Annotated in this window: 51 protein-coding genes, 4 tRNA genes and 1 pseudogene; 3 read left to right on the forward strand and 53 right to left on the reverse strand. The window is 66.6% G+C overall.

Annotated elements, in window-relative coordinates:
* Positions 1-13 precede the first annotated feature (13 nt).
* From dsbD to rpsL, 35 genes are all read right to left on the reverse strand, one after another.
* Positions 14-1843 (reverse strand): protein-disulfide reductase DsbD, encoded by a 1830-nt coding sequence (dsbD, locus tag KAK06_RS09295; protein WP_210801668.1) that lies wholly within the window; start codon positions 1841-1843, stop codon positions 14-16.
* A gap of 94 nt (positions 1844-1937) precedes the next feature.
* A complete protein-coding gene (gene rplQ / locus KAK06_RS09300; protein WP_210801669.1) occupies positions 1938-2333 on the reverse strand; it encodes a 50S ribosomal protein L17 in 396 nt (131 codons plus the stop codon).
* A gap of 119 nt (positions 2334-2452) precedes the next feature.
* Entirely contained in the window at positions 2453-3445 is a 993-nt protein-coding gene (locus KAK06_RS09305; protein ID WP_210801670.1) for a DNA-directed RNA polymerase subunit alpha, read from the reverse strand.
* A 158-nt stretch (positions 3446-3603) separates the two neighbouring features.
* Positions 3604-4227 carry a 30S ribosomal protein S4 gene (gene rpsD / locus KAK06_RS09310; RefSeq protein ID WP_210801671.1) on the reverse strand — a complete coding sequence of 208 codons (624 nt, stop codon included), beginning with the start codon at positions 4225-4227 and terminating at the stop codon, positions 3604-3606.
* A 210-nt stretch (positions 4228-4437) separates the two neighbouring features.
* Positions 4438-4842: a 30S ribosomal protein S11 gene (gene rpsK, locus KAK06_RS09315; RefSeq protein ID WP_210801672.1), complete on the reverse strand. Its 405-nt coding sequence runs from the start codon at positions 4840-4842 to the stop codon at positions 4438-4440.
* A gap of 26 nt (positions 4843-4868) precedes the next feature.
* Positions 4869-5234, reverse strand: coding sequence for a 30S ribosomal protein S13 (gene rpsM, locus KAK06_RS09320; RefSeq protein ID WP_210801673.1), 366 nt, complete (start codon positions 5232-5234; stop codon positions 4869-4871).
* 32 nt (positions 5235-5266) lie between these two features.
* On the reverse strand, positions 5267-5380 hold the full coding sequence (gene rpmJ / locus KAK06_RS09325; protein ID WP_210801674.1) for a 50S ribosomal protein L36: 114 nt from the start codon (positions 5378-5380) through the stop codon (positions 5267-5269).
* A 37-nt stretch (positions 5381-5417) separates the two neighbouring features.
* Positions 5418-5636: a translation initiation factor IF-1 gene (gene infA / locus KAK06_RS09330; RefSeq protein ID WP_210801675.1), complete on the reverse strand. Its 219-nt coding sequence runs from the start codon at positions 5634-5636 to the stop codon at positions 5418-5420.
* A gap of 30 nt (positions 5637-5666) precedes the next feature.
* On the reverse strand, positions 5667-6977 hold the full coding sequence (secY, locus tag KAK06_RS09335; protein WP_210801676.1) for a preprotein translocase subunit SecY: 1311 nt from the start codon (positions 6975-6977) through the stop codon (positions 5667-5669).
* Between the two features lie 29 nt (positions 6978-7006).
* A complete protein-coding gene (gene rplO / locus KAK06_RS09340) occupies positions 7007-7438 on the reverse strand; it encodes a 50S ribosomal protein L15 (protein ID WP_210801677.1) in 432 nt (143 codons plus the stop codon).
* A 30-nt stretch (positions 7439-7468) separates the two neighbouring features.
* Positions 7469-7654 (reverse strand): 50S ribosomal protein L30, encoded by a 186-nt coding sequence (rpmD, locus tag KAK06_RS09345; RefSeq protein WP_210801678.1) that lies wholly within the window; start codon positions 7652-7654, stop codon positions 7469-7471.
* 20 nt (positions 7655-7674) lie between these two features.
* The gene (rpsE, locus tag KAK06_RS09350) at positions 7675-8193 is read right to left on the reverse strand and encodes a 30S ribosomal protein S5 (protein ID WP_210801679.1); all 519 of its coding nucleotides are present in this window, start codon (positions 8191-8193) and stop codon (positions 7675-7677) included.
* Positions 8194-8217: 24 nt separating this feature from the next.
* Positions 8218-8577, reverse strand: coding sequence for a 50S ribosomal protein L18 (gene rplR / locus KAK06_RS09355; protein ID WP_210801680.1), 360 nt, complete (start codon positions 8575-8577; stop codon positions 8218-8220).
* A gap of 11 nt (positions 8578-8588) precedes the next feature.
* Positions 8589-9122, reverse strand: a complete 534-nt coding sequence (gene rplF / locus KAK06_RS09360) for a 50S ribosomal protein L6 (RefSeq protein WP_210801681.1) — start codon at positions 9120-9122, stop codon at positions 8589-8591.
* 15 nt (positions 9123-9137) lie between these two features.
* Positions 9138-9533, reverse strand: a complete 396-nt coding sequence (gene rpsH / locus KAK06_RS09365) for a 30S ribosomal protein S8 (protein WP_210801682.1) — start codon at positions 9531-9533, stop codon at positions 9138-9140.
* Positions 9534-9557: 24 nt separating this feature from the next.
* The gene (gene rpsN, locus KAK06_RS09370) at positions 9558-9863 is read right to left on the reverse strand and encodes a 30S ribosomal protein S14 (RefSeq protein ID WP_210801683.1); all 306 of its coding nucleotides are present in this window, start codon (positions 9861-9863) and stop codon (positions 9558-9560) included.
* 8 nt (positions 9864-9871) lie between these two features.
* The gene (gene rplE, locus KAK06_RS09375; RefSeq protein ID WP_210801722.1) at positions 9872-10411 is read right to left on the reverse strand and encodes a 50S ribosomal protein L5; all 540 of its coding nucleotides are present in this window, start codon (positions 10409-10411) and stop codon (positions 9872-9874) included.
* 42 nt (positions 10412-10453) lie between these two features.
* On the reverse strand, positions 10454-10771 hold the full coding sequence (gene rplX, locus KAK06_RS09380; protein ID WP_210801684.1) for a 50S ribosomal protein L24: 318 nt from the start codon (positions 10769-10771) through the stop codon (positions 10454-10456).
* A gap of 27 nt (positions 10772-10798) precedes the next feature.
* Positions 10799-11167: a 50S ribosomal protein L14 gene (gene rplN, locus KAK06_RS09385; RefSeq protein WP_119156770.1), complete on the reverse strand. Its 369-nt coding sequence runs from the start codon at positions 11165-11167 to the stop codon at positions 10799-10801.
* A 254-nt stretch (positions 11168-11421) separates the two neighbouring features.
* Positions 11422-11937 carry a peroxiredoxin gene (locus KAK06_RS09390; RefSeq protein ID WP_210801685.1) on the reverse strand — a complete coding sequence of 172 codons (516 nt, stop codon included), beginning with the start codon at positions 11935-11937 and terminating at the stop codon, positions 11422-11424.
* Positions 11938-12073: 136 nt separating this feature from the next.
* Positions 12074-12349 carry a 30S ribosomal protein S17 gene (rpsQ, locus tag KAK06_RS09395; RefSeq protein WP_210801686.1) on the reverse strand — a complete coding sequence of 92 codons (276 nt, stop codon included), beginning with the start codon at positions 12347-12349 and terminating at the stop codon, positions 12074-12076.
* A complete protein-coding gene (gene rpmC / locus KAK06_RS09400) occupies positions 12346-12546 on the reverse strand; it encodes a 50S ribosomal protein L29 (protein ID WP_210801687.1) in 201 nt (66 codons plus the stop codon). The genes rpsQ and rpmC overlap by 4 nt, the downstream gene beginning before the upstream one ends.
* 14 nt (positions 12547-12560) lie before the next feature.
* Positions 12561-12977 (reverse strand): 50S ribosomal protein L16, encoded by a 417-nt coding sequence (gene rplP, locus KAK06_RS09405; RefSeq protein ID WP_210801688.1) that lies wholly within the window; start codon positions 12975-12977, stop codon positions 12561-12563.
* A 2-nt stretch (positions 12978-12979) separates the two neighbouring features.
* On the reverse strand, positions 12980-13834 hold the full coding sequence (gene rpsC / locus KAK06_RS09410) for a 30S ribosomal protein S3 (protein ID WP_210801689.1): 855 nt from the start codon (positions 13832-13834) through the stop codon (positions 12980-12982).
* A gap of 8 nt (positions 13835-13842) precedes the next feature.
* Positions 13843-14172 (reverse strand): 50S ribosomal protein L22, encoded by a 330-nt coding sequence (gene rplV / locus KAK06_RS09415; protein WP_210801690.1) that lies wholly within the window; start codon positions 14170-14172, stop codon positions 13843-13845.
* A 12-nt stretch (positions 14173-14184) separates the two neighbouring features.
* On the reverse strand, positions 14185-14460 hold the full coding sequence (gene rpsS / locus KAK06_RS09420) for a 30S ribosomal protein S19 (protein ID WP_210801691.1): 276 nt from the start codon (positions 14458-14460) through the stop codon (positions 14185-14187).
* A gap of 10 nt (positions 14461-14470) precedes the next feature.
* Positions 14471-15295, reverse strand: coding sequence for a 50S ribosomal protein L2 (rplB, locus tag KAK06_RS09425; protein WP_210801692.1), 825 nt, complete (start codon positions 15293-15295; stop codon positions 14471-14473).
* 2 nt (positions 15296-15297) lie between these two features.
* Positions 15298-15609 carry a 50S ribosomal protein L23 gene (gene rplW, locus KAK06_RS09430; RefSeq protein WP_210801693.1) on the reverse strand — a complete coding sequence of 104 codons (312 nt, stop codon included), beginning with the start codon at positions 15607-15609 and terminating at the stop codon, positions 15298-15300.
* On the reverse strand, positions 15606-16226 hold the full coding sequence (rplD, locus tag KAK06_RS09435) for a 50S ribosomal protein L4 (RefSeq protein ID WP_210801694.1): 621 nt from the start codon (positions 16224-16226) through the stop codon (positions 15606-15608). The genes rplW and rplD overlap by 4 nt, the downstream gene beginning before the upstream one ends.
* Positions 16226-16897 (reverse strand): 50S ribosomal protein L3, encoded by a 672-nt coding sequence (rplC, locus tag KAK06_RS09440; protein ID WP_210801695.1) that lies wholly within the window; start codon positions 16895-16897, stop codon positions 16226-16228. Before rplC ends, rplD begins: the two co-directional genes overlap by 1 nt.
* Positions 16898-17122: 225 nt before the next feature.
* Positions 17123-17434 carry a 30S ribosomal protein S10 gene (gene rpsJ / locus KAK06_RS09445; RefSeq protein WP_210801696.1) on the reverse strand — a complete coding sequence of 104 codons (312 nt, stop codon included), beginning with the start codon at positions 17432-17434 and terminating at the stop codon, positions 17123-17125.
* Positions 17435-17444: 10 nt separating this feature from the next.
* Positions 17445-18635 (reverse strand): elongation factor Tu, encoded by a 1191-nt coding sequence (gene tuf / locus KAK06_RS09450; RefSeq protein WP_210801697.1) that lies wholly within the window; start codon positions 18633-18635, stop codon positions 17445-17447.
* Between the two features lie 115 nt (positions 18636-18750).
* Positions 18751-20853, reverse strand: a complete 2103-nt coding sequence (fusA, locus tag KAK06_RS09455) for an elongation factor G (protein ID WP_210801698.1) — start codon at positions 20851-20853, stop codon at positions 18751-18753.
* A gap of 75 nt (positions 20854-20928) precedes the next feature.
* The gene (gene rpsG, locus KAK06_RS09460; RefSeq protein WP_210801699.1) at positions 20929-21399 is read right to left on the reverse strand and encodes a 30S ribosomal protein S7; all 471 of its coding nucleotides are present in this window, start codon (positions 21397-21399) and stop codon (positions 20929-20931) included.
* A 167-nt stretch (positions 21400-21566) separates the two neighbouring features.
* Positions 21567-21944: a 30S ribosomal protein S12 gene (rpsL, locus tag KAK06_RS09465; protein ID WP_035037914.1), complete on the reverse strand. Its 378-nt coding sequence runs from the start codon at positions 21942-21944 to the stop codon at positions 21567-21569.
* 223 nt (positions 21945-22167) lie between these two features.
* On the opposite strand from rpsL, the gene KAK06_RS09470 reads away from it, so the two are divergent.
* The gene (locus tag KAK06_RS09470; RefSeq protein WP_310741060.1) at positions 22168-22581 is read left to right on the forward strand and encodes a PIN domain-containing protein; all 414 of its coding nucleotides are present in this window, start codon (positions 22168-22170) and stop codon (positions 22579-22581) included.
* A 71-nt stretch (positions 22582-22652) separates the two neighbouring features.
* Here KAK06_RS09470 and rpoC read toward each other — a convergent pair whose 3' ends face one another.
* The 18 genes from rpoC to KAK06_RS09560 form a co-directional block, all read right to left on the reverse strand.
* On the reverse strand, positions 22653-26882 hold the full coding sequence (gene rpoC, locus KAK06_RS09475; RefSeq protein ID WP_210801701.1) for a DNA-directed RNA polymerase subunit beta': 4230 nt from the start codon (positions 26880-26882) through the stop codon (positions 22653-22655).
* A gap of 79 nt (positions 26883-26961) precedes the next feature.
* Positions 26962-31083, reverse strand: coding sequence for a DNA-directed RNA polymerase subunit beta (rpoB, locus tag KAK06_RS09480; protein WP_210801702.1), 4122 nt, complete (start codon positions 31081-31083; stop codon positions 26962-26964).
* A gap of 325 nt (positions 31084-31408) precedes the next feature.
* Positions 31409-31789 carry a 50S ribosomal protein L7/L12 gene (gene rplL / locus KAK06_RS09485; RefSeq protein ID WP_210801703.1) on the reverse strand — a complete coding sequence of 127 codons (381 nt, stop codon included), beginning with the start codon at positions 31787-31789 and terminating at the stop codon, positions 31409-31411.
* Positions 31790-31841: 52 nt separating this feature from the next.
* Positions 31842-32372 (reverse strand): 50S ribosomal protein L10, encoded by a 531-nt coding sequence (gene rplJ / locus KAK06_RS09490; protein ID WP_210801704.1) that lies wholly within the window; start codon positions 32370-32372, stop codon positions 31842-31844.
* Between the two features lie 304 nt (positions 32373-32676).
* The gene (gene rplA, locus KAK06_RS09495) at positions 32677-33387 is read right to left on the reverse strand and encodes a 50S ribosomal protein L1 (RefSeq protein ID WP_210801705.1); all 711 of its coding nucleotides are present in this window, start codon (positions 33385-33387) and stop codon (positions 32677-32679) included.
* A gap of 1 nt (position 33388) precedes the next feature.
* Positions 33389-33820, reverse strand: a complete 432-nt coding sequence (gene rplK, locus KAK06_RS09500; RefSeq protein WP_210801706.1) for a 50S ribosomal protein L11 — start codon at positions 33818-33820, stop codon at positions 33389-33391.
* A 170-nt stretch (positions 33821-33990) separates the two neighbouring features.
* The gene (nusG, locus tag KAK06_RS09505) at positions 33991-34569 is read right to left on the reverse strand and encodes a transcription termination/antitermination protein NusG (protein WP_210801707.1); all 579 of its coding nucleotides are present in this window, start codon (positions 34567-34569) and stop codon (positions 33991-33993) included.
* 34 nt (positions 34570-34603) lie between these two features.
* Positions 34604-34990 carry a preprotein translocase subunit SecE gene (gene secE, locus KAK06_RS09510; protein ID WP_210801708.1) on the reverse strand — a complete coding sequence of 129 codons (387 nt, stop codon included), beginning with the start codon at positions 34988-34990 and terminating at the stop codon, positions 34604-34606.
* A 158-nt stretch (positions 34991-35148) separates the two neighbouring features.
* A tRNA-Trp gene (locus KAK06_RS09515) sits at positions 35149-35224 on the reverse strand.
* An 18-nt stretch (positions 35225-35242) separates the two neighbouring features.
* Entirely contained in the window at positions 35243-36433 is a 1191-nt protein-coding gene (gene tuf, locus KAK06_RS09520; protein ID WP_210801697.1) for an elongation factor Tu, read from the reverse strand.
* 55 nt (positions 36434-36488) lie between these two features.
* A tRNA-Thr gene (locus tag KAK06_RS09525) sits at positions 36489-36563 on the reverse strand.
* An 85-nt stretch (positions 36564-36648) separates the two neighbouring features.
* Positions 36649-36722: transfer RNA gene (locus tag KAK06_RS09530), tRNA-Gly, on the reverse strand.
* Positions 36723-36793: 71 nt separating this feature from the next.
* Positions 36794-36879 (reverse strand) — tRNA-Tyr (locus KAK06_RS09535).
* A 62-nt stretch (positions 36880-36941) separates the two neighbouring features.
* A complete protein-coding gene (locus KAK06_RS09540; RefSeq protein ID WP_310741061.1) occupies positions 36942-37670 on the reverse strand; it encodes a uracil-DNA glycosylase in 729 nt (242 codons plus the stop codon).
* Positions 37667-38455 (reverse strand): indole-3-glycerol phosphate synthase TrpC, encoded by a 789-nt coding sequence (gene trpC, locus KAK06_RS09545; RefSeq protein ID WP_210801709.1) that lies wholly within the window; start codon positions 38453-38455, stop codon positions 37667-37669. Before trpC ends, KAK06_RS09540 begins: the two co-directional genes overlap by 4 nt.
* A gap of 4 nt (positions 38456-38459) precedes the next feature.
* Positions 38460-39491: an anthranilate phosphoribosyltransferase gene (trpD, locus tag KAK06_RS09550; RefSeq protein WP_210801710.1), complete on the reverse strand. Its 1032-nt coding sequence runs from the start codon at positions 39489-39491 to the stop codon at positions 38460-38462.
* Between the two features lie 18 nt (positions 39492-39509).
* On the reverse strand, positions 39510-40580 hold the full coding sequence (gene ltaE, locus KAK06_RS09555) for a low-specificity L-threonine aldolase (protein ID WP_210801711.1): 1071 nt from the start codon (positions 40578-40580) through the stop codon (positions 39510-39512).
* Positions 40581-40668: 88 nt separating this feature from the next.
* A complete protein-coding gene (locus tag KAK06_RS09560) occupies positions 40669-41256 on the reverse strand; it encodes an aminodeoxychorismate/anthranilate synthase component II (RefSeq protein ID WP_210801712.1) in 588 nt (195 codons plus the stop codon).
* Positions 41257-41592: 336 nt separating this feature from the next.
* On the opposite strand from KAK06_RS09560, the gene bchI reads away from it, so the two are divergent.
* Both bchI and bchD read left to right on the forward strand, forming a co-directional pair.
* Positions 41593-42621: a magnesium chelatase ATPase subunit I gene (gene bchI / locus KAK06_RS09565; protein WP_210801713.1), complete on the forward strand. Its 1029-nt coding sequence runs from the start codon at positions 41593-41595 to the stop codon at positions 42619-42621.
* A 7-nt stretch (positions 42622-42628) separates the two neighbouring features.
* Positions 42629-43629 (forward strand): annotated as a pseudogene (bchD, locus tag KAK06_RS09570) (magnesium chelatase subunit D); the annotation flags it as partial.

Below are 43629 nucleotides of genomic sequence, written 5' to 3' on the forward strand. Positions count from 1 at the left end.
CGTGTGCAGATCGTCAGAGGCCAGCGCGCTGCAGCGTCGCGTTGAAGCGCTGTGCGTTCTCGAAGCCGACGACGCGCAGGCCGCTCATCTCGCGGCCCTGGGCGTCGAAGAAAATCGTGCCGGGCGGGCCGAACAGGTTGAAGCGCTTGAGCAGTGCGCGGTCGTCGGTGCTGTTGGCGGTGACGTCGGCCTTGAGCAGCAGCGCGCCGCTCAGGCGCTGGCGCACATCGGCATCGGTGAAGGTAAAACGCTCCATCTCCTTGCAGCTGACGCACCAGTCGGCGTAGAAGTCCAGCATCACCGGGCGGCCGGCGCTGGCCAGCGCGGCGTCCAGTTCGGCCACGCTGCGCACCGGCTGCCAGGGCAGCGTGCTGGCGGCCACGGCCACGCCAGCGGTGAAGTGGCCCAGCGGCTGCAGCGGATCGCGGCCCCCTGAGGCAGCACCCACCAGCTGCGACACCCCCAGCGTCAGCGCGGCGATGCCCGCCGCGCGCTGCACCCACACACGCGGAGCGTGGCTGTGCGGATGGGCGTCAAACGGCCTCAGCATGAAGCCGGTGACCAGCAGCAGCGCGCCCCAGCCCACCAGCACCGCCCAGCTGGGCAGCACCGGCTGCACGATGTACAGCGCGGTGGCCAGCAGCAGCAGGCCGAAGAAGTGCTTGACCGCATGCATCCATGATCCCGAGCGCGGCAGCCAGGCGCCGGCCGACGCGCCCAGCGCCAGCAGCGGCACGCTCATGCCGCAGGCCAGCGCGAACAGCGCGCTGCCGGCCAGCACCACGTCGCGGCTCTGGCTCAGGAAGACCAGCGCCCCAGCCAGCGGCGCGCTGACACAGGGGCTGACGATCAGCGCCGACAGGCCGCCCATCAGGAACACGCCCACAAAGCGGCCGCCGGGCAGCTGGGCCGACACGCCGTGCAGGCGGTTGTGCAGGCCGCTGGGCAGGCGCAGCTCGTAGACGTCGAACATGGCCAGCGAGAAGGCCACCAGCATGAGCGCGAAGCTGGCCAGCACCCAGGGCTTTTGCAGCGCGGCGGCCAGGCCTTCGCCGGCCAGACCGGCGGCCACGCCCAGCGCGGTGTAGACCAGGGCCATGCCCAGCGAGTAGGCCACGGCCAGCGCGAAGCTGCGGCGGCGTGAGACCTCGCCCTGGCCGGCGATCACCGACGACAGGATGGGCAGCATCGGCAGCACGCAGGGCGTGAAGGCCAGCAGCAGGCCCATCACGAAGAAGGCGCCCACGGTGGTCCACCAGTTGCCGTCGCGCAGCACGCGCTCGATGCGGGCGGTCTCGCCCTGCGGCTCGGCCGAGCTGTCGGCCGGCGGCGCCGCCGCAGCGCCTCCCAGCAGGCTGCCGCCGGCCACCGGGGTGGCCGCCGCGTCGGCACGGAGGACCTGCACGCTGCCATCGCCGCCAAAGCCCGCCAACGACACCTGCAGGCGCTGCGTCTCAGGCGGGTAGCACAGGCCGGCGTCGGCGCAGCCTTGCGAGGTGACCTCCAGCACGAAGGGGCCGCTGGCCGCTGTCACGGGGAGGCGGATGGGCAGCGCGCCGCGGTGGGTCTCGACCTCTTTCTGGAAGGTCTCGTCGAACTTGACCTTGCCCTTGGGGACCTCGGGTTCGCCCAGCGTGGCGCCGTCGGCGACCACGAACTTGAAGCGCTCGCGGTACAGGTAGTAGCCGTCGGCGATCTCGAAGCGCAGTTGCACGGCGTCGGGCCCGGCGGCCTGGGCCGAGAGCTTGAAGGCCTGGTCGGGCTCCAGGAAATCGGCCGCGCGGGCGAGCATCGAAGCGCCCAGCGCGATCAGCAGCAGCGTGAAGAGGCGGAACAGTCGCATGATCACATTCTGAGGGGCGTCCGGGACGGGTGGTTCCCGACCCATGAAAAAAGGCCCGCACGGGGCGGGCCTTGTTCGCAGGGGCAGCCGTGGATTACTCGGCGGCGGCCTCGGCGGGGGCGTCGGCCACTTCAGGGCGATCCACCAGCTCGACAAAGGCCATCGGGGCGTTGTCGCCGACGCGGAAGCCCATCTTCAGGATGCGGGTGTAGCCGCCCGGACGGGCGTTGTAGCGCTTGCCCAGGTCGTTGAACAGCTTGGTGACGACGTCACGGTCGCGCAGGCGGGCGAAGGCCAGGCGGCGGTTGGCCACGCTGTCGATCTTGGCCAGCGTGATCAGCGGCTCGACGACGCGGCGCAGTTCCTTGGCCTTGGGCAGGGTGGTCTTGATGGCTTCGTGGGTGAGCAGCGAGACCGACATGTTGCGCAGCATCGCGGCGCGGTGCTCGGAGGTGCGGTTCAGCTTGCGAAGGCCGTTACGGTGGCGCATGGTGCTTTCCTTTCGTTATGGAACCCCGGCCGGACAAGGTACCGGGGTGTGCACGTCAGCCCGAGGGCTGGTGGTGTTGTGCCGGCGCCCCGGATGGAGCGGCCGGCGGGTTCAATGGATCAGCGCTTGTCCAGGCCCTGGGGCGGCCAGTGCTCGAGGCGCGAGCCCAGGGTCAGGCCGCGCGAGGCGAGCACTTCCTTGATCTCGTTGAGCGACTTGCGACCCAGGTTCGGGGTCTTCAGCAGCTCGGTCTCGGTGCGCTGGATCAGGTCGCCGATGTAGTAGATGTTCTCGGCCTTCAGGCAGTTGGCCGAGCGCACGGTGAGCTCGAGCTCGTCGACCGGGCGCAGCAGGATCGGGTCGATCGGGCCGGCCGGCTTGTCGCCGGTGGCGATCGGGCTGCCGAACTCGACGCCAGCGTCCAGCTGGGCGAAGACCGCCAGTTGCTCGACCAGGATCTTGGCCGAGGCGCGGATGGCTTCCTCAGGGGAAATCGCGCCGTTGGTCTCGATTTCCATGACCAGCTTGTCGAGGTCGGTGCGCTGCTCGACGCGGGCGTTCTCGACCGCGTAGCTCACGCGCTTGACCGGCGAGAAGGAGGCGTCCAGCACGATGCGGCCGATCGACTTGGTCGGCTCGTCGCCGAAGCGGCGCAGGTTGCCCGGCACATAGCCGCGGCCCTTCTCGACCTTGATCTGCATGTCGAGCTTGCCACCCTGGGCCAGGTTGGCAATGACATGGTCCTTGTTGACGATCTCGACGTCGTGCGGGGTCTGGATGTCGCGCGCGGTGACCGGGCCTTCGCCCTCCTTGCGCAGCACCAGAGTGACCTCGTCGCGGTTGAGCAGACGGAACACCACGCCCTTGAGGTTCAGCATGATGTGCACCACGTCCTCGGCGACACCGTCGATCGTGGAGTACTCGTGCAGCACGCCAGCGATGGTGACCTCGGTCGGTGCGTAACCCACCATCGACGACAGCAGCACGCGACGCAGCGCGTTGCCCAGCGTGTGACCGTAGCCGCGCTCGAAGGGCTCGAGCGTGACCTTGGCGCGGTGGCCGCCCAGCGGCTCCGCAACGATGGCTTTGGGTTTCAGCAGATTGGTTTGCATGTAAGTCCTGTTCCTCTCAATACCCTCGGCTCGTTACACCGATAAGGCTGGCGGACCACGCCGGAAGCGATGTCGACCGCTGCGGAACCGGCATACCGCAACGGCAGTGGCCGCCACGCGCCGCCCCGCTGGGGGCTGCGCGTGGCGGCCGGTATTCATCAACGCGAATACAGTTCGACGATCAGCGATTCGTTGATCTCGGCGCCGAATTCGTCGCGGTCAGGCGCCTTCTTGAAGGTGCCTTCCAGCTTGGTGGCATCGACCGAGACCCAGGCCGGCAGGCCGATCGACTCGGCGAGCTTGAGCGAGTCGGCGATGCGCAGCTGCTTCTTGGCCTTTTCACGCACGGCGATCACGTCACCGGCCTTGACCTGGTAGGACGGGATGTTGACGACGATGCCGTTGACGGTGAGGGCCTTGTGCGAGACCAGCTGGCGGGCTTCCGCGCGGGTCGAGCCGAAGCCCATGCGGTAGACGACGTTGTCCAGACGCGATTCCAGCAGCTGCAGCAGGTTCACGCCGGTCGAGCCCTTGCGGCGATCGGCTTCGGCGAAGTAGCGGCGGAACTGGCGCTCGAGCACGCCGTACATGCGCTTGACCTTCTGCTTCTCGCGCAGCTGCAGACCGAAGTCGGAGGTGCGGGCGCCGGAGGTGCGGCCATGCTGGCCCGGCTTGGATTCGAACTTGGCCTTGTCGCTGATGGCGCGGCGGGCGCTCTTCAGGAACAGGTCGGTGCCTTCACGGCGGGAAAGTTTGGCCTTGGGGCCGAGGTAACGTGCCACGGTGTTGTCCTTCGTTGGTCGGTCTGACGCATCCGAACCACGGCGGCGAGCCGAGGTGATGCGCGAGTCTGTGGCCGGGGCGCAGGGGCCCGCGGGCGGCAGACGGTGGGCTTGGAGTCAAAATGGCCGACGCATGGCTAACGCCATCGCCGGCATGCGGGAAAACTCTTCATTGTAGCAGGCCCGCGGCAAGCCGGGGCCTGCGCGCCATCAGATGCGGCGGCGCTTCTGCGGACGGCAGCCGTTGTGCGGGATCGGCGTGACGTCGGAGATCGAGTTGATGCGGATGCCCAGCGAGGCCAGGGCACGCACCGACGACTCACGGCCCGGGCCCGGGCCCTTGATGCGCACGTCCAGGTTCTTGATGCCCTGTTCCTGCGCAGCACGGCCGGCGTTCTCGGCAGCGACCTGGGCGGCAAACGGGGTCGACTTGCGCGAACCCTTGAAGCCCTGGCCACCCGACGAAGCCCACGAGAGGGCGCCGCCTTGGCGGTCGGTGATGGTGATGATGGTGTTGTTGAACGAGGCGTGCACGTGAGCGATGCCGTCCGCAACGTTCTTGCGGATCTTCTTGCTCACGCGGCGGGCCGCGTTATTGGCAGGGGACTTGGCCATGTCTTGGTCTTCCTACGGCAGAGGGCTTACTTCTTCAGCGCGGCGGCGCCCTTGCGCGGACCCTTGCGGGTGCGGGCATTGGTGCGGGTGCGCTGGCCGCGCATCGGCAGGCCGCGGCGGTGACGGAAGCCGCGGTAGCAGCCCAGGTCCATCAGGCGCTTGATGTTCATCGAGGTCTCGCGACGCAGGTCGCCCTCGATGGTCAGCTTGCCCACCTCTTCCCGGATCTTCTCCAGGTCGCCGTCGGTCAGGTCCTTGATCTTCTTGGAGAAGGGGATGCCCACCGCCTCGCAGATCTTCTGCGCGGTCGTGCGGCCGATACCGAAGATGTAGGTCAGGCCGATCTCCGCATGCTTTTGCGGCGGAATGTTGATACCAGCAATACGTGCCATGGTGCTTCCTTGGATTCCTCAGCGGCCGGGCATCAGCCCTGGCGCTGCTTGTGACGCGGGTCGGTGCAGATCACGCGCACGATACCGTTGCGCCGGATGATCTTGCAGTTGCGGCACATCTTCTTGACCGATGCAGCGACTTTCATCGTCTTCTCCTTGACAGGTTCAAGCGCTCTTGAACGTTTACTTTGCGCGGAAAACGATCCGAGCGCGACTCAAATCGTAGGGCGTCAGCTCAACCGTCACCTTGTCGCCGGGGAGGATGCGTATGTAGTGCATGCGCATCTTGCCGGAGATGTGTCCGAGGACCACGTGCCCATTGTCCAGCTTCACGCGGAAGGTGGCATTGGGCAGGTTCTCGAGGATCTCCCCCTGCATCTGGATGACGTCGTCTTTCGCCATGGAACTGCGACGGCTGTGGGACCTCTACCTTCAGCTCGCCTTGAAATTGGCCTTCTTCAGCAGTGATTCGTACTGATGGCTCATCACGTACGACTGCACCTGGGCCCAGAAGTCCATCGTGACGACCACGATGATCAACAGGCTGGTACCACCGAAGTAGAACGGAACGCTGTACTTGAGCTGCAGGAATTCCGGCAGCAGGCAGACCAGCGTGATGTACACGGCACCGGCCAGCGTCAGGCGGGCCAGGATCTTGTCGATGTGGCGCGCGGTCTGCTCACCCGGCCGGATGCCCGGGATGAACGCACCGCTCTTCTTCAGGTTGTCGGCGGTCTCGCGGCTGTTGAACACGAGCGCCGTGTAGAAGAAGCAGAAGAACACGATCATCGCGGCGTACAGCATCACGTAGATCGGTTGACCCGGCTGCAGCGTGCCCGAGATGTCCTTCAGCCAGCGCATGTCGTCGCCGGTGGCGAACCAGCCGACCACGGTGGCGGGCAGCAGGATGATCGACGAGGCGAAGATCGGCGGGATCACGCCCGACATGTTCAGCTTCAGCGGCAGGTGCGAGGACTGGCCGCCATAGACCTTGTTGCCGACCTGGCGCTTGGCGTAGTTGACCAGGATCTTGCGCTGACCCCGCTCGACGAACACCACGACATAGGTCACACCCACCACCAGGGCCAGCACGAACAGCGCCACAATGATGCTCATCGCACCGGTGCGCACCAGCTCGAACAGGCCGCCGATCGCGCTGGGCAGGCCCGCCGCGATGCCCGAGAAGATCAGGATCGAGATGCCGTTGCCCAGACCGCGCTCGGTGATCTGCTCACCCAGCCACATCAGGAACATCGTGCCGGCCACCAGGCTGACCACCGCCGTCATGCGGAAGCCAAAGCCGGGGTTGAGCACCAGGCCGGTCGAGCCTTCCAGGGCCAGGGCAATGCCCAGCGACTGGAAGATCGCCAGGCCCAGCGTGCCGTAGCGGGTGTACTGGGTGATCTTGCGACGGCCGGACTCGCCTTCCTTCTTCAAGGCTTCGAGGCTGGGCACCACGTAGGTCATCAGCTGCATGATGATCGACGCCGAGATGTACGGCGTGATCCCCAGCGCGAAGACCGCGAAGCGCGACATCGCGCCACCCGAGAACATGTTGAACAGGTTCAGGATGCCGCCCTGCTGACCCTCGAAGAGGGCCTGCAGCTGCTGCGGGTTGATGCCCGGCACGGGGATATGCGCCCCGATGCGGTACACCACCAGCGCCAGCAAGAGGAAGACCAGCCGGCGATTGAGGTCGCCGAACTTGCCTGTCTTGGCCAGCTGAGTCGGAGAGGTTGCCACGAGCGTGGGTGTCCTTCAGCGCGTGCGGGTCAGCCCAGCGTGCCGCCGGCGGCTTCGATCGCGGCCTTCGCGCCAGCGGTAGCGCCGATGCCCTTGAGGGACAGCTTGGCGCTCAGTTCACCGGACTTGATGACCTTGACGTTCTTGGCCAGCTGCGGCACCAGGCCGGCTGCCTTCAGGGTCGACACGTCGACCTCGGCAGCGCCCAGGGCTTGCAGCTCGGAGAGCGTGACCTCGGCGTTGTACTTCAGCGAAGCCGACTTGAAGCCGCGCTTGGGCAGACGACGCTGCAGCGGCATCTGACCGCCTTCGAAGCCAACCTTGTGGTAGCCGCCCGCACGGGATTTCTGGCCCTTGTGGCCGCGGCCCGCGGTCTTGCCCAGGCCCGAGCCGATGCCACGGCCGACGCGGCGCTTGGCGTGCTTGGAGCCGGCGCCCGGCTGGATGGTGTTGAGTTGCATGGTGCTTTTCCTGTCGATCAGGCGCGGTGCTTACAGCACCTGGACCAGGTAGGAAATCTTGTTGATCATGCCGCGAACCGCCGGGGTGTCTTCCAGGGTGCGCTGGCTGTTGAGCTTGCCCAGGCCCAGGCCACGCACGGTGGCGCGGTGGGATTCCTTGCAGCCGATCGGGCTCTTGACCAGTTTGACCGTGAGGGTCTTCTTGGCGTCAGTCATGTTGGCTCCTGCTGGGCTGATCAGTTGAAGATCTCTTCAACCGACTTGCCGCGCTTGGCAGCGATCGAGGCCGGCGTCGACACGTTCTTCAGCGCGTCGAGCGTGGCACGGACCATGTTGTAGGCGTTCGAGGTGCCGTGGCTCTTGGCGACGATGTCGGTGATGCCGAGCACTTCGAAGACGGCGCGCATCGGGCCGCCGGCAATGATGCCGGTACCGGCCGGCGCGGGCATCATCAGCACGCGCGCGGCGCCATGGTGACCCTTGACCACATGGTGGATCGTGCCGTTCTTCAGCGGCACCTTGACCATGTTGCGGCGGGCCGAATCCATGGCCTTCTGCACCGACACCGGCACTTCCTTGGCCTTGCCCTTGCCCATGCCGACGCGGCCGTCGCCGTCGCCAACCACGGTCAGCGCCGCGAAGCTCAGCGTGCGACCACCCTTGACGACCTTGGTGACGCGGTTGACCGCGATCATCTTTTCCTTCAGGCCGTCGTCATTGCCTTCAGTCTGGGCGCGGGGAGTGAACTTTGCCATTTTCAGGTTTCCTTTTCGCGCGGATCAGAACTGCAGGCCGGCTTCGCGAGCGGCTTCGGCCAGGGCCTTGACACGGCCGTGGTAGGCGAAGCCCGCACGGTCGAAAGCCACCTTGTCGACGCCAGCGGCCTTGGCCTTCTCGGCGATGCGCTTGCCCACCAGGGCCGCGGCATCGGTGTTGCCACCCTTGCCCGACAGTTCGGTGCGCACGTCCTTCTCGGCGGTCGAGGCCGAGGCCAGGACCTTGCTGCCGCAGCCGGAGATGACCGAGGCGTAGATGTGCAGATTCGAGCGGAAGACGGTCAGGCGCGCGACGCCTTGCGTGGCGATGCGCTCGCGGGTCTGGCGCGAACGACGCAGGCGCTGCTCTTTCTTGTTCAGCATGGTGTCGCTCCTTACTTCTTCTTGGTCTCTTTGATGACCACGCGCTCGTCGGCATAGCGGATGCCCTTGCCCTTGTAGGGCTCGGGCGGCCGGATGGCGCGCACTTCGGCGGCGAGCTGACCCACCACCTGGCGGTCAGCACCCTTGATGACGATTTCGGTGGGCGTCGCGGTGGTCACGGTGATGCCGGCAGGCATTTCCTTGACGACCGGGTGCGAGAAACCGATCTGCAGGTTCAGCTTCTGACCCTGGGCCTGGGCACGGAAGCCCACGCCGACCAGGTTCAGCTTCTTCTCGAAGCCCTTGCTGACGCCATTGACCATGTTGGCCAGCAGCGCGCGCATGGTGCCGCTCATGGCGTTCGCCTCGGCCGATTCGTTGGCCGGAGCGACCGACAGCACGGCGCCTTCCTGCTTCACGGAGACCAGGCCATTGGCAGCACGCACCAGGGTGCCCTGGGCGCCCTTGACGGTGATCTGGTCAGCAGCGATCTTCACGTCCACGCCTTGCGGGACGGTGATCGGCATTTTTCCAACGCGGGACATTGCTCGATTCCTCCCTTAGGCCACGTAGCACAGCACTTCGCCGCCGACACCGGCAGCGCGCGCCTTGCGATCGGTCATCACGCCCTTGGGGGTCGTGACGATCGCCACGCCCAGGCCGTTCATGACCTGGGGGATGGCATCGCGGCCACGGTAGATGCGCAGGCCGGGGCGGCTCACGCGCTCGATGCGCTCGATCACGGGACGGCCGGCGTAGTACTTCAGGCCGATCTCGAGTTCGCTCTTGCCGCTCTCGCTCTTGACAGCGTAAGCGTCGATGTAGCCTTCATCCTTGAGGACCTGGGCAATCGCCACCTTCAGCTTCGAGGCGGGCATCGACACCGATGCCTTCTCGACCGCCTGGGCATTGCGAATGCGGGTCAGCATGTCGGCGATGGGATCACTCATGCTCATGGTGTTATCTCCTTGTCGCCTTGATTACCAGCTGGCCTTGATCACGCCAGGGATGTCACCCTTGAAGGCGAGATCGCGGATCTTGGAGCGGGCCAGACCGAACTTGCGGAACGTGCCGCGGGGACGGCCGGTCAGCTCGCAGCGGGCGCGCTGGCGGGTCGGGTTCGCGTTGCGGGGCAGCTTCTGCAGCTCGAGGCGCGCGGCGTAGCGCTCTTCCTCGGACTTCTTGGCGTTGTCGATGATGGCCTTCAGCTCGGCGTACTTCTTCGCGTACTTGGCGACAAGCTTGGCGCGCTTTTCTTCGCGCTGGATCAGGGAAACCTTAGCCACGTGTCACCTCAGTTCTTGAACGGGAAGCGGAAGGCGGCGAGGAGCGCCTTGCACTCGTCGTCGGTCTTCGCGGTGGTCGTGAAGGAGATGTTCATGCCACGGATCGCGTCGATCTTGTCGTACTCGATTTCCGGGAAGATGATCTGTTCCTTGACGCCGATGTTGTAGTTGCCACGGCCATCGAACGAGCGACCCGAGATGCCGCGGAAGTCACGCACGCGCGGCAGGGCCACGGTGACGAAGCGGTCCAGGAATTCGTACATGCGGGCACCGCGCAGGGTGACCATGCAGCCGATGGGCACGCCGTCACGGATCTTGAAACCCGCGATGGCCTTGCGGCTCTTGGTGACCACGGGCTTCTGGCCGGCGATCTTGGTCAGGTCGCCGACGGCGTTGTCCATGACCTTCTTGTCGGCCACGGCCTCGCCCACGCCCATGTTGAGCGTGATCTTGGTCAGGCGCGGCACTTCCATCACCGACTTGTAGCCAAACTTGGCCATCATGTCGGGGACGACTTTTTCCTGGTAGAAGGCCTGCAGTCGGGCGATGACGGCGGCTTGTTGTTGTTGACTCATGCTGGATACCCCGCCTTAAGCCTTGATCTCTTCGCCGCTGGACTTGAACACGCGCACGCGCTTGCCATCGGCCAGGGTCTTGATGCCCACGCGATCGGCCTTGCCGGCGGCGGCGTTCCAGATCGCCACGTTGGATTGATGGATCGGCATGGTCTTGTCGATCACGCCACCGGTGGTGCCCTTCAGCGGGTTCGGCTTGACGTGCTTCTTGACCATGTTGATGCCTTCGACCACGACATGGTCGGCATCAACGCGCAGCGAGACGGTGCCGCGCTTGCCCTTGTCACGGCCGGTCAGGACCACGACCTGGTCGCCCTTGCGAATCTTGTTCATCGCGTTTCCTTTGTCGGTGCGAAGCGCTTACAGCACCTCGGGCGCCAGCGACACGATCTTCATGAAGCGCTCGGAACGCAGCTCGCGCGTCACCGGGCCGAAGATGCGGGTGCCGATCGGCTCCAGCTTGTTGTTCAGCAGGACAGCGGCGTTGCCGTCGAACTTGACGAGCGAGCCATCCTGGCGGCGCACACCCTTGGCGGTGCGCACGACGACGGCGCTGTAGACCTCGCCCTTCTTGACGCGGCCACGGGGAGCAGCTTCCTTGATGCTCACCTTGATGATGTCGCCGATACCGGCGTAGCGACGCTTGGAGCCGCCCAGCACCTTGATGCACATGACGGACTTGGCGCCCGTGTTGTCCGCGACGTCAAGCCGCGATTGCATTTGGATCATGTCAATGTCCCCAACTTGCTCCCGCGGCGCCCACACCCCCTTGGCGTGGGCTGTCGCGGTCAGTATTGGGCCCGTCTGGCTCTGGGCGCCTCCTGGGGAAGCACCCTCGACCGATTGGGCAGAAATCCGAAGGCGGCTTGCCTTGCGTCCTTGTCAAGCACAGTCGACAACGGCAAAGCAGCGCCACTTCCGGCGAAGCTGGCTATTATGCAGCCAGGCCCAAGGCCGTGTCAACAGCCCTGGGCGAAAGTTTTTCAGCGTGCGAGCTGCTGGGCCTGCGTGAGCAGGGTGGCGGCGTCGCTCACCTCGAACTGGCCAGGGCCCTCAACATTGAGCGTGCGCACCACGCCGTCGACCACCAGGGCCGAGTAGCGGTTGCTGCGCAGGCCCAGGCCGCGGGCGCTGAGGTCCAGCGTCAGGCCGGTGGCGCGGGCAAAATCGGCCGAGCCGTCGGCCATCATGCGCACCTTGCCGCCGGTCTTCTGGTCGCGGCCCCAGGCACCCATCACGAAGGCGTCGTTGACCGACACGCACCAGATCTCGTCGACACCAGCGGCCTTGAGCTGGTCGTGCAGCTCCACGTAGCCGGGCACGTGCTTGGCCGAGCAGGTGGGCGTGTAGGCGCCCGGCAGCGCGAACAGCGCGATGGTCTTGCCAGCCGTGGCCTTCTCGATGTCGAAGGCGTTGGGGCCCAGGCTGCAGCCATTGCCCTCGACCTCGATGAACTCGTACAGCGTGCCGCCGGGCAGCTTGTCGCCAACCTGGATCATGGGGAGCTCTCCTTCTTGTTGTGGGAACGGCCAGGCCCGGGGGAATGAAGAAAGCCGCTGGGCCGGATTCTTCCAGCGCAGCGGCTTCAGTAACGCGCGGGGCCGCGAAGACCCCACCTGCGGGACGGTCAGGCGATCAGACCAGGCGGGCCTTCTCGACCAGACGGGTCACGACCCAGTTCTTGGTCTTGGACAGCGGACGCGACTCGGAGATCTCGACGGTGTCACCCATCTTGTACTCGCCGTTCTCGTCATGCGCGTGGTACTTGCGCGACTCGCCGACGATCTTGCCGTACAGCGGGTGCTTGACGCGACGCTCGACCAGGACGGTGACCGTCTTGGCGCGCTTGTCGCTGACGACGCGACCGATCAGGGTGCGCTGGACCTTGGTGGTGGCTTGGGCTTCGCTCACTTCGCGGCTCCCTTCTTCTTCTCGGCCAGGATGGTCTTGGCACGGGCGATGTCACGGCGGACATTGCCCAGCTGGGCGGTGTTGCCCAGCTGTTGCGTGCCCTTTTGCATGCGCAGACCGAAGTGCGCCTTCAGGAGGTCGGAGACTTCCTTCTCGAGCGCGGCCACGTCCTTGGTACGCAGTTCAGATGCTTTCATGTGCTGTCCTTTCCTCAGGCGCCGATCTGGCGCGCCACGAAGGTGCAGCGCAGCGGCAGCTTGGCGGCAGCCAGCGTGAAGGCTTCACGGGCCAGCGCCTCGGGGACGCCGTTGATTTCGTAGAGCACCTTGCCGGGAACGATCTCGGCCACGTAGTACTCCGGGTTGCCCTTGCCGTTACCCATGCGGACCTCGGCAGGCTTCTGCGAGATCGGCTTGTCCGGGAAGATGCGGATGAAGATGCGGCCACCGCGCTTGATGTGACGCGAGATGGCACGACGTGCCGCCTCGATCTGGCGCGCGGTGATGCGGCCACGCTCGGTGGCCTTCAGACCGAAGTCGCCGAAGGCCACGCTGGCGCCACGGGTGGCGACGCCAGTGTTACGGCCCTTCTGCTCCTTGCGGTACTTGCGACGTGCGGGTTGCAGCATGCTTATTCTCCTTTGCCTTCACCGGCGGCGGGCGTCTTGCGCACGCGCTTCACACCGGGGGTGGCGGCGGCACCGGCGCCAGCCTCGGCCGGCTTGTCGCCAGCGGCAGCGCGCGGAGCACGGTCACCGGGGCGGCCACGGCCAGCCGGCGCGCCCGGGCGGGCGTTGCGGCGCGGGCGGCGGTCGTCCTCGGCACCGGCCGGGGTGTTGATGGTGGGCGCCTCGCCGTTGGCCAGGCGGTCACCGCGGTAGACCCACACCTTCACGCCGATCACGCCGTAGGTCGTCTTGGCTTCGGAGAAGCCATAGTCGATGTCGGCCTTCAGGGTGTGAAGGGGCACGCGGCCTTCGCGGTACCACTCGGTACGGGCGATTTCAATGCCGTTCAGGCGGCCGGCGGACATGATCTTGATGCCCTGGGCGCCCAGGCGCATCGCGTTCTGCATCGCGCGCTTCATGGCGCGGCGGAACATGATGCGCTTTTCCAGCTGCTGGGTGATCGAGTCGGCGATCAGCTGAGCATCGACTTCAGGCTTGCGCACTTCCTCGATGTTCACGGCCACCGGCACGCCCAGACGCTTGGTCAGTTCGGCCTTCAGGTTCTCGATGTCCTCGCCCTTCTTGCCGATCACCACGCCCGGACGGGCGGAGTAGATCGTGATGCGGGCGTTCTTGGCAGGACGCTCGATCAGGATGCGCGAGACGGCGGCGTTCTTCAGCTTGGCCTTGAGGTACTCGCGCACATCCAGGTCTTCAGCCAGCATGCCGGCGAAGTTGCGGCTGTTCGCGTACCAGCGCGACGCCCAGGCACGGGTGACGGGCAGGCGGAAGCCGGTCGGGTGGATTTTCTGTCCCATGGTCTTCCTCAGTTCCCCACGGTCACGTAGATGTGGCAGGTCGGCTTGCTGATGCGGTTGCCGCGGCCCTTGGCGCGCGCAGCGAAGCGCTTCAGCGTGGCACCCTGCTCGACGTAGATCGAGGTGACCTTCAGTTCGTCGATGTCGGCGCCGTCGTTGTGCTCGGCGTTGGCGATGGCGCTCTCGAGCGCCTTCTTGACGATGCCGGCGGCCTTCTTCTGGGTGAAGGTCAGGATGTTCAGGGCTTGATCCACCTTCTTGCCGCGGACCATGTCCGCCACCAGGCGGCCCTTGTCCACAGAGAGGCGGACGCCACGGACGATTGCTTTGGTTTCCATCGTCGTGTTCCTTTACTTCTTGGCCTTCTTGTCCGCGGGGTGACCCTTGAACGTGCGGGTCAGCGCGAACTCGCCCAGCTTGTGGCCGACCATCTGGTCGGTCACATACACCGGAACGTGCTGCTTGCCGTTGTGCACGGCAATCGTCAGGCCGATGAAGTCGGGCAGGATGGTCGAGCGACGCGACCAGGTCTTGATCGGCTTCTTGTCCTTGGTGGTCACGGCCTTGTCGACCTTGGCCACCAGGTGATGGTCCACGAACGGACCCTTCTTGAGTGAACGTGCCATGGTCCAGCCCTTACTTCTTGCGACGCGAGACGATGAAAGTCTGCGTGCGCTTGTTGTTGCGAGTGCGGTAGCCCTTCGTCAGGGTGTTCCACGGCGACACCGGCACCTGGCCTTCGCCGGTGCGGCCTTCGCCACCACCGTGCGGGTGGTCGACCGGGTTCATCGCGGTACCGCGGACGGTCGGGCGGATGCCCTGCCAACGGATCGCACCGGCCTTGCCGTACTGGCGCAGGTTGTGCTCTTCGTTGCTGACCTCGCCGATGGTGGCGCGGCAGTCGATGTGGATCTTGCGCACTTCACCCGAGCGCAGGCGGACCTGCGCGTAGGTGCCTTCGCGGGCCATCAGCGTCACCGAGGTGCCGGCCGAGCGGCAGATCTGCGCGCCCTTGCCCGGCAGCATCTCGACGCAATGGATGGTCGAGCCCACGGGGATGTTGCGGATCGGCAGCGTGTTGCCAGCCTTGATCGGAGCCTCGGCGCCGCTCAGGATGGTGGCGCCGACTTCCAGACCGCGCGGGGCGATGATGTAGCGACGCTCGCCATCGGCGTAGCAGACCAGCGCGATGTGGGCGGTGCGGTTCGGGTCGTACTCGATGCGCTCGACCTTCGCCGGGATGCCGTCCTTGTTGCGCTTGAAGTCGACGACGCGGTAGTGGTGCTTGTGACCACCACCCTTGTGACGCATCGTGATGTGGCCGTTGTTGTTGCGGCCAGACTTCTGCTTTTGCGGCTCCAGCAGCGACGCCTCAGGGGCGCCCTTGTGCAGGTGCTTGTGAACGACCTTGACGACGGCGCGGCGGCCCGGCGAGGTCGGTTTGACTTTGACGACAGCCATGATTACGCGGCCTCCCCGGAGAAGTTGAGCTCCTGGCCAGCCTTCAGCGAGACATACGCCTTCTTGACGTGGTCGCGGCGGCCGATCGAGCGACCGAAGCGCTTGACCTTGCCCTTGACGTTGACGACGTTGACCGCCTCGACCTCGACCTTGAACAGCAGTTCGACGGCTGCCTTGATCTCGGGCTTGGTGGCGTCGCGCAGGACCTTGAACATCACCTGGTTGTGCTTCTCGCCGACCGAGGTGGCCTTCTCGGAGATCACCGGGGCGACCAGCACCTGGGCCAGGCGGCCCTCGTTGAACTTGGTGCTCATGCGAACATCTCCTTGAGCTGCTCGATCGCGCCCTTGGTCACCAGCACCTTCTTGTAGAAGACCAGCGACAGCGGATCGGCGTAGCGCGGCTCGACGACCAGCACATTGGCCAGGTTGCGCGAGGCCAGCGCCAGGTTGTCGTCCACGGTGTCGGCAATCACCAGCACCGAGTCCAGGCCCATGGCCTTGAACTTGGACGCCAGCAGCTTGGTCTTGGGCGCCTCGATGGTCAGCGAATCGACCACCGCGATGCGGCCGTCACGGGCCAGCTGCGAGAAGATGGTGGCCATGGCGGCGCGGTACATCTTCTTGTTGACCTTCTGAGAGAAGTTCTCGTCAGGCGTGTTCGGGAAGGTGCGACCACCCCCGCGCCACAGCGGCGACGAGGTCATGCCGGCGCGCGCGCGGCCGGTGCCCTTCTGGCGGAACGGCTTCTTCGTCGAGTGGTGAACCTCGCGACGGGTCAGCTGCTTGCGGGTGCCTTGACGGGCGTTCGCCTGGTAGGCGACCACGACCTGGTGAACCAGGGCTTCGTTGTAGTCGCGGGCGAACACGGTGTCAGGCGCATCCACCTTGGAGGTGGCCTGCCCTTGTTCGTTCAGGAGCTCGAGTTGCATCAGTTGGCTCCCTTCTTGACCTTGACCTTGACGGCGGGACGCACGGTCACGAAGCCGTTCTTGGCGCCCGGCACCGCGCCACGCACCAGCAGCAGCTGGCGGGCTTCATCGATGCGGACGATGTCGAGGTTCTGGGTGGTGACGGTTTCGTCGCCCATGTGGCCGGTCATCTTCTTGCCCGGGAACACGCGGCCCGGGTCCTGGGCCATCGAGATGGAGCCCGGGACATTGTGCGAACGGCTGTTGCCGTGCGAGGCGCGCTGCGAGCTGAAGTTGTGGCGCTTGATCGTGCCGGCGTAGCCCTTGCCGATCGAGGTGCCTTGCACGTCGACCTTCTGGCCGGCGGCAAACAGCGTGACGGGCACGGTGGCGCCAGCCTTGTATTCGGCGGCCACGGTGGCGTCGACGCGGAATTCCTTCAGGACTTCACCGGCTTCGACACCCGCCTTGGCGAGGTGGCCGGCTTCCGGCTTGGTCACGCGCGATGCCTTGCGCGTTCCGAACGCCACTTGGAGGGCGCTGTAGCCGTCGGTCTCGACGGTCTTGACCTGGGTGACGCGGTTGTTGGACACATCCAGCACGGTCACGGGGATGGCATCGCCATCATCCGTGAACACGCGCATCATGCCCACCTTGCGGCCCAGCAAACCGAGACGGTTGCTCAGACTCATGGTTCTTCTCCGCTCCACTGAAGGAGCTGGGTTTTCACATCCCCGACAACGATTGGCCGGGCTGACGGTGTCATCAAGCCTCTCACTCCAACGCCACTTCGCAGCGCCGCAGTTGTGAAAAGTGATGACGCAAAGGCGACCACGAGTGGCCGCCTTGCGCAAAAGCTGGCGAGTATAGCCGGCCCCGGGCTAACCCGCAAGGGGTGCCCGGGAACGGTCAAACGCTCACTGGAGCTTGATCTCCACGTCCACGCCGGCCGGCAGGTCGAGCTTCATCAGCGCGTCCACGGTCTTGTCGGTCGGGTCGACGATGTCCATCAGGCGCTGGTGCGTGCGGATCTCGAACTGGTCGCGGCTGGTCTTGTTGACGTGCGGCGAGCGCAGGATGTCGAAACGCTGCATGCGGGTCGGCAGGGGCACGGGGCCCTTGACGATCGCGCCGGTGCGCTTGGCGGTGTCAACGATTTCCAGAGCCGATTGGTCGATCAGCTTGTAGTCGAAGGCCTTGAGGCGGATGCGGATCTTTTGCTTGGACATGGTCCGCCCCTTACTCGATGATCTTGGCCACGACGCCGGCGCCGACGGTGCGGCCGCCTTCACGGATGGCGAAGCGCAGGCCTTCTTCCATCGCGATCGGGGCGATCAGCTTGACGGTGATGCTGACGTTGTCGCCCGGCATGACCATTTCCTTGTCCTTCGGCAGCTCCACCGCGCCGGTCACATCCGTCGTGCGGAAGTAGAACTGCGGGCGATAGTTGTTGAAGAACGGGGTGTGGCGGCCGCCCTCTTCCTTGCTCAGGACATAGACCTCAGCGGTGAAGTGGGTGTGCGGCTTGATCGAGCCGGGCTTGCACAGCACCTGGCCGCGCTCGACTTCCTCGCGCTTGGTGCCGCGCAGCAGGATGCCGACGTTGTCGCCAGCCTGGCCCTGGTCCAGCAGCTTGCGGAACATTTCCACGCCGGTGCAGGTGGTCTTCTGGGTCGGCTTGATACCGACGATCTCGATTTCCTCGCCGACCTTGACGATGCCGCGCTCGACGCGACCGGTCACCACGGTGCCGCGGCCCGAGATCGAGAACACGTCTTCAACGGGCATCAGGAAGGTACCGTCCACCGCGCGCTCGGGCGTGGGGATGTAGCTGTCCAGCGCGTCGGCCAGGCGGAAGATCGCCTGCTCGCCCAGGTCACCGGTGTCGCCTTCGATGGCCAGCTTGGCCGAGCCCTTGATGATCGGGGTGTCGTCGCCCGGGAAGTCGTACTTGCTGAGCAGCTCGCGCACTTCCATTTCGACCAGCTCGAGCAGCTCGGCGTCGTCGACCATGTCGCACTTGTTCAGGAAGACGATGATGTAGGGCACGCCCACCTGACGCGCCAGCAGGATGTGCTCGCGGGTCTGGGGCATCGGGCCGTCAGCGGCCGAGCACACCAGGATCGCGCCGTCCATCTGGGCAGCGCCGGTGATCATGTTCTTCACATAGTCGGCGTGACCCGGGCAGTCCACGTGCGCGTAGTGGCGGTTGGCCGTCTCGTACTCGACGTGCGCGGTGTTGATCGTGATGCCACGCGCCTTTTCTTCCGGCGCCGCATCGATCTGGTCGTAGGCCTTGGCCTCGCCACCGAACTTCTTGGCCAGGATCGTCGTGATCGCCGCCGTCAGCGTCGTCTTGCCATGGTCCACGTGACCAATCGTGCCCACGTTCACGTGCGGCTTGGTCCGCTCAAACTTGCCTTTTGCCATTTCTCTTCTCCACAGAAAGAACAGTGTCCCGTGTCGGTTTAAGGTCTCCGGCACGGGCCCGCCACGGGCAGCGGGCCCACCGCGTTCGTGACGCGGCGCCGAAGACCGGCAGAAATTACTTCGACCGCGCGGTGATGATCGCGTCGGCCACGTTCTTCGGAGCTTCGCTGTAGTGCTTGAACTCCATCGTGTACGTGGCACGGCCCTGCGACATCGAGCGCAGCGTGGTCGAGTAGCCGAACATCTCGGACAGCGGGACCTCGGCCTTGATGATCTTGCCGCCGCCGACCATGTCGTCCATGCCCTGGACCATGCCGCGGCGGCTGGACAGATCGCCCATCACCGAGCCGGCGTAGTCTTCAGGGGTCTCGACTTCCACGGCCATCATCGGCTCCAGGATCACCGGGCTGGCGCGGCGCATGGCTTCCTTGAAGCCCATCGACGCGGCCATCTTGAACGCGTTTTCGTTCGAGTCCACTTCGTGGTACGAGCCGAAGGTCAGCGTGACCTTGACGTCGACCACCGGGAAGCCCGCCAGCACGCCGTTGGGCAGGGTGTCGACGACGCCCTTCTCGACCGCCGGGATGAACTCGCGCGGCACCACGCCGCCCTTGATCGCATCGACGAACTCGAAGCCCTTGCCGGCTTCCTGCGGATCGATCGTGAACACCACGTGACCGTACTGGCCCTTGCCGCCCGACTGACGGACGAACTTGCCTTCGACGTCGGTGGCCGACTTGCGGATGGTCTCGCGGTACGCGACCTGCGGCTTGCCCACGTTGGCTTCCACGCCGAACTCGCGCTTCATGCGGTCGACAATGATTTCCAGGTGCAGCTCACCCATGCCCGAGATGATGGTCTGGCCCGATTCCTCGTCGGTGCGCACGCGGAAGGACGGGTCTTCGGCAGCCAGACGGCCCAGCGCGATACCCATCTTTTCCTGGTCGGCCTTGGTCTTGGGCTCGACGGCCTGCGAGATCACCGGCTCCGGGAAGACCATCTTTTCCAGCGTGATCACGGCATCCGGATCGCACAGGGTCTCGCCCGTGGTCACTTCCTTCAGGCCCACGCAGGCGGCGATGTCACCGGCCAGAATTTCCTTGATTTCCTCACGCTGGTTGGCGTGCATCTGCAGGATCCGGCCGATGCGCTCCTTCTTGCCCTTGATCGGGTTGTAGACGGTCGAGCCGGAGGTCAGCACGCCCGAGTACACGCGAACGAAGGTCAGCTGGCCGACGAACGGGTCGGTCATCAGCTTGAAGGCCAGCGCGGAGAACTTCTCCTTGTCGTCGGCATTGCGGGTGACCGGCTGGTCGTCCTCGTCGGTGCCGCCGACCGGGGGAATGTCCACCGGGGAGGGCAGGAAATCGATCACCGCGTCGAGCATGCGCTGCACGCCCTTGTTCTTGAAGGCGGTGCCGCACAGCATCGGCTGGATCTCGGTGGCGATCGTGCGGGTGCGGATGGCGAGCTTGATCTCTTCCTCGGTCAGGTCGCCCGTCTCGAGGTACTTGTTCATCAGCTCTTCGGTGGCCTCGGCAGCGGCCTCGACCATCTTCTCGCGCCATTCCTGGGCCAGCTCGGTCAGCTCGGCGGGGATGTCCTCGTAGGAGAACTTCATGCCCTGCGAGGCCTCGTCCCAGAAGATCGCCTTCATCTTGATCAGGTCGACCACGCCCTTGAAGTTTTCCTCGGCGCCGATGGGAATCACCACCGGCACGGGGTTGGCCTTCAGGCGGGTCTTCATCTGGTCAACGACCTTGAAGAAGTTGGCGCCGGTGCGGTCCATCTTGTTGACGAACGCGAGGCGGGGCACCTTGTACTTGTTGGCCTGGCGCCAGACGGTTTCCGACTGGGGCTGAACGCCACCCACCGCGCAGTACACCATGCAGGCGCCGTCGAGCACGCGCATCGAACGCTCCACCTCAATCGTGAAGTCCACGTGCCCGGGGGTGTCGATGATGTTGAAGCGGTGCTCCGGATAGTTCAGGTCCATGCCCTTCCAGAAGCAGGTGGTCGCGGCGGAGGTGATCGTGATGCCACGCTCCTGCTCCTGCTCCATCCAGTCCATGGTGGCGGCACCGTCGTGCACTTCACCGATCTTGTGGTTCACACCGGTGTAGTACAGGATGCGCTCGGTCGTGGTGGTCTTGCCGGCGTCGATGTGAGCGGAGATACCGATGTTGCGGTAGCGCTCAATGGGGGTCTGACGAGCCATGTGTCACTCCAAATGCCAGAAATGGCGAGGGCCGCCCGGGTCAGCGTTAACCCTGAGCGGCCGAAGAACGGTGGTTTAGAAGCGGAAGTGCGAGAAGGCCTTGTTGGCCTCGGCCATGCGGTGCACTTCGTCGCGCTTCTTCATCGCGCCGCCGCGGCCTTCGGAGGCCTCCAGCAGTTCGTTGGCCAGGCGCGCGGCCATCGACTTCTCGCCACGCTTGCGGGCCGATTCCTTGAGCCAGCGCATCGCCAGGGCCATGCGGCGGATGGGACGAACTTCCACGGGAACTTGGTAGTTCGCACCACCGACGCGGCGGCTCTTGACTTCGACCATGGGCTTCACGTTGTTCAGCGCGGTCATGAACACTTCCAGCGGATCCTTGGCGGCCTTCTTCTCGACTTGCTCGAGGGCGCCATAGATGATGCGCTCAGCCACGGCCTTCTTGCCGGACTCCATGATGACGTTCATGAACTTGGACAGATCGACCGAGCCGAACTTCGGATCGGGCAGGATCTCGCGCTTGGGGACTTCGCGACGACGAGGCATTTCACTCTTCCTTCATCTTCAGTGGGTGGCAGCCACCTGCTCACCTGGAGGGACCACACATTCGGGCCCTTCACTTACTCGACCGCACCGTATCGGGGTGAGGCCGCAACTGGGATCACATCAGCAGCCTGGCAGGCCGGTGTGACACGAACTTGTCAGACGGCCGATCAGGCCTTCTTGGGACGCTTGGCGCCGTACTTGGAGCGCGACTGCTTGCGATCCTTGACGCCTTGCAGGTCGAGCGAGCCACGCACGATGTGGTAGCGCACGCCCGGCAGATCCTTCACACGGCCGCCGCGCACGAGCACGACGCTGTGTTCCTGCAGGTTGTGGCCTTCACCGCCGATGTACGAGATGACCTCGAAACCGTTGGTCAGGCGGACCTTGGCGACCTTGCGCAGCGCCGAGTTCGGCTTCTTCGGGGTCGTGGTGTAGACGCGGGTGCAAACCCCGCGGCGCTGCGGGCAGTTCTGCATCGCAGGCGACTTGGACTTCGTGACCTCGACCTGGCGGCCTTGGCGCACGAGCTGGTTGATGGTGGGCATGGGTAACTTGTTCCCGTTTGAAGTTACGACGAAAAAATTCTTCTGGCTTGGCTGACAATGCCCAGGCGCCACCGGGTTGCCCAGGCAGCGCCAAGCACGGCAGAACTTGCCGAAAAGCCGAACATTATAGGTCGCGGCCCAGGCGCACGCAAGCCAGGCCGTTGGCGCGGCAAATGCAGCCGTCCATGTGAATACACACTCTCGCACTGAAGGCCAGGATGCTGTGCTGGACACCCAGAGCATCTTGGACTGGCAGCACTTTGCCGACCCCCGCTGCAGCGACTGGAGTCGCTGGTTGCAGGCGGGCGCCTGGCGCTGGCGCATCGCCGCGCCCTTGCGCGACGAGCTGGCCCATGTGCTGGCGCGCGGCCGCCTGCCCGCCGGTGTGGTGACGCCAGCGGCGCTGCTGGCCGCGGTGGACGCTGGCGCCCTGCCCGGCGATGCGCCAGCCTGTGCGCCCCAGCCCGTGCTGCGCTGCACCGACCCCGACGACCAGAAGTTCATCGACTTCGCGCTGGCCTGCGGCGCGCGCTGGCTGGTCAGCCGCGACAAGGCGGTGCTGAAGCTGCGCCAGCGCGCGCTGGCGCTGCACGGCCTGCAGATCGTCCACCCCGCCGACTGGCGACCGGCCGGCTGAACGAAAAAAGGGCGACCTCGCGGTCGCCCTTCGGGGTGCCAGGCGCGCGGCCTGACACGCGGCGTGGTGGCTTACTCGGCCGCCGGCTCGTCGCCCGAGGCGTTGTCCAGCGCGGCCAGCTGCGTGGCGGCCAGCTCCTCGGCCTCCTGCAGCGCGATGGCGCGACGCTCGGTCTCATCCATCTCTTCCTTGGCCTTGCGGGCCTGGTGGAAGGCCATGCCGGTACCGGCCGGGATCAGGCGACCAACGATCACGTTCTCCTTCAGGCCGCGCAGCGAGTCGCGCTTGCCCATGATCGCCGCCTCGGTCAGCACGCGGGTGGTTTCCTGGAAGGACGCCGCGGAGATGAACGAGTCGGTCGACAGCGAGGCCTTGGTGATGCCCAGCAGCACGTCCTGGTAGGTGGCCTGCACCTTGCCCTCGGCGCGCAGCTTCTCGTTGGTGTTGAACAGCTCGGAGCGCTCCACCTGTTCACCGGCGATGTAGGTCGAGTCGCCCGAGTTGACGATCTGCACGCGGCGCAGCATCTGGCGAACGATCACCTCGATGTGCTTGTCGTTGATCTTCACGCCCTGCAGACGGTAGACGTCCTGCACCTCGTCGACGATGTAGCGCGCCAGCTCCTCGACGCCCAGCAGGCGCAGGATGTCCTGCGGATCCGCCGCGCCGTCGACGATCAGCTCGCCGCGGTTGACCACCTGGCCTTCGTGCACCAGGATGTTCTTCTCCTTGGGCACCAGCTCCTCGAACACCTTGCCATCCGGGTCGGTGATCTGCAGGCGCACCTTGCCCTTGGTCTCCTTGCCGAAGGACACCGTGCCGGTGATCTCGGCCAGCGCGCCCTTGTCCTTGGGCGAACGCGCCTCGAAGAGCTCGGCCACCCGCGGCAGACCGCCGGTGATGTCACGGGTCTTCTGGCCTTCGACCGGGATGCGCGCCAGCACCTCACCCGGCGCCAGGTCCTGACCGTCGCGGATCTGGATCAGCGCGCCCACCTGGAAGCCGATCGTCACCGAGTGGTCGGTGCCGGGGATCTTGACTTCCTGGCCAGCCGCGTCGAGCAGCTTGACCTGCGGGCGCACGACCTTGGCAGCACCGCGGCGCTTCGGGTCGATCACGACCAGCGTGGACAGGCCGGTGACCTCGTCGACCTGCTTGGCGACGGTGACGCCTTCCTCGACGTTCTCGAAGCGCGCCTTGCCGGCGAACTCGGTGATGATCGGGCGGGTCAGCGGGTCCCAGTTGGCCAGCACGGTGCCGGCCTTGAGCTGCTGGTCGGCCTTGACGTTCAGCGTGGCGCCGTACGGCACCTTGTGGCGCTCGCGCTCGCGACCGTGCTGGTCGGAGATGATGATCTCGCCGGAACGGGAGATCACCACCAGCTCGCCCTTGCCGTTGGTCACATAGCGCATCGTGGCGTTGAAGCCGATGAAGCCGTCCGACTTGGCGTCCACGCTGGAGGCCACGGCGGCGCGCGAGGCGGCACCACCGATGTGGAAGGTCCGCATCGTCAGCTGCGTGCCCGGCTCACCGATCGACTGCGCGGCGATCACGCCCACGGCCTCACCGGTGTTGACCAGGCCGCCACGGCCCAGATCGCGGCCATAGCACTTGGCGCACAGGCCGAAACGCGTGCCGCAGGTCAGCGGCGTGCGCACCTTGACCTCGTCGACGCCGGCGGCCTCGATGACGTCCAGGTTGTCCTCGTCCAGCATGGTGCCGGCGCCGATCAGCATCTCCTGGGTCTCGGGGTGGGTCACCTCGACCGCGGTGACGCGGCCCAGGATGCGGTCGCGCAGCGACTCGATGACTTCACCGCCTTCGACCAGCGCGCGCATGGCAAAGCCGTGCTCGGTACCGCAGTCGTCCTCGACCACCACCAGGTCCTGCGTGACGTCCACCAGACGGCGGGTCAGGTAGCCCGAGTTCGCGGTCTTCAGCGCCGTGTCCGCCAGGCCCTTGCGAGCGCCGTGGGTGGAGATGAAGTACTGCAGAACGTTCAGGCCTTCGCGGAAGTTCGCCGTGATCGGCGTCTCGATGATGGAGCCGTCCGGCTTGGCCATCAGGCCCCGCATGCCGGCCAGCTGGCGGATCTGGGCAGCGGAGCCCCGCGCGCCCGAGTCGGCCATCATGTAGATCGAGTTGAACGACTCCTGGTCGACTTCCTTGCCGTGACGGTCGATGACTTTCTGCTTGGACAGCTGCGACATCATGACCTTGCCGACCTCGTCGCCGGTCTTGCCCCAGATGTCCACGACCTTGTTGTAGCGCTCACCGGCGGTGACCAGGCCCGAGACGTACTGCTGCTCGATCTCCTTGACCTCCTTCTCGGCACGCTCGATCAGGCCGGCCTTCTGCGGCGGCACCAGCATGTCGTCGATGGCGATCGAGATGCCGGCGCGCGTGGCCAGGCGGAAGCCCGACTGCAGCAGCTTGTCGGCGAAGACCACGGTCTCCTTCAGGCCGCACTTGCGGAAGGAGACGTTGATCAGACGGCTGATCTCTTTCTTCTTCAGTGCCTTGTTGATGTTGGCGAAGGGCAGGCCCTTGGGCAGGATCTCGGACAGCAGCGCACGGCCGACGGTGGTGTCGACCAGCTTGGTCTCGGGCTGGAACTCGCCGTCGGCGTCCTTGGTCCACTCGACCAGGCGCACCGAGATCTTCGAGGTGATCTCGACCGCGCCGTTGTCCAGCGCGCGCTGCAGCTCAACGGTGTCGGAGAAGACCATGCCTTCGCCCTTGCCGTTGATGCGCTCGCGGGTGGCGTAGTACAGGCCCAGCACCACGTCCTGCGAGGGCACGATCGACGGCTCGCCCGAGGCCGGGAAGAGCACGTTGTTCGAGGCCAGCATCAGGGCGCGGGCTTCCATCTGCGCTTCGATCGACAGCGGCACGTGGACGGCCATCTGGTCGCCGTCGAAGTCGGCGTTGAAGGCCGCGCAGACCAGCGGGTGCAGCTGGATCGCCTTGCCCTCGATCAGCACCGGCTCGAAGGCCTGGATGCCCAGGCGGTGCAGCGTCGGGGCGCGGTTGAGCATGACCGGGTGTTCCTTGATGACTTCTTCAAGGATGTCCCAGACCACCGGCGTGCCGGATTCCACTTCCTTCTTCGCCGCCTTGATGGTGGTGGCGATGCCCATCGCCTCCAGCCGGCTGAAGATGAAGGGCTTGAACAGCTCCAGCGCCATCAGCTTGGGCAGGCCGCACTGGTGCAGCTTGAGCGTCGGGCCCACGGTGATGACCGAGCGGCCCGAGTAGTCGACGCGCTTGCCCAGCAGGTTCTGGCGGAAGCGGCCGCTCTTGCCCTTGATCATGTCGGCCAGCGACTTCAGCGCACGCTTGTTGGCGCCGGTCATGGCCTTGCCGCGGCGGCCGTTGTCCAGCAGCGAATCCACGGCCTCCTGCAGCATGCGCTTTTCATTGCGCACGATGATCTCGGGGGCCTTGAGCTCGAGCAGACGGGCCAGGCGGTTGTTGCGGTTGATGACGCGGCGGTAGAGGTCGTTCAGGTCCGAGGTGGCAAAGCGGCCGCCATCCAGCGGCACCAGCGGACGCAGGTCCGGCGGCAGCACCGGCAGCACGTCCATCACCATCCAGTGCGGCTTGATGCCCGACTTCTTGAAGGCCTCCATGACCTTCAGGCGCTTGGAGTTCTTCTTGACCTTCAGCTCGCTGCCGGTCATGTCGTTGCGCAGCTTGTCGATCTCGACGTCGAGGTCCATCTCGGCGAGCAGCTTCTGGATGCCCTCGGCGCCCATCAGGGCCTCGAAGTCATCGCCGAAGGCGGGATCGGCACGCTTGGCCTCGTACTCGTCCTCGCTCATGATGCTGAACTTCTTCAGCGAGGTCATGCCGGGGTCGACGACGACGTAGGCTTCAAAGTAGAGCACGCGTTCGATGTCGCGCAGCGTCATGTCCAGCACCAGGCCCAGACGCGAGGGCAGCGACTTCAGGAACCAGATGTGGGCGCAAGGCGCGGCCAGGTCGATGTGGCCCATGCGCTCGCGGCGCACCTTGGTCTGGGTGACTTCAACGCCGCACTTCTCGCAGATCACGCCGCGGTGCTTCAGGCGCTTGTACTTGCCGCACAGGCACTCGTAGTCCTTGATCGGGCCAAAGATCTTGGCGCAGAACAGGCCGTCACGCTCCGGCTTGAAGGTGCGGTAGTTGATGGTCTCGGGCTTCTTCACCTCGCCGAACGACCACGAACGGATCTTCTCGGGCGAAGCCAGCCCGATCTTGATCGCGTCGAAGTGTTCATCCGGGGTGAACTGCTTGAAGAGGTCCAGCAAGCCTTTCATGGCTTAACTCCTATAGTGGTCTCGGGATGGAAAAGGGACGGATGGCTGCGGCGGCGGGCGGCGCCCGCCGCGTGGGCGATCAGTTCTTTTCCAGCTCGATGTCGATACCCAGCGAGCGGATTTCCTTCACCAGCACGTTGAACGATTCCGGCATGCCGGCATCGATCGCGTGCTCGCCCTTGACGATGTTCTCGTACACCTTGGTGCGGCCGTTCACGTCGTCCGACTTGACGGTCAGCATTTCCTGCAGCACGTAGGCGGCGCCGTAGGCTTCCAGCGCCCAGACTTCCATTTCGCCGAAGCGCTGGCCGCCGAACTGCGCCTTGCCGCCCAGCGGCTGCTGGGTGACCAGGCTGTACGGGCCGGTGGAGCGGGCGTGCATCTTGTCGTCGACCAGGTGGTGCAGCTTCAGCACGTGCATGTAGCCCACGGTGGTCGGGCGCTCGAAGCGCTCGCCGGTGCGGCCGTCATGCAGCCAGGCCTGGGTGCGGGTCTCGGTCAGGCCCTTGCGGGTGGCGATGTCCTCCGGGTAGGCCAGCTTCAGCATGCCGCGGATTTCCTCTTCCTTGGCGCCGTCGAAGACCGGCGTCGCGAAGGGCACACCCTTGGTCAGCTCATGGGCCATCTCCAACACCTCGGCGTCGGTGAACTCGCCCAGGTTCTCGGGCTTGCCGCCCGACTGGTTGTAGAGCTCGTCCATGAACTTGCGCAGCTCGGCCACGGCAGCTTCGCGCTGCAGCATGTCGCCGATGCGCTGGCCGATGCCCTTGCCCGCCCAGCCCAGGTGCACTTCCAGCACCTGGCCGACGTTCATCCGCGAGGGCACGCCCAGCGGGTTGAGCACGATGTCGGCGGGGGTGCCGTCGGCCATGTAAGGCATGTCCTCGACCGGCACGATCTTGGACACCACACCCTTGTTGCCGTGGCGGCCGGCCATCTTGTCGCCAGGCTGCAGGCGGCGCTTGACGGCCAGGTAGACCTTGACCATCTTCAGCACGCCGGCGGGCAGCTCGTCGCCCTGGGTCAGCTTCTTGCGCTTCTCTTCGAAGGCCAGATCGAAGCCGTGGCGGGTCTGCTCGAGCGAGTTCTTGATCGACTCGAGCTGGTTGGCCTGGGCCTCCTCGGCCGGGCGGACGTCGAACCAGTGGTACTTGTCGATGCCGGCCAGGTACTCCTTGGTGATCACGGTGCCCTTGGCCAGGCGCTGCGGGCCGCCGTTGGCGACACTGCCGACCAGCAGCTTCTCGATCCGGTCGAAGGCGTCGGCCTCGACGATGCGCAGCTGGTCGTTCAGGTCCAGGCGGAAGCGCTTGAGTTCATCGTCGATGATCTGCTGGGCGCGCTTGTCGCGCTGGATGCCTTCGCGGGTGAAGACCTGCACGTCGATGACGGTGCCCTGCGTGCCCTGGTCGACGCGCAGCGAGGTGTCCTTCACGTCGGACGCCTTCTCGCCGAAGATCGCGCGCAGCAGCTTCTCTTCAGGCGTGAGCGTGGTCTCGCCCTTGGGTGTGACCTTGCCCACCAGCACGTCGCCGGGGTTGACCTCGGCACCGATGTAGACGATGCCCGACTCGTCCAGGCGAGCCAGTTGCTGCTCGGACAGGTTGGGGATGTCGCGGGTGATTTCCTCGGCGCCCAGCTTGGTGTCGCGGGCCATGACCACCAGTTCCTCGATGTGGATCGAGGTGTAGCGGTCTTCGGCGACGACGCGTTCGCTGATCAGGATCGAGTCTTCGAAGTTGTAGCCGTTCCAGGGCATGAACGCGACCAGCATGTTCTGGCCCAGGGCCAGCTCGCCCAGGTCGGTCGACGCGCCGTCGGCCACCACATCGCCCGCCGCCACCTTGTCACCGCGGCGCACGATGGCGCGCTGGTGGATGTTGGTGTTCTGGTTCGAGCGCTGGTACTTGATCAGGTTGTAGATGTCGACGCCGACTTCACCGGCCACGGCTTCTGCATCATTGACGCGGATCACCACGCGGTTGGTGTCGACATAGTCGACCACGCCGCCGCGGCGCGCCGTGACCACGGTGCCCGAGTCGACCGCGGCGACGCGCTCGACACCGGTACCCACCAGGGCCTTCTCGGGGCGCAGCACCGGCACGGCCTGGCGCTGCATGTTGGCGCCCATCAGCGCGCGGTTCGCGTCATCGTGCTCCAGGAAGGGCACCAGCGAGGCCGCCACCGAGACGATCTGCGTCGGCGCCACGTCCATGTACTGGATGCGCTCGGGCGAGGTCAGCACCGATTCGCCGTTCTCACGGGCCGAGACCAGCTCGTCGGTCAGCGTGCCGTCGGCACCCAGCGCGGCGTTGGCCTGGGCGATGACGTACTTGCCTTCTTCGATGGCCGAGAGGTAGTCGATCTGGTCGGTCACCTTGCTGTCGACCACGCGACGGTACGGCGTCTCGAGGAAGCCGTATTCGTTGAGCTGGGCGTACAGCGCGAGCGAGTTGATCAGGCCGATGTTCGGACCTTCAGGGGTTTCGATCGGGCAGACACGGCCGTAGTGCGTGGGGTGCACGTCGCGCACCTCGAAGCCGGCGCGCTCGCGGGTCAGACCGCCCGGGCCCAGGGCCGAGACGCGACGCTTGTGCGTGATCTCGGACAGCGGGTTGGTCTGGTCCATGAACTGCGACAGCTGCGACGCGCCGAAGAACTCCTTGAGCGCCGCGGAGATCGGCTTGGAGTTGATCAGGTCGTGCGGCATCAGGGCTTCGGTCTCGGCCTGGCCCAGACGCTCCTTGACGGCCTTCTCGATGCGGGCCAGGCCCGAGCGGTACTGGTTCTCGGCCAGCTCGCCCACGCAGCGCACGCGGCGGTTGCCCAGGTGGTCGATGTCATCGACCTCGCCGCGGCCATTGCGCAGCTCGACCAGGATCTTGACGACGTCGAGGATGTCCTCGTTGGACAGCGTCATCGGGCCTTCGGGGGCGTCGCGGCCCACGCGGGCGTTGAACTTCATGCGGCCTACGCGCGACAGGTCGTAGGTGTCGGCGCTGTAGAACAGGCGCTGGAACAGGGCCTCGACGGCGTCCTCGGTCGGCGGCTCGCCAGGGCGCATCATGCGGTAGATGGCGACGCGGGCGGCCAGCTGGTCGGCGGTCTCGTCCAGACCCAGGGTCTGGCTGATGTAGGCGCCCTGGTCCAGTTCATTGGTGAACAGGCACTGGATGTCCTTGATGCCGGCGGCACGCAGCTTCTTCAGCAGGGCCTCGGTCAGCTCGTCGTTGGCCTTGGCGATGATCTCGCCGGTGTCCGGGTCGACCATGTTGCGGGCGACGATGCGGCCCACCAGGAAGTCCTCGGGCACCGAGACGAAGGTGGTGCCACCCTGCTCGAGCTGGCGCACATGGCGCGCGGTGATGCGCTTGTCCTTCTCGACGACGACGGCACCGGTCTTGTCGGTGATGTCGAAGCGGGCCACCTCGCCCTTGAGGCGCTCGGGCACGAACTCCATCTGCGCGCCCGCGTCCATCAGGCGGAAGGTGTCGTTCTTGAAGAAGTGCGCCAGGATCTGCTCGGGGTTCAGGCCGATGGCCTTGAGCAGGATCGTGACCGGCATCTTGCGGCGGCGGTCGACGCGGAAGTACAGGATGTCCTTGGGGTCGAACTCGAAGTCCAGCCAGGAGCCGCGGTAGGGAATGATGCGGGCGCTGAACAGCAGCTTGCCCGAGCTGTGGGTCTTGCCCTTGTCGTGCTCGAAGAACACGCCCGGCGAGCGGTGCAGCTGGCTGACGATGACGCGTTCGGTGCCGTTGACAATGAACGAGCCGTAGTCGGTCATCAGGGGCACCTCGCCCATGTAGACCTCCTGCTCCTTGATCTCCTTGACCACCTTGGCGGGATGCGCCTCGCGGTCATAGATGATCATCTGCAGCTTGGCGCGCACGGCCGCCGCGAAGGTCAGGCCCCGCTGCTGGCATTCGCGCACGTCGAAGGTGGGCTTGGCGATGTTGAATTCGATGAACTTCATCTCCACGAACCCGTTGTGCGAGACGATCGGGAACGCGGACAGGAAGGCGGCCTGCAAGCCCTCGGGCTTGCGCTGCTGCGGCGGGGTGTCCTTCTGCAGGAAGGCGACGTAGGACTCCCGCTGCATCGTCAGCAGGTAGGGGACGTTGAGAACGCTCTCGCGCTTGCCGAAGCTCTTGCGGATACGCTTGCGCTCGGTGTAGCTGTAGGGGGTTGCTTGCGCCATGGAAGACTCCGTATCGACAGCGCGTGCCGGCCGGTAGCACGGGCTGCGTCGGCGACTGGCTGGCCAGGCTCATCCCCGCACAGGGGGGCCTGAAAGCTTGGTGGTTGGCCACTACCAACCGCTGGCGGACAACCCCGGCATTGCACCGGAGTCCGACCAAACCCGTTCTCTGCAGTCGGATCAGAGAACACTTGGAAAACCCACGATTATCACTCGGGAATTTTCCAGCTGCTCTCGAAGGGCGAAAGCCCTTCTGCGCACCGCTGTGAAGCGCAAAAGGCCGGGAGCCCTTGCGGGACTCCCAGCCTCCTGGCGGACGGCTGAATTACTTCAGCTCGGCCTTGGCGCCGGCTTCGACCAGCTTCTTGACGGCGGCTTCGGCGTCGGCCTTGGCAATGCCTTCCTTGACGTTCTTCGGGGCGCCGTCGACCAGGTCCTTGGCCTCCTTCAGGCCCAGGCCGGTGATTTCGCGCACGGCCTTGATGACCGAGACCTTGTTGGCGCCGGCTTCGGTCAGCACGACGTTGAACTCGGTCTTCTCTTCAGCGGCCGGGGCGCCAGCACCAGCGGCACCGCCGGCGGCCGGGGCGGCCATGGCGGCGGCGGACACGCCGAACTTCTCTTCAATCGCCTTGACCAGGTCGTTGAGTTCCATGACGGACATGCTGTCCAGGGCGGTCAGGAAGGCGTCTTTGTCGAAAGCCATGATGGTTTCCTTGAAATCAGTGAATCAGTGAATGGGATGCAGGCGGACGGGATCAGGCCGCCGGGGCCTCTGCAGGCGCGTCGGCAGGCGCTTCGCCGCCACCACGCTTCTCGGACAGCGCAGCCAGGACGCCGGCCATGCGTTGCACGGGCGACATCAGCAGGCCGGCGATCTGGGCCAGCAGGACTTCCTTGCTGGGGATCGAGGCCAGGGCCTTGACGCCATCGGCGTCCAGGGCCTTGCCAGCGTAGGCGCCGGCCTTGATGACCAGCTTGTCGTTGCCCTTGGCAAAGTCAGCGATGACTTTGGCCGCGGCGACAGCATCTTCCGAAAAGCCGTAGATCAGCGGGCCGACCATGCTCTCCGAGGCTGCCTCGAACGGGGTGCCGGCGACGGCGCGACGGGCCAGGGTGTTCTTCAGCACGTGAAGATACACACCCTTGGCACGCGCATCGACGCGCAGCTTGTTCAGGGCTTCCACGGTGAGGCCACGGTACTCGGCCAGCGCCAGGGTCTGGGACTTGGCGGCTTGCGCTGCCACTTCCTCGATCACGGCCGCCTTCTCGTTGCGGTTGAGACTCAAGGTCTACTCCTCACATCACGCACCTTCGCCACCCTGACGGGCGACTCCGGTGCACCGGGGTTTCAGCGACCTTGCCGCTCCGAGTGAGGTGCTCTTCACTGACCACCTCGTTCGTCACGGCGGGGACGCCATCTGCGCTGGTTGTCCCGTCGGGCGGACCCTCGGGGTGGATTAAGACGGTGCTTGCGCATCGTCACCAGCGGTCTTGGATGGCCCGTGCCTGGAGCGAACTCCGGGCACGGCCCACCAATGACCAGCCGGGCGTCAAGACGGCCGCCCGGCCGGATTCAGGGCTGCAGGCCGATCAGCCCGCGGTGGCGTTGATCGCCACCGAGCTGATGTCAACGCGGGCGCCGACGCCCATCGTCGAGGACACGGCCAGCTTGCGCAGGTAGACACCCTTGGACGAGGCCGGCTTGGCCTTGTTCAGGGCTTCCAGCAGCGCGGACAGGTTGCCCACCAGCTTGTCGTCGTCGAACGAGCGACGGCCGATCGTGCCGTGGATGATGCCACCCTTGTCGACGCGGAACTGGACCTGGCCGGCCTTGGCGTTCTTCACCGCAGTGGCGACGTCGGGGGTGACGGTGCCGACCTTCGGGTTCGGCATCAGGCCACGCGGACCCAGGATCTGACCCAGGGTACCGACGATGCGCATGGTGTCGGGCGAGGCGATGACCACGTCGAAGGGCATGTCGCCCGCCTTGACGCGCTCGGCCAGGTCTTCCATGCCGACCACGTCGGCACCGGCGGCCTTGGCTTCTTCAGCCTTGGCGCCTTGGGCGAACACCGCCACGCGCTTGGTCTTGCCGGTGCCGTTGGGCAGCACGACGGCGCCACGCACGACCTGGTCCGACTTCTTCGGGTCAATGCCCAGCTGGACGGCGACATCGATCGACTCGTCGAACTTGGCGGTGGCGCAGCCCTTGACCAGGGTCAGCGCGTCAGTGATGGTGTACAGCTTGAGGCTGTCGACCTTGCCCTGCAGGGCCTTGGCCTTCTTGGTCAGCTTTGCCATGTCACACGCCCTCCACGATCACGCCCATCGAGCGGGCGGAACCGGCAATCGTCTTCACCGCAGCGTCCATGTCGGCCGCCGTCAGGTCCTTCATCTTCAGCTTGGCGATTTCTTCCAGCTGAGCGCGGGTGATCTTGCCGACCTTGTTCAGGTGGGCCTTGTCCGAACCCTTGTCGAGCTTGATGGCCTTCTTGATCAGATAGGTCGCCGGGGGCGTGCCCATCTTGAAGGTGAAGCTCTTGTCCGCGAACGCGGTGATGGTCACGGGAATGGGCATGCCCGGCTCAAGACCCTGGGTCTGCGCGTTGAACGCCTTGCAGAACTCCATGATGTTCAGGCCACGCTGACCCAGCGCGGGACCGATCGGGGGCGAGGGGTTCGCCTTGCCTGCCGGCACTTGCAGCTTGATGAAGCCGACGATCTTCTTTGCCATGAATGGCTCCTTGTCGAGTTCAGACGCTTCGGGGCATCAACCCTTCAGCTCCTCGTCCACGACCCGTTTCGAACTTCATCAGCGGCGCCGGGTCGGGAACGCTGCTGACTGCCTTGACCTTTTGAGCCCGCCCTGACGGGCGGACTCGAAAAGCCTGACGACTCAGGTCGTCAGACTTTCTCGACCTGCGAGAAATCCAGCTCCACCGGCGTGGCACGACCGAAGATCGTGACCGAGACGCGGACCTTGGACTTCTCGTAGTTGACTTCCTCGACAGCGCCGTTGAAGTCGGTGAACGGGCCTTCCTTGACGCGGACCAGCTCGCCGACCTGCCACTCGACCTTGGGCCGCGGCTTCTCGACGCCTTCTTGCATCTGGTTGACGATCTTCATGACCTCGGCCTCGGAGATCGGGGCCGGGCGGTTGCGCGCGCCGCCGACGAAGCCGGTGACCTTGCTGGTGTGCTTGACCAGGTGCCAGGACTCGTCGTCCATCAGCATCTCGACCAGCACGTAGCCGGGGAAGAAGCGGCGCTCGGTGACCGACTTCTTGCCGTTTTTCAGCTCCACCACTTCTTCGGTGGGCACCAGGATGCGGCCGAACTTGGCGTGCATGCCGGCACGCTCGATGCGCTCGCGGATGTTGCGCTCGACGGCCTTTTCCATGCCCGAATAGGCATGCACCACGTACCAGCGCATGCCGTTGGCCGGTGCGTTGGCGGCGGTGTCAGGGGCGACGGATTCGCTCATTCGGATGCCTCTTGTTGGGGGACTCGGCGCGCGATCAACGCTTCCAGCCCAGAATCAGGTCGTACAGCACCCACTCCAGCGTCTTGTCGGTCAGCCACAGGAACAGGGCCATCACGACGACGAAGGCGAACACGTACAGCGTCATCTGGCCGGCTTCCTTGCGGGTGGGCCAGACGACCTTCTTGGTCTCGCGCACCGACTCGCGGCCGAAGGCAATCAGCTGCTTGCCGTTCTCGGACGCGAAGAACACGCCCACCGCCAGGGCCACGCCCACCAGCAGGGCCACCACGCGCAGCCACATGCTCTGCTGGTTCAGCAGGTAGAAGGCAGCAACCGAGCCGATCAGCAGCACCGCCGCTGCGGCCAGCTTGGCCTTGTCAGCGCCGGTGGAGACAGTTTCGACTTGAGGAGAGGTGGCCATGGGTCTGTTCTGGTGGTCTGTCGGGTCGTCAGGAGACTGACGGCCCAACAGCAGGAAAGCCCGCCGGGCTCTGGTGGCCTGCGGGCTGCCTGCTTCGGGCTGCTGGGCTCCTTGCGGAGCCGCCAACCGGGCACGCTGAACGGGTCAGCGTGATCTGTTGGCAGGGGCAGTAGGAATCGAACCTACAACCTTCGGTTTTGGAGACCGACGCTCTGCCAATTGAGCTATACCCCTGCAGCCTTTCGGGAAGGTTTACTCGATGATCTTGGCCACGACGCCGGCGCCGACGGTGCGGCCGCCTTCACGGATGGCGAAGCGCAGGCCTTCTTCCATCGCGATCGGGGCGATCAGCTTGACGGTGATGCTGACGTTGTCGCCCGGCATGACCATTTCCTTGTCCTTCGGCAGCTCCACCGCGCCGGTCACATCCGTCGTGCGGAAGTAGAACTGCGGGCGATAGTTGTTGAAGAACGGGGTGTGGCGGCCGCCCTCTTCCTTGCTCAGGACATAGACCTCAGCGGTGAAGTGGGTGTGCGGCTTGATCGAGCCGGGCTTGCACAGCACCTGGCCGCGCTCGACTTCCTCGCGCTTGGTGCCGCGCAGCAGGATGCCGACGTTGTCACCCGCCTGGCCCTGGTCCAGCAGCTTGCGGAACATTTCCACGCCGGTGCAGGTGGTCTTCTGGGTCGGCTTGATACCGACGATTTCGATTTCCTCGCCGACCTTGACGATGCCGCGCTCGACGCGACCGGTCACCACGGTGCCGCGGCCCGAGATCGAGAACACGTCTTCAACGGGCATCAGGAAGGTGCCGTCCACCGCGCGCTCGGGCGTGGGGATGTAGCTGTCCAGCGCGTCGGCCAGGCGGAAGATCGCCTGCTCGCCCAGGTCACCGGTGTCGCCTTCGATCGCCAGCTTGGCCGAGCCCTTGATGATCGGGGTGTCGTCGCCCGGGAAGTCGTACTTGCTGAGCAGCTCGCGCACTTCCATCTCGACCAGCTCGAGCAGCTCGGCGTCGTCGACCATGTCGCACTTGTTCAGGAAGACGATGATGTAGGGCACGCCCACCTGACGCGCCAGCAGGATGTGCTCGCGGGTCTGGGGCATCGGGCCGTCAGCGGCCGAGCACACCAGGATCGCGCCGTCCATCTGCGCCGCGCCGGTGATCATGTTCTTCACATAGTCGGCGTGACCCGGGCAGTCCACGTGTGCGTAGTGGCGGTTGGCCGTCTCGTACTCGACGTGCGCGGTGTTGATCGTGATGCCGCGCGCCTTTTCTTCCGGCGCCGCATCGATCTGGTCGTAGGCCTTGGCCTCGCCACCGAACTTCTTGGCCAGGATCGTCGTGATCGCCGCCGTCAGCGTCGTCTTGCCATGGTCCACGTGACCAATCGTGCCCACGTTCACGTGCGGCTTGGTCCGCTCAAACTTGCCTTTTGCCATCTTGCGCTCCTGGTGCCCCTGAGGGCGTTCGAGAACAATGAAACCGAGAAAGAGGTGGTGCCCATGGCGCGGATCGAACGCGCGACCTCTCCCTTACCAAGGGAGTGCTCTACCACTGAGCCACATGGGCATCGACACAGGATTGAGGGCTGCCGGGGCACCCCTCAGGCCTGTGCCGACTCACTCGACACACACCAACGAACCCTGACCTTCACTGGAGCGGGAGACGGGAATCGAACCCGCGTCATTAGCTTGGAAGGCTAAGGTTCTACCATTGAACTACTCCCGCTCGGGACTCGTTCACATCATCTGCAACCTGGTGCCAGCCTTTCGGCTGGCACCTTCTTGTCTGGTTCGCTCTGGTGGAGGAGGCTGGATTCGAACCAGCGTAGGCGTAAGCCAACAGATTTACAGTCTGCCCCCTTTAGCCACTCGGGCACCCCTCCGGAGCGAGCCCAAGAGTTTAGCAGCTTTTTCGTGCAGTGCGCAAATCAGCGGTGCGGCGGGGTCAGGCGAGCTGCCAGTCCACCGCGATACCGGCATCGCGACAGGCGCCAAAGTGGCCGCAGCCCAGGAAGGGGACGGGCGGCCGGCGGGCCGACAGCGGCGACGGATGGTTGGCCTGCAGCAACAGGTGGCGGCCCGGCGCAGCGGCCTCGATCAGCGACGCCTTGGCCTGCGCATGGGCGCCCCACAGCAGGAAGGCGATGCGGCGCGGCTGGCGGGCCACCGCCTCGATCAGCGCGTCGGTCAGCGCCTCCCAGCCCTTCTTCGCGTGGCTGGCCGGCTGGCCGTCCTCCACCGTCAGGCTGGTGTTGAGCAGCAGCACGCCGCGGCGCGCCCAGTCGCCCAGGTGGCCGTGGCGCGGCGGCGCCTGGCCCAGGTCGCGCTGCAGTTCGGCGTGGATGTTGCGCAGGCTGGGTGGGATCTTCTGGCCCGGCGGCACCGAGAAGGCCAGGCCCTCGGCCTGACCCGGCCCGTGGTACGGATCCTGGCCCAGGATCACGGCGCGCACGCCGTCCAACGGCGTCAGGGCCAGCGCGCGGAAAGGCTGGGCCGGGTAGATCAGCGCGCCAGCGGCCTGCCGGGCCTCAACATGGGCGCGCAGGCCCAGCCCAGCCGGGCTCGTGGCCCAGGCCTGGACCAGCGGCCGCCAGTCAGCGCCCACTTCGTCAATAAGCTCGTCCAGCGGCCACTGCAGCCGATTGTCGGCAGCGCCGAACAGGTCGCCGCTCACGCGAATAAGCTGGCCAGCGCCACACCCGGATCGGGCTGGCGCATGAAGGCTTCGCCGACCAGGAAGGCGTGAACATCGGCGGCGCGCATGCGCTGCACATCGTCGCGACCCAGGATGCCCGACTCGGTGACCAGCAGGCGGTCGGCCGGCACGCGCGGCAGCAGGCCCAGTGTGGTGTCCAGCGTGACCTCGAACGTCCGCAGGTTGCGGTTGTTGATGCCCACCAGCGGGGTGGTCAGACGCAGTGCGCGGTCCAGCTCGGCGCCGTCATGCACCTCCACCAGCACCGCCATGCCCAGCGCCAGCGCCTGGGCTTCCAGGTCGGCCATCTGGGCATCGTCCAGGCAGGCGGCGATCAGCAGGATGCAGTCGGCGCCCATCGCACGGGCCTCGAACACCTGGTAGGCGTCGACCATGAAGTCCTTGCGCAGCACCGGCAGCGCGCAGGCGGCGCGGGCGGCCTGCAGGTAGCCGGCACTGCCCTGGAAGAACTGGACATCGGTCAGCACGCTCAGGCAGGCCGCCCCGTGGCTGGCATAGCTGGCGGCGATCTCGGCGGGCTCGAAGGGGTCGCGCATCACGCCCTTGCTGGGGCTGGCCTTCTTGATCTCGGCGATCACGCCGGCCTGGCCGGCGGCGATCTTCGCGCGCAGCGCGCCGATGAAGTCGCGCTGGCCGCCCAGCGACTCGGCGTCGCGGCGCAGGCTGGCCAGGTCGCGCGCCGCCTTCGCAGCGGCCACTTCCTGGTGCTTGACCGCAACGATCTTCTTCAGGATGTCGTCCATCGGCTCAGCCCTTGAGCGCTTGCGTGGCCGCGACGAAGGCGCTGAGCTTGGCCATGGCCTGGCCCGAGGCCACCGCCTCGCGCGCCAGCTTCACGCCGTCGCTGATGCTGGCCGCCTGGCCGCCGCAGTACAGCGCAGCACCGGCGTTGAGCAGCACGATGTCGCGCACCGGGCCATCCTCGTTGCCCAGTGCGCGCTGGATGCAGGCCACCGATTCATCGCGGTTGGCCACGCGCAGCACGCGGCTGTCGTAGACCGGCAGGCCGAAGTCGCTGGGGTGCACCATGTACTCGTGGACCGAGCCGTCCCTCAGCTCGCCCACCATGGTCTCGCCCGACAGCGAGATCTCGTCCATGCCGTTCATGCCATAGACCACCATCGCATGCTCGGCGCCCAGGCGCTGCAGCACGCGCACCTGGATGCCCACCAGGTCGGGATGGAACACGCCCAGCAGCATGTTGGGCGCGCCGGCCGGGTTGGTCAGCGGGCCCAGGATGTTGAAGATGGTGCGCACGCCCAGTTCCTTGCGCACCGGCGCCGCATGCTTCATTGACGCATGGTGGTTGGGCGCGAACATGAAGGCGATGCCGGTCTGCGCCAGGCACTGCGCCACCTGCTCGGGCGTCAGGTTGATGTGCGCGCCCAGCGCTTCCATCACATCGGCCGAGCCGCTGGTGGACGACACGCTGCGCCCACCGTGCTTGGCCACCCGCGCGCCCGCCGCCGCGGCGACGAAGGTGCTGGCGGTGGAGATGTTGAAGGTGTGGCTGCCGTCGCCGCCGGTGCCGACGATGTCGACCAGACCACTGCGGTCGGCCACCGGCACCGGCGTGGCGAACTCGCGCATCACCTGAGCGGCGGCGGCGATCTCGCCGATCGACTCCTTCTTGACGCGCAGGCCGATGGCCAGCGCGGCGATCATCACCGGCGACATCTCGCCGCTCATGATGCGGCGCATCAGCGTCAGCATCTCGTCGTGGAAGATCTCGCGGTGCTCGATGACGCGGGTCAGGGCTTCGGTGTTGGTGATGCTCATGGCGGTCTTTCGGGCGGGTCAGTACGGGGCGCGCGGCGCCGCGGTGGGCGCATCGGCGGCGGGGTGAAGTTCGACGAAGGCGCGCACCGCGGCGATGGTGCGGTCGATGCCCTCGGCATCGACATCCTGGTGGGTGACGAAGCGCAGGCCGATCAGGCCGGTGGCCAGGATGCCCTGCGCCGCCAGGTGGGCCAGCAGCGCCGGACCGCGGCCGTCGGCCACGTCGACGAAGACGATGTTGGTCTCGGCGCTCTTGACGCTCAGCCCCGGCAGGCCGCGCAGGCCGTCAGCCAGGCGCGCGGCCAGCGCGTGGTCCTGGTGCAAGCGGCCCAGGTGGTGGGTCAGCGCATGGTCGATCGCCGCGGCCAGCAGGCCGACCTGGCGCAGGCCGCCGCCAGCCATCTTGCGGATGCGGTGGGCGCGGGTGATCAGCTCGCGCGAGCCGCACAACAGCGAGCCCACCGGCGCGCCCAGGCCCTTGGAGCAGCAGATCGAGACGCTGTCGAAGTGGCGCGTGATGCCGCGCAGCGCGCTGGCGATGTCACCGCCCGGCCCGGCCTCGGCCACCGCGGCGTTGAACACGCGGGCGCCGTCCAGGTGGCAGGCCAGGCCGCGCGAGCGCGCCAGCGCGGTGGCCTCGGCCAGGTAGCGCTGCGGCATCACATGGCCGTTCCAGGTGTTCTCCAGGCACAGCAGGCGGCTGCGCGCGAAGTGCGGGTCGTCGGGCTTGATCGCGCCGGCAATGTCGGCCAGCGCCATCAGTCCGCGCGCGTCCTGCGCCAGCGGCTGCGGCTGGATGCTGCCCAGCACCGCGGCGCCGCCGCCCTCGTAGCGGTAGGTGTGGGCCAGCTGGCCGACGATGTACTCGTCGCCGCGCTGGCAGTGCGCCAGCAGCGCGCAGAAGTTGCTCTGCGTGCCGCTGGGCATGAACAGCGCGGCCTCCATGCCGGCCAGCGCCGCCATGCGCTGCTGCAGCGCGTTGACGGTGGGGTCGTCGCCGAAGATATCGTCGCCCACCTCGGCGCGGGCCATGGCCTCGCGCATCGCGGGCGTTGGCCGCGTGACGGTGTCGCTGCGCAGGTCAATCATGTCTGCCCCTCGTTCGCTGGGTACAGCGCCCGATCCCCCGGGGGGATGCGGGCCGGCTTGGGAGCGGCCCGGCGCTCGGCCCGCGCGCTCATGCCCGGCTCATCGCCACAAAGTTGCGCAGCATCGCGTGCCCATGCTCGGAGAGGATGGACTCGGGGTGGAACTGCACACCCTCCAGCGGCGTGCGGGTGCCAGCCAGCTCGCGGTGGCGCACGCCCATGATTTCGCCGTCCTCCGAGCGCGAGGTCACCTGCAGCGCCTCGGGCCGGGTGCTCTCTTCGATCACCAGCGAGTGGTAGCGGATCACGGTGAACTGCTTGGGCAGGCCGGCGTAGACGCCTTCGCCATCGGTGTCGATGACGCTGGTCTTGCCGTGCATCTGGGTCTTGGCACGGATGATGCGCCCGCCCAGCGCGGCGCCGATGCTCTGGTGGCCCAGGCACACACCCAGGATCGGCAGCTTGCCCACAAAGGCCTGGATCGCCGGCACGCACACACCGGCCTCGGCCGGCGAGCAGGGGCCGGGCGAGAGCACCAGTTGGTCGGGTTGCAGGGCACCGATCTCGTCGACGGTGATCTCGTCGTTGCGCACCACCTTCACCTCTTCGCCCAACTCAGAGAAGTACTGGACCAGGTTGAAGGTGAAGGAGTCGTAGTTGTCGATCATCAGCAGCATGGGCGCTTTCCCTTGGATGGCAGCGGAGGTCTGGCGGACCCCCGGGATTCTCGATCCCGGCAACCCCGTGGGGCGCAGGCAGGCGCGGCAGAGGGGGCGGGGAGTGGGGGCGGGGCCGCGACAGCGGTCGCCCGGGGGCATGGGTGGGTTCAGGCCGATGGCTTGCGCCAACGCCACCCGGAGCGCGCTGCAGGGATCAGACGGATCGCAGACATGGGTCCATTATGGCCGCGTCGGCGAGGCGCTGCCGCCGGGCGCATGAACACCACCATTGACACCTGCAAGTGTCCTGTTAAATTGACAGCTTGCGGCCCCCTGCCGCCCAAGGTGATTTCCATGGCCACGCCCTACCCGTTCACCGCCATCGTCGGCCAGGAGGAGATGAAGCGGGCGCTGCTCGCCACCGTGGTCGATCCCAGCCTGGGCGGTGTGCTGATCCTGGGCGACCGCGGCACCGGCAAGTCCACCGCGGTGCGCGGCCTGGCCGCGCTGCTGCCGCCGATGCGCGCGCTGGCCGATTGCCGCTATGGCTGCGACCCGCGCGCCGGCGCCGCCCGCCTGTGCCCCGAGTGCCAGGCCGCCGGCCGCCATGGCCGCTCGCGCAGCGCGCTGCGCCCGGTGCCGGTGGTCGACCTGCCGCTGGGCGCCACCGAGGACCGGGTGGTCGGCGCGCTCGACCTGGAGCGGGCGCTGAGCCAGGGCGTCAAGGCCTTCGAGCCCGGGCTGCTGGCGCGGGCGCACCGCGGCTTTCTGTACATCGACGAGGTCAACCTGCTCGAAGACCACCTGGTCGACCTGCTGATCGACGTGGCCGCCTCGGGCGAGAACGTGGTCGAGCGCGAAGGCCTGTCGGTGCGCCACCCCGCCCGCTTCGTGCTGGTGGGCAGCGGCAACCCCGAGGAGGGCGAGCTGCGGCCGCAGCTGCTGGACCGCTTCGGCCTGGCGGTGGATGTGGGCACGCCCAAGGACATTGCCCAGCGCATCGAGGTGGTGCGCCGCCGCGAAGCCTATGAGCGCGACCCCGAGGCCTTCCAGCAGACCTGGGCGGCCGAGCAGGCGCGGTTGCGGCGCCAGTTGCAGGGCGCGCAGCGCCGGCTGGCCGAGCTGGCGGTGTCCGACGAGGTACTGACCCTGGCCGCCCAGCTGTGCCTGCAGCTGGGCACCGACGGCCTGCGCGGCGAGATCACGCTGATGCGCGCCGCGCGCGCGCTGGCCGCGCTGGAAGGTGCGGCCAGCGTCACGCCGGATCACCTGCGCCGCATGGCCGCGCCCGCGCTGCGCCACCGCCTGCGCCGCAACCCGCTGGACGACGCCGGCTCGGGCGTGCGGGTGCAGCGCGCGGTGGACGAGCTGGTGCCGGCCTGAGGCGCCGATGAACGCCACCGCGGCCCGCCAGGCCGCCGCACTGCTGGCACTGGACCCCGCGGGCCTGGGCGGCATCGCGCTGCGCGACCGCCACGGCCCGCGCCGCGACGCCTGGCTGGCCTGGCTGGCCGCCGGCCAGCCCCCTGACACGCCCTGGCGCCGCCTGCCCGCGAGCATCGACACCGCCCGCCTGCTGGGCGGCCTGGACCTGACGGCCAGCCTGCGCAGCGGCCGACCGGTGGCCCAGCGCGGCCTGCTGGCCGAGTGCGACGGCGGCGTGCTGCTGCTGCCGATGGCCGAGCGCCTGGACCGCGGCCGCGCCGCGCTGCTGGGCCAGGCGCTGGACACCCACCAGGTGGCCGTGCAGCGCGACGGCCTGGACCAGTGCCTGCCCGCCTGCTGGGCGCTGGTGGCGATGGACGAAGGCGCCGAACCCGACGAGAGCCTGCCCCCCGCGCTGGCCGAGCGCCTCGGGCTGTGGCTGGAGCTGGCCGCCTGCGGCGAGTCGCTGGAGCCGCCCAGCGCCAACGACGCGGCCACCTGGCGCCAGCGGGTGCAGGCCGCCCGCGCCGCGCTGCCATCGATCACCGTGCCCGATGAGGCACTGCAGGCCCTGGCCGAGACCGCCGCCGCGCTGGGCGTGGGCTCCGACCGCGCGCTGCTGCAGGCCTGGCGCGCCGCGCGTGCCGCTGCCGCCTGGGCCGGCCATGCCCAGGTGCAGGACGAGGACCTGGCCTGGGCCGCGCGCCTGGTGCTGGCGCCGCGCGCCACCCAGCTGCCGCCGCTGCCCGCCGACGACACCGAGGAGACGCCGGCCGAGCCGCCGCCGCAGGACGCCTGCGCCGACACACCGCCCCCCGCCGACCCCGGCGATCCGCCCCCCAGCGACCAGTCGCTGGAGCAGGCCGCCGACGTGCTGCTGCAGGCCGCGCTGGCGGCACTGCCGCCGGGCCTGCTGGCGCGCCTGGCGGCCGGCCGCGCGCGCAGCGCCTCGCGCAGCGCGGGCAG

Source organism: Ideonella aquatica, from assembly GCF_018069755.1.
In the GTDB taxonomy this organism is placed as follows: Bacteria; Pseudomonadota; Gammaproteobacteria; order Burkholderiales; family Burkholderiaceae_C; genus Ideonella; species Ideonella aquatica.

What these genes read in the sequence shown, in the direction of transcription:
- rplK (WP_210801706.1), bottom strand. Translation starts at nt 33,820, where the DNA reads ATGGCAAAGAAGATCGTCGGCTTCATCAAGCTGCAAGTGCCGGCAGGC.
- rplR (WP_210801680.1), bottom strand. Translation starts at nt 8,577, where the DNA reads ATGCTGAACAAGAAAGAGCAGCGCCTGCGTCGTTCGCGCCAGACCCGC.
- KAK06_RS09305 (WP_210801670.1), bottom strand. Translation starts at nt 3,445, where the DNA reads ATGCAAACCAATCTGCTGAAACCCAAAGCCATCGTTGCGGAGCCGCTG.
- rplF (WP_210801681.1), bottom strand. Translation starts at nt 9,122, where the DNA reads ATGTCCCGCGTTGGAAAAATGCCGATCACCGTCCCGCAAGGCGTGGAC.
- rplN (WP_119156770.1), bottom strand. Translation starts at nt 11,167, where the DNA reads ATGATCCAAATGCAATCGCGGCTTGACGTCGCGGACAACACGGGCGCC.
- rpoC (WP_210801701.1), bottom strand. Translation starts at nt 26,882, where the DNA reads ATGAAAGGCTTGCTGGACCTCTTCAAGCAGTTCACCCCGGATGAACAC.
- ltaE (WP_210801711.1), bottom strand. Translation starts at nt 40,580, where the DNA reads ATGATTGACCTGCGCAGCGACACCGTCACGCGGCCAACGCCCGCGATG.
- rplQ (WP_210801669.1), bottom strand. Translation starts at nt 2,333, where the DNA reads ATGCGCCACCGTAACGGCCTTCGCAAGCTGAACCGCACCTCCGAGCAC.
- rplP (WP_210801688.1), bottom strand. Translation starts at nt 12,977, where the DNA reads ATGCTGCAACCCGCACGTCGCAAGTACCGCAAGGAGCAGAAGGGCCGT.
- tuf (WP_210801697.1), bottom strand. Translation starts at nt 18,635, where the DNA reads ATGGCAAAAGGCAAGTTTGAGCGGACCAAGCCGCACGTGAACGTGGGC.
- tuf (WP_210801697.1), bottom strand. Translation starts at nt 36,433, where the DNA reads ATGGCAAAAGGCAAGTTTGAGCGGACCAAGCCGCACGTGAACGTGGGC.
- trpD (WP_210801710.1), bottom strand. Translation starts at nt 39,491, where the DNA reads ATGAGCATCACCAACACCGAAGCCCTGACCCGCGTCATCGAGCACCGC.
- fusA (WP_210801698.1), bottom strand. Translation starts at nt 20,853, where the DNA reads ATGGCTCGTCAGACCCCCATTGAGCGCTACCGCAACATCGGTATCTCC.
- rplD (WP_210801694.1), bottom strand. Translation starts at nt 16,226, where the DNA reads ATGCAACTCGAGCTCCTGAACGAACAAGGGCAGGCCACCTCCAAGGTG.
- trpC (WP_210801709.1), bottom strand. Translation starts at nt 38,455, where the DNA reads ATGGACGACATCCTGAAGAAGATCGTTGCGGTCAAGCACCAGGAAGTG.
- rplL (WP_210801703.1), bottom strand. Translation starts at nt 31,789, where the DNA reads ATGGCTTTCGACAAAGACGCCTTCCTGACCGCCCTGGACAGCATGTCC.
- KAK06_RS09390 (WP_210801685.1), bottom strand. Translation starts at nt 11,937, where the DNA reads ATGATCCAGGTTGGCGACAAGCTGCCCGGCGGCACGCTGTACGAGTTC.
- rpsK (WP_210801672.1), bottom strand. Translation starts at nt 4,842, where the DNA reads ATGGCCAAGTCCCCTGCCAATAACGCGGCCCGCCGCGTGAGCAAGAAG.
- infA (WP_210801675.1), bottom strand. Translation starts at nt 5,636, where the DNA reads ATGGCGAAAGACGACGTCATCCAGATGCAGGGGGAGATCCTCGAGAAC.
- rplO (WP_210801677.1), bottom strand. Translation starts at nt 7,438, where the DNA reads ATGCAACTCAACACCATCCAGCCGGGCGCCGGCTCCAAGCACGCCAAG.
- rplV (WP_210801690.1), bottom strand. Translation starts at nt 14,172, where the DNA reads ATGGAAACCAAAGCAATCGTCCGTGGCGTCCGCCTCTCTGTGGACAAG.
- nusG (WP_210801707.1), bottom strand. Translation starts at nt 34,569, where the DNA reads ATGAGCGAATCCGTCGCCCCTGACACCGCCGCCAACGCACCGGCCAAC.
- KAK06_RS09560 (WP_210801712.1), bottom strand. Translation starts at nt 41,256, where the DNA reads ATGCTGCTGATGATCGACAACTACGACTCCTTCACCTTCAACCTGGTC.
- rplB (WP_210801692.1), bottom strand. Translation starts at nt 15,295, where the DNA reads ATGGCTGTCGTCAAAGTCAAACCGACCTCGCCGGGCCGCCGCGCCGTC.
- rpmJ (WP_210801674.1), bottom strand. Translation starts at nt 5,380, where the DNA reads ATGAAAGTCGCTGCATCGGTCAAGAAGATGTGCCGCAACTGCAAGATC.
- bchI (WP_210801713.1), top strand. Translation starts at nt 41,593, where the DNA reads ATGGCCACGCCCTACCCGTTCACCGCCATCGTCGGCCAGGAGGAGATG.
- rpmD (WP_210801678.1), bottom strand. Translation starts at nt 7,654, where the DNA reads ATGACTGACGCCAAGAAGACCCTCACGGTCAAACTGGTCAAGAGCCCG.
- rpsC (WP_210801689.1), bottom strand. Translation starts at nt 13,834, where the DNA reads ATGGGACAGAAAATCCACCCGACCGGCTTCCGCCTGCCCGTCACCCGT.
- rpsH (WP_210801682.1), bottom strand. Translation starts at nt 9,533, where the DNA reads ATGAGCATGAGTGATCCCATCGCCGACATGCTGACCCGCATTCGCAAT.
- rpsJ (WP_210801696.1), bottom strand. Translation starts at nt 17,434, where the DNA reads ATGTCCAAGCAAAAGATCCGCATCCGCCTCAAGGCCTTCGACTACAAG.
- rpsG (WP_210801699.1), bottom strand. Translation starts at nt 21,399, where the DNA reads ATGCCTCGTCGTCGCGAAGTCCCCAAGCGCGAGATCCTGCCCGATCCG.
- rpsL (WP_035037914.1), bottom strand. Translation starts at nt 21,944, where the DNA reads ATGCCCACCATCAACCAGCTCGTGCGCCAAGGCCGCCAGGTCGAGGTC.
- secE (WP_210801708.1), bottom strand. Translation starts at nt 34,990, where the DNA reads ATGGCCACCTCTCCTCAAGTCGAAACTGTCTCCACCGGCGCTGACAAG.
- rpoB (WP_210801702.1), bottom strand. Translation starts at nt 31,083, where the DNA reads ATGGCGCAAGCAACCCCCTACAGCTACACCGAGCGCAAGCGTATCCGC.
- rplC (WP_210801695.1), bottom strand. Translation starts at nt 16,897, where the DNA reads ATGAGTCTGAGCAACCGTCTCGGTTTGCTGGGCCGCAAGGTGGGCATG.
- rpsM (WP_210801673.1), bottom strand. Translation starts at nt 5,234, where the DNA reads ATGGCACGTATTGCTGGTATCAACATTCCGCCGCAAAAGCATGCGGAG.
- rpmC (WP_210801687.1), bottom strand. Translation starts at nt 12,546, where the DNA reads ATGAAAGCATCTGAACTGCGTACCAAGGACGTGGCCGCGCTCGAGAAG.
- rpsE (WP_210801679.1), bottom strand. Translation starts at nt 8,193, where the DNA reads ATGGCAAAGTTCACTCCCCGCGCCCAGACTGAAGGCAATGACGACGGC.
- rplW (WP_210801693.1), bottom strand. Translation starts at nt 15,609, where the DNA reads ATGAGCACCAAGTTCAACGAGGGCCGCCTGGCCCAGGTGCTGGTCGCC.
- rplA (WP_210801705.1), bottom strand. Translation starts at nt 33,387, where the DNA reads ATGGCAAAGCTGACCAAGAAGGCCAAGGCCCTGCAGGGCAAGGTCGAC.
- rplX (WP_210801684.1), bottom strand. Translation starts at nt 10,771, where the DNA reads ATGAACAAGATTCGCAAGGGCGACCAGGTCGTGGTCCTGACCGGCCGT.
- dsbD (WP_210801668.1), bottom strand. Translation starts at nt 1,843, where the DNA reads ATGCGACTGTTCCGCCTCTTCACGCTGCTGCTGATCGCGCTGGGCGCT.
- rpsS (WP_210801691.1), bottom strand. Translation starts at nt 14,460, where the DNA reads ATGGCACGTTCACTCAAGAAGGGTCCGTTCGTGGACCATCACCTGGTG.